The organism is Acinetobacter sp. NS-4 (assembly GCF_037402435.1).
In the GTDB taxonomy this organism is placed as follows: domain Bacteria; phylum Pseudomonadota; class Gammaproteobacteria; order Pseudomonadales; family Moraxellaceae; genus Acinetobacter.
Genome location: NZ_JBBEUE010000021.1, coordinates 1 through 57016, shown reverse-complemented (window position 1 = coordinate 57016; position 57016 = coordinate 1). Strand labels below are relative to the sequence as shown.

Genomic DNA, 57016 nt, shown 5'->3' with positions numbered 1-57016 from the left:
ATTGTTGGATCACCTTTTAACGTTGATAAACCACCACCACCCACAATTCTACCTTGTTGATTTTCTATTACCCAATACTTTGCATTCGGTTGATCATAAACTGTATATAAATGATCCAAAATTGGATCAGCCACAGCAAAACCTGATTCAGGAGCAAGTCCAAATTCTTTGGAAACTTCGCGGATGATCGCTGCAATTTCAGCATTGTCTTGAGCTTGAATAGGCCTAATTTGGTACATAAAGTTAAAATGAATTAATTAAAAAAGAGATCGATTCTTATAACAAAAAATCCATCTCTTGTAAGGTGTTTATGTATTAAAAATGCTTAAAACCTATTTTAATTCACTTGAATTCTTACCTAATTCACGTCGTGCGATAATCAGTTGTTGAATTTGTTGAGTCCCTTCAAAAATATCAAGAATTTTTGAGTCGCGTGCCCATTTTTCCAACAATTCATCTTCGTTATAACCTACGCTGGCTGCAAGCTCTACGCATTTCAAAGTAATTTCATTACAGATGCGACCGGCTTTGGCTTTAGAAATAGAAGCTTCACGTGAGTTCGGCTTTTTATTATCTGCCATCCAGGCAGCTTTCATGGTAAGTAAACGTGCCGCTTCCCATTCTGCCTCCATACGGTAAATCTGCGCTGCAATATGCGAGGTCTGCAAATAGGGTGTCTGGTAATTTTCATCTAACTGATCTTTGAAAATTTCCTTAATTCTTTCCAATGATGCTTTAGCACATCCTACTGCCATGGCTGCCACCAAAGGACGGGTATTGTCAAAAGTTTCCATGACTCCAGCAAAACCTTTGGCCACATCAATTTCAGCATGTCCCAACAGATTTTCGGCAGGAACACGGCAGTCGATAAAGCTAATGACAGCAGTATCGGATGCTTTGATCCCCAGTTTGTGTTCCAGACGCTCCACTTTCATTCCTGGTGTTCCTTTAGGAACAACAAACGACTTTATCGCTGCACGGCCGAGTTTTTTATCTAATGTTGCCCAGACCACTACAGCATCGGCACGCTCACCCGAGGTTACGAAAATTTTTTCACCATTTAAGATGTAATGGTCACCGTCTTTTGTCGCTGTAGTTCGAATAGCGGCAGAGTCTGAACCACAGCCGGGTTCCGTAATGGCCATGGCCGCCCATGTGTCTTTAAAGCACTCCAGCTGTTCATCATTGGCGACAGCAGCAATGGCAGAATTCCCCAAGCCTTGGCGCGGCATACTGAGCAATAAGCCGGTATCTCCATAGCACATCTCGATCACGCCGAGTACGGTGGACATGTTGACGCCATTTTTATTGCCTGTCTCTGTGTTGCCACGTTTGCCAACCGCAGCACCTGCATTAATCCCTTCACCGCCATCATTCATCCCATCAATGAGTGAAGCGAACATGTCGAGTTCCTTAGGATAGCTGTGTTCAGCTTTGTCATACTTACGTGAAATCGGGCGAAGTACATTTAAAGCTGATTCATTAGCCTGATCTATCAACATCTTAAATTTTTTAGGATTTTGTAAATTCATTTTTTATAATTCCTGATTTGACAGATTAAGCATGTAAGCCTGAATGTAAAATTGCTGTGGCACGTAAATCGCGATACCAGAGCTCAACAGGATGTTCCTTGGTAAATCCATGACCACCTAGAATCTGTACGCCATCGGTACCAATTTTCATGGATTTTTCTGCACAGAGCAGACGTGCTAAATAGGCCTCACGATGAAAGGGTTTTCCTGCTTCTGCCAGACTGGCAGCATTTAAAACCAGCATGCGCATGGCATCAATCTCAATCGCCATATCTGCAATCATGAAGGCAATACTTTGACGATGGGAAATAGGTTCACCAAATGCAGTACGTTCATTGGCATATTGAATGCAGTAAGCTTTGACTGCCTCACAAGTGCCGACCGCCATAGCACACCACATCAAGTTACCTAAGTCTAAAAATGCCAGATAATCAAAGTCATCATCGCCCAACAGTTCAGCAGGGGTATTGTTGAATTTTAAAGTAACCGTTTCGGTTGCTTTTAAACCCATGGCCGTACTTTTTTGAGCAGTAATACTGCTATCACGTTTAACAATAAACACTTCTGCTGAGCCATTGAGTTCAGCATTAACCAGAAATAAATCGGCAGTTTCACCCAAAATCACCAGAGTTTTTTCGCCATTAATACAGTATTTTCCATTGACTGAACTGGCTTTGGTTTTTAATTGCAGGGGATTAAAGGCGGGCGTGGCTTCTTGGATGGCAAAGGTAGCTTGTATCTCTGAATCATCTGCGAAGCTTGGCAAATAGGTAGACTGAACTTGTTCAGAACCCCATTGGGTAATGGCATTAATGACACTAAAGGTTGAAAGAAGTCCTGCTGTTAAACTGAAATCACCTTTGGCCAAATGTTCAGCGATCAAAATATTGCTTAAGATATTCTTTTCAGCGGCTACACCACCGAATGCTTCAGGAAGTGCGTAATAGTTAAGACCTAAGTCAGCAGAATGTTGCCAAAGCGTTGCAGGAAATTGTTCGTTATTGTCTGCTTCAGCTGCAAGTGGATAAAGCACTTCTGATGCAAATTGATCCATGGCATCACAGCTCATTTGCTGTTCTTCGGTCAGGCTCAAATTAAATAGCGATTTCTGCTGATTAGGTAAACGTTGCTTACTGACACCGGAATTGGCTTTAAAGACTTTTTGGGTTTTGCTTAATGTTTTAAAACCCATTTTTGAACTTTGATAGAGAGATTTTTCCAGAAATTTACGCAGTTTGAATTGGTCAAGTACATTGCTACCCGCAATTCTAGTAATGAGTGATAGCCCAAGTCCTTGAGCCTTGTTTACCATATTGGTCATTTTTTTCGTCCATCGATTTTCGATTCTTTATATTTTTATGCTGACATGCGAATATGAAAATGACTATGTCATCGCTGACAATTAAAATTGACTTGGATAAATGGTAGAAATTAATTTTAAATTTAATTAAATATTTGAATATTATTTATTTTTTAAAATTGAAAGCACAGATTAAAAAGTGAGAATTGACTAGAATGACATAAACGCATTCTAGTCAGAATATATTATAAAAACTTTGCCACCATTTTTCGCACATTGGTTTTTGCATCAATCACGGTCATGAAAGTATAAGCACCAATGAATTTACGACTAATAAACATAAATTCTTTCGGTGGAACACTGAAATAACGTGATGCCATCGATTTGGAAGCACGTTGCATAACCCGGCTATGTAACTGGCTTTTTTTCCAGTCATAGCGCTGATTGTCATCCATCACGCCTTCAGGCAAGTCTGGATTATTGATAAGAGTACTAAAGGCTTCGGTTGCCAATAAAAACACTTTTGCCATATCTGGCTTGATGCTTTGCGGGATGGAATCAAAAAATTCATAGCCGGTCATGGCATGAACCATTTCATCGATATTGTGATCATAACCGGCTTTAATCAGGTTACGGGCGACTTTCAGCAAATGTTCATCGAATTGACGAATCGCGCCAAAATCGAGTAACACAATCTTGTCTTGAGCTTCTGCGCCATCTCCCAAGCGGACCAGATAATTGCCAAAATTTGGATCGGTTTGCATTTCGCCCCATTCAAAGATCTCACGAACGGCAATCTCAAGCGAGGCTTCACCTAACTGATTGCGGCGTTCTTGAGGAAGAGACAGCATCACCGGACTATTGATCGGTACTCCACGCTCAAAAGTCATGCACAGTACTTGATCGGTACAATATTCATCCACAATTTGTGGGACGATATAACGAGAATCATCTTTTAAACGTTCGGCAAAACGGCGAGTGGTCGCGGCTTCAATCTTATAATTGACTTCACGATGCATCATTTCACGAACTTCATCAAACCACTGATCAAATTCACGGGTTTGCGGCACCATACGGGTCAGTTTGAGCATGTTTCTAAACAGGCTCATATCTGAATCAATCGCATCAGCGACGCCGGGATACTGGATTTTTAATACAATTTCCAAACCATCTGAGTTGCGTGTGGCACGGTGTACCTGGGCTAAAGAGGCTGTGCCCAAAGGTTCACGATCTATGGTCAAATCATGCAGCTTAGAGCCGAGTTGCTGTTCCAGTTGTTTTTTGATGGCCGGCCATGCAAGTGCAACAGTCTGATTGTTTAAAGTATTTAAAGCTTGGGTAATTTCTTCAGGTAAAAAATGTTCGCCATAGAGTGCCATCATTTGCCCAATTTTCACAATCGAGCCTTTCAATTTACCAATTTCAGAAACTAGATAGTCAGCTTGTTCCTTCATGGCTTTTTTACGTTTTTTTTCTTTTTCTGCTTCGCTTGAAAATATGGTGGTTGCACTTGATGCAGCCCAACGCGTTCCTGCGAGTAATGATGCTTTAGCGATAGATAAGCGTCGATCCATAGATGAGGTTTTGAGTTGTTTAAGCTTATCGTTCTGATTTGACATTAAACAAAATCCTTTAATCAGCAAGTCGCGGAATAATTAATTGTAGCGGATATTACCGTGTATTCGCGTATTAAAAAAGTTCAACGTGCTGAATGGAGAGTAAATATGTTTAATATTTAAGTTATTGCTCTGAAAAAGTGCCATTGTGCGCGACAAAATTAGCTATTCAGATGAATTTGGGATCACTCTTGGAGATAAGAGGATATTCACGCTGAATAGATGTTTATCTGGCAGGTATATACTGCTGCCAGGTTGGCAGTACTTACATGCGAAATTGAATTTTAATATCGCCTTTTTGCTTTAACAGATTTTTATGGTTTTGAATATGTTTAAAAATCATGGCTTGAACAGCATCATGCTGAAAACCAAGTGCATAACCTTTAACAATAATGATGCTTGGTAAACTAAAAAACAGATATTTGGCATCATCTTCTGATGGGCTGCTATGAATTGCCTGTTCAAGTAGCGTTTGTTGAAAGAATTTTTTTTCCTTCTGTACCTGTGCAGAATTGGTATCATTCCAGTAGCTTTCACGCATCGCCATTAAATTATTGTGTTTATAGCTCATAACAATAAAAATATTTTGTAGAAAAAGAATTGAAAATATATGGGGATATTTTAGCCAGATTCAATATGCAATATGAATGATTTTTTTGAGTGGGGGAATAAATGATCGGGTTATAGGAATTTGCACATGATTGATGTAGTATCACGGCATAAACACAATAATAGTATTTGATATTAAGTCTTTTATAGGGCAGGGGAATATTATGCGATTGGCAATATCAGTGATGCTGAGTCTGGCTGCTTTCTGGTCAAATTCAGTTTTAGCTCAAGGCTATTCTGACGAATATAATAAATGTCTCAACACTTCTTATGGTGAAATTGGAACAGTCAAAAAGTGTGTCGACAAAGAACTGAAAAATCAGGAAAAACTTTTAAATAAAGCTTATAAGGGCTATATAAATAAGAATGGGGTTAATCAAAGTAGTATTGAGCAACAGCATAAACTTTGGCTTAACCGTGTAGATCAAAAATGCTATTTAAAAGTAACTTCTGCCTATATGGCCGTTAAACAATCCAAGTGTGTACTCGAAATGACAATGGAGCGTACTTACTTTTACCAGACCAAATAAATTCGCCATAGATATTTGTTTTTAATCTGGTCGAAACATTATAAAACCCCGCAAAACAAGGTATCATAAGGCGTTTTAAAAATTGACCTTGGAGATGCCTTAAGTGGATCAACTGACTATTAGCCCTGAACATTTACAGGAAGCCGCTGAAAACCTAAGCACAATTCGCGATTTTATCCGTTTTGGTGTTTCAGCTCTACGTCAATACGATGCACACTTAGGTCAAGGTACAGAAGATTTTTTTGCTGAAAGCTCGGCCTTAGTTCTGCAAACACTGGCATTGGACTGGAATGCCAACCCTGAAATTTTAGATGCGAAATTACTGCCAAGCGAAAAAGCAGAATTTATCAGCTTGCTGGAACGTCGTATCAATGAAAAAGTGCCAACCTCTTATTTATTAAATCTGGCGTATTTCTGTGGTAAACCGTTTTATGTTGATGAACGTGTACTGATTCCACGTTCACCAATTGCAGAATTGATCAATCAACGCTTTGCACCTTACTGCCTAGATGAACATGGCCAGATGCGTGAAGCTTTAAACAATTTGCCTGAAAATGATCAGCCACAAACTCCGCGTCGTATTTTAGATATGTGTACCGGTTCAGGCTGTATCGCAATTGCTTTGGCTTATGCATTCCCTGAATCTGAAGTGGATGCCACAGATATTTCTAAAGAAGCTTTAGAAGTGGCCTCTATTAATGCTGAACATCACAATATGCAATATCAGGTTGCGTTGATGGAATCAGATTTATTCGCAAAAATTCCTGCTGAAAATCAATATGATTTAATCGTGTCCAATCCTCCTTATGTCGATGCGGAAGATATGGCGGATTTACCTGCGGAATTCTTGCATGAACCTGAGCTTGCACTTGCTGCCGGCCAAGATGGTTTGGATCTGGTGCGTAAAATGTTGGCGCAAGCTGCGGATTACTTGACTGAAGATGGTTTGATTGTGATTGAAGTGGGTAATTCTGAATGGGCGATGAAACAGAACTTTAATACTGTGGATTTCCATTGGTTAAGCTTCCAGAACGGTGGTTCAGGCATTTTTGCTTTGACAGCAGAGCAGTGCCGTAAATACCGTGATTTATTTGAAAAATCTGTTCAAGCATAAGGAGTTGTCAACATGGCAGGTAATAGTATTGGACAACTGTTCCGTGTAACGACTTGCGGTGAATCTCATGGCGTTGGCCTGATGGCAATTGTCGATGGGGTACCGCCAGGGATCGAATTGACTGAAGCAGATTTACAAAAAGATTTAGACCGCCGCAAACCGGGCACTTCTAAATTCGCGACCCAGCGTAAAGAACCGGATGAAGTCGAAATTATTTCCGGTGTATTTGAAGGTAAAACCACCGGTACATCGATTGGTTTACTGATTCGCAATACCGACCAGAAATCAAAAGACTATGGCAATATTGCACAAACTTTCCGTCCGGGGCATGCGGATTATACCTATACCCAAAAGTATGGTTTCCGTGACTATCGTGGCGGTGGCCGCTCAAGTGCACGTGAAACGGCAATGCGTGTAGCTGCGGGTGCAATTGCCAAGAAATATCTGGCTGAAAAGTTTGGCATCGTGATTCGCGGTCATGTGACGCAAATTGGTACGGAAAAAGCAGAAAAGTTGGACTGGAATGAAGTTCCAAACAACCCATTTTTCTGTGGTGATATCGATGCCGTGCCACGTTTTGAAGCTTTAGTAACTTCACTTCGTGAACAAGGTACAAGCTGTGGTGCGAAGCTGGAAATTCTTGCCGAGAACGTGCCTGTGGGTTGGGGCGAGCCGGTATTTGACCGCCTGGATGCTGATATTGCACATGCCATGATGTCTATTAATGCGGTGAAAGGCGTTGAAATTGGTGATGGTTTTGCGGTTGCTGAACAGTTTGGTCATGAATCACGTGATGAATTGACTACAGATGGATTCCTGGCCAATCATGCCGGTGGTATCTTGGGCGGAATCTCAAGTGGTCAAACCATTCGTGTTGCGATTGCACTGAAACCAACTGCAAGTATTACCACGCCAGGTAAAACCATTAATATCGACCGTGAAGATACCGATGTATTGACCAAAGGTCGCCATGACCCTTGCGTGGGCGTACGTGCAACCCCGATTGCTGAAGCGATGTTTGCCATTGTACTCATGGATCACTTCATGCGTCATCGTGCACAAAATGCCGATGTTGTTGCGCCGTTTACTCCGATTGAGCCTAAGTGAAGAGCAAAGCACTGCTTTGCTCGAACGCAGTGGGTGAATAGCGTCAGCTATGAACCATAAATAGAAACAAAGCACTGCTTTGCCCAAATGCAGTAAATGATGAGCTTTTGTGATTCACTAAAAAAACCAGACACCAAGTCTGGTTTTTTTATTGCCTGATTTTTTATCTATTATCTATTATTTGTGGTAATTTCTCTGAAACAGAAATTTTTAGAAAAAATGAAAGCATTAAAATATAGACTGGCAAATGCCAATGATGTTGAAACTCTTGTTCCATTGATCAATCAGGCCTATCGTACAGATAGCGGTAATAGCTGGACGAGTGAACAGAATATTGTTGCTGGAGATCGGATTAATGCCCAGCAACTGCAGAAAACCTTAGCACAAGAGAATTTTTATCTATTTATAGCAGAAGCTACTGAAGATTTTCAAACACATTTGGTGGCATGTATAGGCTTAACATTCCAAGCAGATCACGTAGAAATTGGAACGTTTTGTGTAGATTCACATTGGCAGAATAAGGGCATAGGAAAACAGGTTTTAAATTATGCCGAGAAAATGGCAGTAGAACGCTGTCCTACATTAAGTCATTATGAAATGTGGGTGCTGGATAGCAGAACAGAGCTGATTCAATATTATGCACGGTGTGGCTATGCTAAAACGCAGCATACCGACCCTTATCCCCTTCATGCCAATGTAGGACAACTATTGATTGATTTGCAATTACAACAGATGTCAAAGCCGGTGCTGAGTGGTATAAGTTAAGCACTCAAAACAGTACATAACCTTAAAATAATAGCCTAAGCTATACCATTGAATTAAACTGGTTATAATTTTAAGTAATTAAAAAAAATATTTATTTATATTGCTATAACTGTGCTTAACAAATAAATGAATTTAGTGCTCGCGCATGGTATAAAAATTGCTCATATTAATATAAGAAAATTATTGCAGGAGAGATGTTCTTCTGTGAACACGCCGAAGGAGCAACGACCCCGGAAACTCTCAGGCAAAAGGACTGTAATAATTTCAAAAATCTGGAGAGAAGCATATTCAGCCAATATGCTCACCGAAGGGGATGGTCAGCGTTAAAATTTTAGCGTCATGATCGAAGCTCTCAGGTAACCATGACAGATGGGGCGCATAGAAATGTAGATCTACATTTCCAAGGAGTGTGCTATGTGTCATATTGTTGTGATTGGATCAGGCATTACTGGTGTTACTACTGCCTACGAACTTGCCAATTTAGGCTATAAAGTCACGGTTTTGGATAAGCATTTGTATCCTGCCATGGAAACTTCATTTGCCAATGGCGGACAACTTTCCGCCTGTAACGCAGAGGTTTGGAATCAAAAAGCCACCGTACTGAAAGGTATCAAGTGGATGTCCAATAAAAATGCACCATTATTACTCAACCCATCTTTTGATCTGCATAAATATGGCTGGTTAATGGAGTTTCTGGGCAATATTAAACATTATGAAACCAATACTCGTGATACCGTTAAAATGGCACTTTTAGCGCGTGAGCGCTTATTTGCAGTTGCTGAAAAAGAAAATATTCAGTTCAATCTGGAAAAACGCGGCATTTTGCATTTTTACCACACCAAATTAGATTATGAGATCGCCACCAAAGTGAATGACCTGCTGACTAAGGGTGGACTGGAAAGAATGGCGGTTACTCCTGCAGAAATCAAAAACATAGAGCCAAGTTTGAAAGGTGAATATTATGGCGGGTTTTATTGCCCTGGAGACGCGACTGGCGATATCCATAAATTCACCAAAGGTTTGGCTGAAGCCTCTGAAAAGTATGGAGTAAAATACCTGTTTGGTATGGAAGTCACGGATGTAAAACACCATAAAAAAGGTGTCACTGTGCTTTACCATGCCAGCAATGAAAATATGCACCTAGATGCAGCTGTGGTGGAGTCGCTGGAAGCTGATGCCGTGGTAGTTTGTGGTGGCGTGGGAAGTTATCACTTGGCAAATTTACTGGGTGATCGGGTCAATGTTTATCCAGTGAAAGGCTATTCTATTACCCTGAATCTAAATGATGAAGATAGTGTCAAAAATGCGCCTTGGGTCAGCTTGCTGGATGAGAGTGCTAAAATCGTTTCCTCACGTTTAGGTGCGGATCGTTTGCGTGTTGCCGGAACGGCCGAATTTAATGGTTATAATCGTGATATTCGTGCTGACCGTATTCAGCCATTGACTGACTGGGTGAACAAGAACTTTGATATTACCACTGAAGATGTGGTTCCTTGGGCAGGTTTACGTCCGATGATGCCCAACATGATGCCGATGGTCAGTCGGGGTCGCCGTGAACGGGTTTTTTATAATACCGGTCATGGTCATTTAGGCTGGACTTTATCTGCCGCAACTGCGGTGATGATTAGTCAGCAAATCGCTTCGCAGCATCCTGTTTGAGTTATTAAAAAAGCATGAAGTTCATACTTCATGCTTTTTATGATTCTATCTATTTTGGTTAATTAAATTCTGTGAGATCTAAAAATGATAATTATAAGAACCTTTAAGCCAAATATTATTAAAATTTTCCCAGTTAAGTTTACCGTTTGGCGTATAGCCATCTAAAGAACCAATTTTGATTTTATCAAATAGGAGATCATAGTGAAGCTCTGTTAATTTATCGTATTCATGTTTTTGTTTATCGGATGAAACTGGATATTTACCATTCCAAATAATGGATTCAGTAAAAAATTTTAAAAATTTAGATTCTTCATCAGTAATATCTATTTGTGCATCTTTTGCAAGAATGATTAAGTTGTGAGTGGATTTAAATTTTATATCTTTTCTCACACAGATAGCTTTGTAAAGAACCTCTAATGAAAGTCCACATAACATGGGAAAAACAGGATAACAAGCGATCCCCATAGAAAAGCCACTGCCTAATTTTAAATGTTCAGCAATATTATTATCTGAATCCCTCATGGCAAACCATAGCGCGCCAGCAGAGGCTCTTAAATCATTTGATTTGTTATATCAATATTGATGAGTCTTTTTTCTAAATTCAAAAGAACCGATATCTTCAATCATAAAGCCGGTATATACCTGCAAACCGTTCACAGCCTTTTTGTTTGGTTGTAACCGATAAAATTGCCTTATTAAAATCGAAATGGTATTTGCAATCGTGTTCGTTATCCACAATCTCGCTTTTTTGATCAGCTGTGGTATAGGCTAAAAAAGGAATCGTTTGCGTTTCTAATTTATTGTTCGGGTTACGGTAGGCCACGCCCTCAATTTTAATTTTATCTTTGGTCAGTTGATGTACCTGTAAATGTACCGGTTGATGAGCAAATTGACCATTTTCAAATTTTAAATAGTGATTGGTCAAAGTCTGGTTCAATGAAGTATAAAAATTCAGATCTTCAATGCGTATTTCAAATTGCTGCTTATAACAGTCCAGGCTTTTACATTGCTGTAAGCGCTTAAACCATAAATGGTGTGTATCTTCGAGTAAATGTACCGGCGCATCGCTGACCAAAAAAGCCGTGATATAGTGATTAGAGAGTTTTTCTCGCGATTTTGCAAAATTGTCAGCGCAAATATTTTTCATTGAGACTGTATCGGGCTGTGTACAGTCAATGTCTTGAGCATATACCATGGTTGAGCACAAACAGCCAATACTGAATAATGTGCCTAATGTTTTAATGAGATTAATATCGGTATTCACCAGCATGATCGCTTATAATTTCACTATGTTGCGCTGCTGTAACTATAGCGAAATAGAAAGCGTGAATACAACATCTCAATCATTTATTTCTTAAGGATGCTTAACGTGGTCGCACAAATTCGAATTGGTCAGGGAATGGATGTACACGCCTTTGAAGAAGGTGATTTTGTTACTTTGGCGGGTGTTAAGATTCCTCATACGCATGGCTTAAAAGCACATTCGGATGGTGATGTGGTGTTGCATGCACTATGTGATGCATTATTGGGGGCTTTGGCTCTGGGCGATATCGGACAGCATTTTCCCGATACCGATGCAAAATTTAAAGGTGCAGACAGCCGGGTATTGCTGAAACATGTTTACCAGCTGATTTTAGACCGGGGTTATGTGTTAAATAATGCCGATATTACAGTCGCCTGTGAACGCCCAAAATTGGCGAAACATAATTTAGAAATGCGTCAAAGTATTGCAGATGTTCTGGATGTACATGTCACACAAATTAGCGTTAAAGCCACAACTACAGAAAAATTAGGCTTTACCGGACGTCAGGAAGGAATTCTATCGATGGCAACGGTGCTGATTTCACATCAGGCAAAATGATCGGGATGGATCAACGACTGTTGTAATTCTTTGGTAGCTTTACGGCCTTGAAGTTGTAGGGCTACTGCATGAATGAGACCTGTCCATGTTTCATTTGGTTCCCAAATACTGTGCATCAGCTCTTGCGCAGTGGGCATGTCCATATCCATATAATATTGACGATATAAATACATCAAACTGCTGACATGGTAATTGGTGGCGCAGTGCACCCACACCATCTGTTCCTGTACCAAATGATCTAGCATATCTAATGCCAGTAAGCATTGATCATCTGAAGGGGTTTCTGGAGAAAGGGGCAGCTGAATATAATTTAAGCCCAAATCCAGACAAATTTTATCTTCATGATCTAAATGCTGCGCTGCATCGGATAATCCCAGATTCACAATGCTAGTCACGCCGTATTCTTTAATCAGCTTTAACTGTTCCGCTGTAGGCTGAGCAGAAGTGAATAGGTGTTCGTGAATAAACTGGAAATTTTCGATATGACTGAGTGCATTTTCAATTTCATTCATAAGATAAAATTTTTCCTAAGGTTAAAGTAGAAACGCCATCTGTTTAGATGGCGTTTTAGCTCTTAGCGATTCGGCAAAATGTCTTTCAATGCTTCGTGCATGTCGAGTAGGGCTTTTTCTGTAGTTTCCCAATCGATACAGCCATCAGTCACTGATTTGCCGTATTCAAGATCATCCAGATTTTCAGGAATGTCTTGGCGACCACCTTTAAGATGACTTTCTACCATAATACCGACAATAGACTTATTGCCATCCTGAATCTGTTCAGTGATATTTTTCAAGACCAGCGGTTGCAAGTACGGGTCTTTGTTGGAATTGGCATGGCTGGCATCAATCATGATTTTGTTGCTGACTTTGGCTTTGGCTAAAGCATTTTCAGCTTCTGCAACAGAACCTGCATCGTAGTTCGGTTTGCCGTTACCGCCACGAAGCACTACGTGTGCGTATGGGTTACCACTGGTACGAATCACAGAAACCTGACCCTGGTCATTCAGACCAAGGAAGCTGTGACCATGTTTAACCGATTGCATGGCATTGGTTGCAACGGTTAGGCCGCCATCAGTACCATTTTTGAAACCTACAGGTGAAGATAAACCTGAAGACATTTCACGATGCGTCTGGCTTTCGGTGGTACGTGCGCCAATTGCTGACCATGAAATCAGATCTTGATAATATTGTGGCGAGTTTGGATCGAGCGCTTCAGTGGCACATGGCAATCCTTTTTCATTCAATTCAACCAAAAGCTGACGGCCAATACGAAGACCTTTTTCAATGTTGAAAGAGTCATTCATGTCTGGGTCATTGATTAAACCTTTCCAGCCTACAGTGGTACGCGGTTTTTCAAAATAAACACGCATCACGATATATAGGCTATCTTTAACTTTTTCGCTTAAAACTTTGAGACGATCAGCATACTCATGAGCAGCCACAGTGTCATGAATTGAACAAGGACCAATCACTACAAATAGACGGTTATCTTTACCATCCAGAATATTGCGAATCGTTTCACGACCTTTCAGGACGGTTTGATAAGCCTGTTCAGTCAAAGGCAACTCTTTTTTTAATTCAGCTGGAGTTACAAGAGGCTGAATGCTTTGTACATTCACGTCATCGATGTCAGATTGTGTAATAGGTTTTGACTGTAGTGTATTCATTGCCGTCACTGGTTTGATCATACAAGAGTATTTTTAGTAGCCTGAATATAACACGATTTCAGCAGTGAGTTGCTATACAAAACACCAATAAATCCGTGAAAAAAACCGATTAATCGCATAGATAGTTTAACCATTGGTTGATTTTTCAGCAGTTAAAATCATAGTAGTTGCAGGTTTTTCAACAGGTTTTGCTTTTACCGGATGAAGCATGAAATTCATGCCTAATGCGAATAGGGTAATACCGAGAATCTTACGGATAATTTTTTCTGGCAAGCGAGAACTGATTAAAGTTCCAACTACAATGGCAGGAATTGAACCGACCAGTAACCAACCGAGTAAATGTAAATCTACATTACCGGAACTCATGTGTCCAAGACCTGCGACTAAAGTCAAAAGTACCGCATGGACCACATCTGAACCAATAATTCGGATCATGGGTAAATTAGGAAACATTAAAACCAATGCCATGATTCCAAATGCACCAGCACCCACTGAAGATAAGGTTACGAATACACCCAATATAATGCCCATAATCACAATATAAGCACGTTTGTTTTTCGCTTGAAAATTAACCTTTTCTAAATCCTGGGTCATATCCAGAGCTTCATCTTTACGGAACTTGGTAAAGAAGCGTTCAATGTGCCCGCGGAACATGATGGAAACACCGGTCAGGGTCAGCATAAAACCGAGCACCATGGTCAAAACAGATTTATAGCTGCTAGATTGACTGAGGTAATTTTCTAAAACCCAGTGCGTGGCAAATGAAGCCGGAATACTGCCTACAGCAAGCCAGATCACAATCGGCCAGACAATATTCATTTTTTTGGCGTGAACCATAGAACCGCAAAATTTTGAAATGGCGGCATAAAGCAAGTCTGTTCCAATTGCGATGTGCGGTTCGATCTTAAAGAGACTGATCAGGATCGGGGTCATTAATGAACCGCCGCCAACACCTGTGATCCCGACGCAGAAACCAACCAGAACACCCGCTAAAATATATTCAATTGAACCAAACATGGTTATATATGCCAAATATCAAAAAACCTGCATATGTTATGACTTTTCAATATAAGACGTTGTCTTGATTATTGATTTGCTTATTCTAAAAAAAGATAAAGATGAAAAGTGTTTTATAAGTTTTGTGGTTTTAGCCTGAAATTTTGGAGGAATAAGAGGGTTAAACCTAAAAAATTGCATAAAATAAAGAATCTAAGTAAATAAATGGGCAAAGATATTACGCTTTGCCATTGCTACAAATACTGCTGCCATGGGTTAGATAATTGCATCGTATTGGAAGTTTTAGCATCCAGAATGATAAGGGTTTGCACAAAAACCTGTTTTTTACTCTAGCCATAATTCCATGTTGAACGGGTGAAGAGTTGAAGATTGGCGTGCACCACATTGAATTGTGTTTTATTAGGATTTTGCTGGCAAATAGTCTGAAGTGCTACGTGCATAAATGCACAATTGGCAAGCCATATTTTCTGTTGTTGTTTGAAAATAATCTGTGATAATCGCCCGTGCTGTACATAAGCAGTGGGATGATTCAGATGAACCATTTTGAGATGGACCGTTTTGGGAGGAGAAGAAAGCCACACGCTTGGAAAGACAATAAATAATACAATATGGATGAGTATGGATATAATAATTGCCCAGGCAGAATGGTTACGCCACTATTGCCAAGTAGCTTGTAGTGGCTGAATGACTTCTGTGTGAAGTTATTGCTGAATTAAACCCAACATAGATATTTTATAAAACAACGCTTGTTTTGAATTATTTTAAAAGCTTAGTGGCTGATCAATTAAATTGAAAGGCCTATGTTAAAATAGACCCAACTGCAAAATATACGGCATAAAGAGGATAAAAGTCTTGCAAAATCGGAAGCTTAAAATCGGTATCGTTGTCGGGGAAGTGTCTGGAGATACACTGGGCGCTAAACTCATCCGCCGTTTTCGAGAGCAAGGCATTGATGCTGAATTTGAAGGCATCGGTGGTCCGCAGATGATTGCTGAAGGTTTCAAAAGCTATTATCCGATGGATATTTTATCGGTCATGGGCATTGTGGAAGTGCTTAAAGATCTTAAAAAACTCTTTGCCGTGCGTGATGGACTGCTTGAAACCTGGAGCAAAGATCCAGTCGACGTCTTTGTCGGTATAGATGCACCAGACTTTAATTTACGTTTATCTAAAAGTTTAAAGCAGAAAAATCTGCCGATTAAAACCGTGCAATATGTCAGTCCTTCGGTGTGGGCTTGGCGTCAGGGACGGGTGCATGGCATTAAAGCCAGTATCGATCTAGTGTTGTGTTTATTTCCGTTTGAAAAAACCTTTTATAAAAAGTTTGATGTGCCCGCAGCTTTTGTCGGGCATCCATTGGCCAGTCAATTGCCTTTGCAAAATCCATTGATTGAAGCCAAGCAAGAGCTGGGCTTAAATGTAGAACAAAAACATATTGCACTGTTACCGGGAAGCCGCCGTGGTGAAGTTGAACGTCTCGGCCCTTTGGTGCTGGATGCAGCGCAAATCATCAGTCAAAAGCATCCTGAATATGTGTTTTTAATTCCTGCGATTAATGATGCACGCAAGCAGCAGATTGAGACATTGCTGCAACAATATCCGGCAGATTTTGTGGCTAAAGTGTGTTTGCTGGAAAATACCGATACGGAATCCAAAATTGGCCGTCAAGTGATGAATGCTTCCAATATTGTGGCATTGGCTTCAGGAACTGCCACACTGGAAGCGATGCTGTTACATCGTCCTATGGTTACTTTCTATAAATTGAACTGGCTGACTTATCATCTGGTTAAATTGCTGATCAAGATTCCGTATTATTCCTTGCCGAATATTATTGCTGGAAAAAAAGTCATTCGGGAACTGATTCAGCATGATGCTACCCCAGAAAATCTGGCGGCTGAAATTGAAAAACTGATGAACAGGGAGACTGCACAGATTCAGGCCATGCAGCACATCACCATGCACAAGCAGCTGCTGGCAGGCAATAGTGAAGATCCGGTTCAGGCGATTCTGAATACCTTGAATGCAGTCGCTGATCAGGCATAATTTACTGGAATTGCTGCCGATATTGGCTCGGAGTTAGATTAAACAGTCGTTTAAAGGTTTGACTAAAGGCTGTTTCGGAAGAATATCCGACACGATGGGCAATTTGCTGGATAGATAGTTGCCCTTCACGCAAATGCTGCGATGCCAAACGGAAGCGGTATTGCTGTAAATAAGCCAGCGGTGTTTCACCAACAATCGTGCTAAATAAAGTTGCAAATTTGGAGCGCGACATACAGCATTGTTCGGCCAGACTTTCAACGGTCCAGGGCTGTTCAGGTTTGCCATGAATGGCTGCCAGCGCATTGGCCAGTTCGGTATGGGAAAGTGCTCGCAGCCAGTTATTTGAGTCCTGTAACCGGGCAATATAATCGCGTACACATTCAATAAAAAGAATACTCACCAGATGGTCGAGAATTTTGTCACGACCCGGACGCAGCTGATAGGCTTCCACGGCCAAAAAATGTAGGCCTATTTGCAGCCATTCAGGCGCGGTACTGCCGGTAATATGCTGAATATGGATATAGTCGGGCAGGGCATTCAGTAAAGGCCGGGCCATAATAGTATCGATATGACAACGGATGGCCAAAATCAGCGCAGGTTCACCACTACTCTCACTGCCAAATTCAATGGTTTCTTGCCTTTTTTCATCAAAAAGCCCTGTAATATTAATTACTTCAATTAAATTTTTTTTATCATTACTGTGGCAGCTATGGGTTTGTCCCGAAGGGATCAAGATCAAATCTCCCGCTTCCAGTTGCAGCATTTTTTGCGATTCAAATTGTATGTTGAGCGTGCCCACCAGAACCACATAGCCAATCATGGCATCCTGTTCCTGATAAACATAGGCCCAGTGACCTTGCGGTTTTAAATAAATATATTCAGATTTATTTAGATGAATATCATCAAAAATTTTACTTAAGGCATCCATGTCTTATGTTTCTGTCTTCATCTTGATTAAAAATTATAAAAAGCCTGAATTTATTGCAGCATGTGTTTATAGGACAAATTTGGGCTATTTACGCCAAGAACGTTTGCATAGGTTTTTTGGACGTTTACAACTGTTCTTGATGCTGCATTTCTAGAAATATAAAGGGAGAACAGAAAATAAGGAAGATCGCGAGCATGAATGCACCAGTACAAATTGATCAAAAAACAACTTTAACCATGCAAACTGCTTCAGGTCTGGCACTCGATAAAAAACGTTATTGGTGGCTGCTGAGCCCGGGTTTACCAGTGATTGGCATGGGAATTTTGGCTGGTTACCAGTTTGGCCCTAAAGCTACGAAAAAAATATTTGCCTTGGGTGGCCCTTTATTGCTGCACGTGATTATTCCCAGTATTGATGCGTTGGTGGGCAATGACAATAATAATCCCAATGATGACGAAATTAAATCGCTGGTGGCAGATCCTTATTATGACCGCATTGTAAAATTATTCATTCCTTTACAAATGGCTGCCAATCTTTTTGCCGGTTATGTAGTGAGCAGTAAAGAAACTTCTTTTGTCGATCAGATCCTGTTGGGAATTTCCATGGGGGCGATTAATGGTGTGGGCGTGAATACAGCACATGAGCTGTCACATAGACCGCATAAGAAAGATCATTATCTTGCTCATGCTACATTAATGCCGCTGTTTTATAATCATTTTCGTGTTGAACATCCTTATGGACACCATAAGCGTGCGGCAACCCCTGAAGATCCGGCATCTTCAAAAATGGGGGAAAGTTTCTATGAATTCTGGCCAAGAACGGTGTTTGGCGGCATCAAGTCGGCCATTGAAATTGAAAAAAACCGTTTAAAACGCAAAGGATTATCTTTCTTTAGTGCGGAAAATGAGCTGTTTCAAGGTTGGGCAATGAGTGCTGGTTTTCATGCCATCATGCTGAAGTTATTTGGTAAAGAGGTACTGCCTTATTTAGCCACGCAGGCTTTTTATGGGGTGAGCTTATTTGAAATTATTAACTACATTGAACATTACGGTTTAATGCGCGATAAAAAACCAGATGGGACTTATGTGCGTACCATGCCGGAGCATAGCTGGAACAATAACAATATTACCACCAACTTGTTTTTATACCAGTTGCAGCGTCATTCCGACCATCATGCCTATCCGACACGACCATTTCAGGCCTTACGCCATTTTGATGAAGCGCCTGAATTGCCTAGTGGTTACGCGACCATGCTCTTGCCAGCAATGATTCCATCGCTCTGGTTCAAAATGATGGATAAACGCGTATTTGATCATTATAAAGGCGATTTAAGCAAAGCTAATATTCATCCAAAACGCCGTGCGAGCATATTCAAGAAGTTTGGTTTGTCTCTACAAAGTTAAGATGGATTGAAAGAATAGGTGTGAAATACGAAACATTATTTAAAAAAGCCTGGCTGTTCAAGCAGGGCTTTTGGTGATTTCAATTTATTGATTCTAATAAATTTGTATAGTTAATTTGGTATCGGCTGTATTAGGTTGATTTTAAATCAAACCAATATTATTTTGATTTACACTTGTTTAAAAATCTTTTTCTTAACCACAGCGAAACGCTCACTAAAGCAATTAAAACAGGTACTTCAACCAATGGACCAATAACTGTCGTAAAAGCAACAGGTGAGGCCAATCCGAAGGTTGCAATTACCACGGCTAAAGCTAATTCAAAATTATTGCCTGCTGCCGTAAAAGAAATTGCAGCAGTTTTTGGATAATCATTCCCCATCCACTTACTCATAAAGAAACTAATAAAGAACATCACTAAAAAATAAATAGTTAAAGGCATTGCGATTCTAAGCATGTCTAGTGGCAAACTGACTATAGCACCTCCCTTAAAGCTAAACATGGCGACCATTGTAAGTAACAAGGCAAAAAGGCTAAGCGGACTAATCTTGGCAATAAAGCGCGTTTGATACCAAACTAATCCCTTTGTTTTGACCAAGATCAATCGAGTTAAAAAGCCAAGTAAAAATGGGATACCTAAATAAACAGGATCCAGGTTAAATAAAAATAATTCTTACACCAGAAATGTGAGGTACGACAGGAGTCATACTTAGCTGACAAGTATGAAAAAACCCGGCAGGACGCCGGTTTTTTTATTTTATACGAATTTTGTTAGACAACATTGAATATATTTTGTAGATTTTCTGTTTAATTTATAAGAAGCTCAAAATCTCAATAAGCGATAAAAATAATTTAATATATATTGCTAAAACAAGCCGTTTCGAATAGTATCTGATGCTTAAAAATAATTTCAATTACAACAATAAATTAGAGGTTTTTAACCATGTCAACTAAATACAGCAAATTTTTTTCTGCAGCATCTGAGTTTAACCTGGATAATTTTCCATACTACTGGATTACTCAAGTACATTCTCAATATGTGCAGAATGTGGATCATGCGTTAAAAAAATATGGTCTAGATAATTCTCGTCGTCGTATTTTACTGGCTTTAAAATCCAAACCCAACGCGAGTGTGTCCGATTTATCCGATATGTTGATTTTCAAGATGTCGACCACTACGAAAATTATTTACCGTCTGAAAGATGAAGGCTTAGTGCGTACTTATTGTTGTGAAGATGACGCACGAATTACCCGGGTCATTTTAACTCATTTGGGTGAGCAAATGGTGCAAAAAATTAATGATCTTAGTCACATTGTTCTAGATCAATCTTTTGAAGGTTTAACGCCATTACAAATTGAAAAAATGCTAGATAGTTTGAAACTCATTTTCAGAAACTTGGCACATTAATCTCAATTTAATTAAAAAAGCGTGGATGCAATGTCCACGCTTTTTACCATCAGTCATTTACTTTTAAACTCCAACATCATACTTACAAGCGGTCTGATTTAAACCTAAGTAGTGAGCTATAGAACCTTGCTTGGATAAAACCAGTTTTTTAAGTAAAAGCATCCTGATTAAAGATAGATCGATTAAAGGAAGAAAGAGACCAACTATCACCATCAAGACTCTTAAAGAAATGCTGAGTGTGGTCGACAGTAGAATAGGGAGTGCACTTAATACTTGTTTAGGCATAGGTTTTAGCCACATCTATAATTTGGTTTTAAAATATAAGTCTTAAAACGATTTTCAGTGTTTTTATAGATTGATTAGAGATAAATATGAATCTAAAAATAGCCTAAGCATGCTAAACATTAATTTCTAAAAGGCATATAATTTACTTATCTCGTTCTTAATATCATCGAAAAATGACACCTGCTTGCAAAGTTTTAAAATCAAATAAAATTGAATTTTCTATCCATGAATATGAACACGATGCCAATGCTAAAAGTTTCGGTTTGGAAGCAGCCGAAAAACTGAGTCTAAGTGTTGAAGAAGTATTTAAAACGCTGTTGGTGACTGATGATAAGAACTATTTTGTAGCTGTGTTACCGGTAAATCACCAATTGAATTTAAAAAAAGTGGCAGCGGCAGTGGGCTGTAAAAAGTTGCAGATGGCCGATCCTAAAAATGCCGAACGCTTGACAGGCTATTTGGTCGGGGGAATTAGCCCGGTTGGACAGAAAAAGCGTTTAAAAACGGTCATCGATACTTCAGCACAGCAGTTGCAAAAAATATATGTCAGTGGCGGCAAAAGAGGCCTGGATATAGGAGTAAAACCACAAGATTTAGCACAGGTCTTGGGCGCAGAATTTGCAGATGTGCTAGATGTATAAAAATCAACTTTAATGCTTCTAATCAGCCCTAAAGAAATTTAGGGCTTTTTTATAGACGTTTAATTAGCTTCTCAATGCTAAATGAGAAAATTATCATTTAATTGATCATCAATAGCAGTTTAGAAGTTTTTTGAAAGGTTCTTATTTAACCGATTGTAGAGCCTAGTGTACTACGTGAGATATTAGCGGTATTTTTGGTGAATGGTAAATAAAATCAAAGGTATGTAAGTTATAAAATCATGCCAGACGGGACGTTGGGTTGAACACTGGCTAATACTCGTAATCAATAAAAAATACTCAGGGTGGATTGGCAAGAACTGGGTGAAATTTGTGTCGTGCCATTAAAGGGACCAGATCTAGCAGCCGGACAATTTAATAATATGATCTTGCGCGTATAAGCTTTGGCGATTGGCGGTACTGACAAAGCCCGGCAAGATACGATTAAATATAGCTCGGCTGCAAACTGAAACAATGGGCTTGCCACAATGGATGTGATTGCCAATACCAAAATGGGCTTCGGGAACCTGCGATTGAGTATTCCAGCATCTGAAATACTCAATATAAATCTTTTTATAATCAATTTATTGCATTGGTATTAGCTGTCCAAGGCCGAACTTATGGCCTGAGCTATAGCGTGAAGTCTTAAATTTCGTTCTGAAAAAGCATGAAAGGGCTAGTGTGCGTTGCCTCTGGTTCTTATAAATACAAACCGCGAATGGGAATTAAAAATAAAGCATGGATAAAAATAACAAAATCTTCATTGCAGCAAGTCTGGCCAATGGGGCGAGTTTTTCGATGATTTTACCTTTGCTGGCACCTCTGGTTCGCCAGTTAAAGCTGTCGGAACTGCAAGGCGGTGCCATGGTCTCGGGTGGGGCATTACTGATGGCGATAGCAGCCATTTATATTTCTAAAAATCAAAATAAATTTTCGATATACCAGTTGCTCAGCCTTGGTTTTATTGGCATGACCATTACCTAGGGTATTTTCACTGCCGTATTGCTCTATGGCCTATCGGTTCAGGTGTCGTTAATCAGCCTGTTTGGCATGCTCATGGCGGCGTGTGTAGGAACGGGGGTGTATTTATGGCCATGCTGAAAATTGCGCTACAAACCTATGTGATGCCCGTTATGTCGAGGAACAAGAACGCAGCCAGACCATGTCAAAATTTGGCGCGTTAAATAGTGTAGGAGTGATTGTTGGCCCATTTTTAACGACTTTATTGTTAGCGTGGGGCATCCAGGCTCCATTATGGGCTGCGATGATCATTTTGAGTTTGATTAGTCTGGTGATTGTGTTTGGATTTGAGCGTAGCAGAACGGTTCAGTCTGCTCAACAGAAGCATATTCTAAATGCAGTCAATACAGACTCAGATTTTTCCATTTATCAATGTTCTGCCTGGTTGCTGCTTGGCTTTAGTTTATATCTGGCAATTGTGACTGTGAATTTGACTGCCGGTTTTTATATCCAGGATCATTTTCACATGAGTATTGCGCAAGGCGCTGTATATTTTTCCCAGTGTTCTTTAATTGTGGGTATTGCACTGGTGGTCATGCAAAGCCTGATTTCCAGATATCTGCAATGGTCAGTCTATCGTTTGTTGTGGGTAGGTATTTTGTCCCTGACCACAGCACTACTCATTTCTGTACTGACCGAACATATCCGTATTTTCCAGTTGGTTTATATTCTTTATGGGATTACTGTCGCGTGTTTAATTCCTGCATTTACCACGGGGGCGGCAAAAGATGCACCGAAGTCTATGCAAGCTAAAGTCGCCAGTTGGTGTACCGCAACCCAGGCCCTCAGTTTTGTTTTAGGCCCCATCTTGAGTACCGGCTTGTATCAGTGGCATAAGAGTTATCCCTATTATTTTTTGCTGTTATTAATGCTAGGTTTGATGATTTATTTTTCTATGATAGTTATTGCGCAGGACAAAAAGAAAATATCGTTAAATCAGAATGATATGGCAGATAGTTAAAGGCTCATCAGTATGAACTGTATACAGTAATTCTCATGGCGCTGGATCTATAAAAAAGTCATTTGCATAAGGCTTTGCATGACGAGCTGAATAAATTTCAGCATAAGCTGAATATTGTTAAACCAAAGCTTTGATTCATTTGGCAAAATTCATGGTTAAATAAGCCGATTGAATTTAATGTGAATTTTACGTGTTTCTGAAACCCTCTATGCCAGTTGTACCCACGCTTGCACAGGATTATCCTGAGTGGCATAAGGGGCGCATGGATTATTCACTCTGGTATCTGGAAATACAGCAGCCTGAATTACTGCATTATTTACATCATCTGCGTCAGCACTTTTCCGACCTACTGTATACGCCCAATACGCGCCAGTTTCATATTACCTTGTTTATTTGCGGATTTTTGACTGCCCACAAGCCTGCTTGGGATGACGATTTTAGCCAGCAGCAATTACAACAACAGATTGAAACTTTAAACTCAGCACAAAAATCTTTATTTAAATTAAAGACGGGTCACTTAAATAGTTTTGAAAGTGCGCTTTTTATTGAAATTGAAGATACTGATGGAGGTTTGGCCGAGATACGCCAACAGTTCTATACCTGTTCAGACGAAATTGCCCCCCTCCAGTATTGTCCTCATATTACTTTGGGTTTATATAAAGAGAATTTGAATAGTGATGCTGTTTTTGAGCGTATTGAAAAAATTTCACAGCAGCAATTTGAATTTCAAACCCGGCAATTAACTTTTGGGACTTATCATGCCCAGGTTTTGCAGGGACCATTAACACCGTACCATCAATTTTTATTGGGTGATGCATGATCCAACTTATTTTAGGCGGTGCCCGTTCCGGAAAAAGTCGTCTGGCTGAACAAATCGCGAAAGATTCTGGTCTGGCTGTGAGCTATGTTGCAACAGCTCAAGCCTTAGATGCGGAAATGCAGCAGCGAATTGCCCATCATCAAACCCAGCGTCCTGAACACTGGCAGCTGATTGAAGAACCTTACTCACTGGCTGAACGATTGCAGCAAATCGATGCGCCGAATCAGCTGATCTTGGTCGATTGCCTGACGCTATGGATGAGCAATCTGTTGATGCATGAAGATGCAAATCTGCAAGTTATGGAATGTCAAAAATTACTTGATGTGCTGCCTAAGTTACAATCGCAGATCATTTTAGTGAGCAATGAAACCGGATTGGGCGTTGTTCCCATAGGCGAGATCAGCCGTAAATTTGTGGATGAATCTGGCCGTTTACATCAACAGCTTGGACAGATTGCCGATAAGGTGGCTTTTTGTGTAGCAGGTTTCCCGATGATTTTAAAAGGAGAGAAATAATGAACTGGTGGTTAGATGCGTGTAAAACGCCAAGTGCAGAAGCCAGACTACAGGCTGCAGAGCGTCAATTACAGTTAACCAAACCGACCGGTTCACTTTCCGAACTGGAAAATGTTGCGATTCAACTGGCCAGTTTGCAAAATAATCCTCGTCCCAATATCGACCATCCCTGGATCAGCATTTTTGCCGGTGACCATGGAGTGATGGAAGAAAATATCTCGGCTTATCCGCAAGCGGTAACACGGCAAATGCTGCAAAACTTTACTGGTGGCGGTGCCTGTATCAGCGTGATTGCCAAAGAATACAATGCCAAACTGCAAGTCATTGACTGTGGCTCTGTCGGTGATGCTTATGAATATGCAGGTGTAGAACGACATTGCATTATTCCAGGCACGGCCAACTTCGCCAAACAACCGGCCATGACCGAAGCGCAATGTGCCGAAGCCATGATGCTGGGTGCAAAAAGTGTGGAACAGGCTGTAGCTCATGGGGCATCTATTTATGTAGCAGGGGAAATGGGCATTGGCAATACCTGTTCCGCTTCTGCGATCGCCTGTTTTTTACTGAATGAACCTGCCGAGCAATTGACCGGTGTGGGTACAGGCATTCGTGCAGAACAGCTCAATCATAAAAAAAATGTGATTAATCAGGCTTTGGCTTTGCATCAGCAATATGTCGGTCAGGATGCTTTCAAGGCACTATGCGCCGTTGGTGGTCTGGAAGTTGCAGCTATGGTGGGTGCCTATATTCGTTGTGCGCAACTGGGTCTGGCCATGGTGGTGGACGGGTTCATTAGTACGGCATCGGCTTTGGTAGCGGTACGTTTAAATCCGGCAGTACGTGAATGGATGCTGTTTGGTCATCAATCGGCTGAATACGGGCATCAGCGTTTATTGCAGGAACTGAATGCCAGTCCCTTACTCAAGCTAAATTTACGTTTGGGAGAAGGCAGTGGTGCCGGTGCGGCTTTAGGAATCATCAAATTAGCCTGCAGCCTGCATAACAATATGGCCACTTTTGCTGAAGCGGCGGTGATCGGCGACAAGGTTTAATGGATTTGCATTGAGGATATGAACATGTATCGCATTGATCTGCTTCGTCATGGTGAAACCAGTTTAAGTCATACTTTGCGGGGTTCCACAGATGATGCATTGACCGAATCCGGCTGGCAACAAATGCATCAGACAGTAGAGCAAGCGTTACAGCAAGATCCTAAGGCCTTGGTTTGGGATGCTATAATCAGTTCACCTTTGCAACGCTGTCGTGTATTTGCAGATGAATTGGCACTCAAACTGAAACTTGAAGTGGTCCTGGATACCAATTTGCAGGAAATGCATTTTGGTGACTGGGAAGCACTTACCACCCAAAGCATTTATGAAAGCCAGCCGGAATTACTGGCGCAATTCTGGGAAACCCCCTCCCAGTTTAGCCCGCCAAATGCTGAAACCCTGCAACAGTTTCATGCACGAATCAATCAGGCTATACAGCAGATTCAGAGTTATATGCAGCATAAGCAATTTGAACATGTACTGGTGGTCACCCATGGCGGTGTGATTAAACTGTTAAAATGTCTGGCAATGAATCAGCCGCTGGATAATATTCTAAAAATGTCGGCAGAGCTTGGGCAACTGAACCGCTTTGTTTTACACGACAATTTAACGCTTCAATATCTGGAGCAATAACATGACTCCATTTTTGATCGCACTACAGTTTTTAACGACTTTCCCCATACAACTCAAAGCAATGCCTACGAAACAGCAAAATGGGCAATCCTTGCTGTTTTATCCAGTTGTGGGTTTGATGATCGGATTGATCCTGTTTGGACTCGCACTGAGCTTGCAGGCAATTCCAGTCATCTTATTAAGCAGTTTGCTGCTGGTGGTCTGGATTTGGCTGACAGGCGGTTTGCATCTGGATGGTCTGGCCGATACTGCCGATGCCTGGGTAGGTGGATTTGGTGATCCTGAACGTACCTTGGCCATCATGAAAGACCCGAGTTGTGGCCCGATTGGTGTACTGAGCCTATTCATTGTGTGCTTATTAAAATGGTCAGCAATTTATGTGCTGTTAGAACAGCAACTTTATTCAGCGCTGATTTTATTTCCGCTACTCGGGCGTTTGGTACCTCTGATGTTATTTTTAAGCACGCGCTATGTACGTGCCAAAGGTTTGGGATCTTCCATAGCAGAATTTATTCCAAAAACTGCTGCAATTTTTGTGATTAGCTTGTGTTTAGTGGCATCCGCATATTGGGGCTGGTCTGGTATTTTGAGCAGTATCTGTTTTATAACGACAGTGCTTTATTTAAGATCCAAATTTATGCAGCGCATTGGGGGCATTACTGGAGATACCGTAGGGGCAGGAATTGAAATTACAGAGGCGATCAGTCTTTTGAGTTTTGTTATAGCTAGCTTCTATCTACCTCTTATTCGGTTCTAAAGTAGGAAATGATCATGCTGATCACTTCCACATTATTTGTACTTTTTATTTATAAATAAGTGACAACAATTGAAATAATTGCAGGCCCAAACAACACCATAAATACCCCCGCAAGTACCATGCTTAAACAGGCAACCACGCCTTCTTCTTTATGGCGCATGAAGGCCTTATTGGTGCCAAAACCATGTGCCGAATTACCCAGAGCAGCACCTTGGGCAAAACGTGAATTGAGCTTTAAACTTAAGAGTACGAAATCTGCAAGTACGCCGCCAGCAATGCCTGTAATCATGGTAAATAAAATGACCAGTTCAACCGAACCACCTATATGTGAAGTTAATTCCATTGCGAAGGGGGTCGAAATAGACCGTGCCATGAGACTATAAGATGTTTCCTGATCAAACTGAAACAGTTTAGCCAAGTAAAAAGCACTCATCACACCTGCCAGCATGCCAATCACAATACCTAAACCAATTGAAATGGCATGCTCTTTAATAACCTGACGATACTCAAAAATTGGAATGGCAAAGGCAACGGTTGCCGGACCCAGCATCCACACAATCCAATGACTTTCTTGCATATAAGTGTCATAGGAAATATGAAATACGACCATGAAAATGATCAACAAAAAAGGCACAAAAAGTGCCGGGGAAAGCAGCATATAAGGAAACTTGCGATAAAGCTTTTTCGTCAAGATGTATCCCACAATCGTAAGAACAAAACAAAGCACTGCAATCATGTTCATATTATTCCCCGTGTTTAAGCAGGGTTGCTTCTTGGCTGTGCTGACGCTGCTTTAAACGTGATTCAATTTTAAAGCCAAGGTGTACGCTATATGCGGTAATTACCATCACGCACAGGGTTCCCAAGACGACAGCCAAAACCAGTTGCCAGCCTTGAGCGAGAAATAGGTTTTTATATTTGACCAGGCCGACTACGCAGGGAATAAATAATAAAACCAGTTCTGCCAGAATAAAGTCAGTACCGGTTTTGACCCATTGCACTTTAAAGAACCCTGTCAGCAATGCAGCCAGTAACAGCAATAGTCCGATCACACCCGCGGAAATTGGCAAATTGAAGGCATGCTGAATGACTGAGCCTAAAAACCAGATTGTGATTAAAATGCAGAGTTGCAGCACAATCAGCAAAAAGTGCGAATATCGTTGTGACATAGCCATCGTCTTAATAGGAGAATTTTCATATATTTTAAATTTGACTGACTTGGTCAATTATGAATAATAAGAAAAAGATTATGCTTATTTGGAATATTTGTGGATATTAAGAGCCTGAATATTTTTGTCAAACTTGTGCAATTGCAAAGCTTTACCCGTACAGCTGAACATCTGTGCGTGACCCAGCCCACCATCAGTAAAGCAATTCGCCAACTGGAAGAAGAAACCGGGGTAGCCTTATTTCACAAGGGACAAGCTGGACGTAAACGTGAAGTTTTACTTACTTATATGGGCGAACAGATTTATCAACATGCTTTGGTGATTATAGAAGAACAGCAGCGTATTTTTGACTCCATTGAGCAAGTTCGGCATTTACGGAAGGGCAAGCTCATACTGGGCTTGCCGCCACTGGGTTCGGTACTTTTAAGTAGCCTGATTGCCAAATTTCACAAACAATATCCGCATATAGAATTAAGGTTTCTGGAAGTTGGGGCATCTGGCATTGAAGAGGCGATTTTGGCCAAAAAAGTTGATGTCGGGATTTTACTGGGGCATTTAAAACCGCAATTCAGTGGAATTCCAATAATGGATTCACCATTATGTCTGCTTTCACGTAAAGCAAGCTATTGGAAAGACCGGAAAAAAGTTCAGCTTATTGAATTAAAAGAAGAGTCGTTTTTGCTCTATGACGACACCTTCAGTTTAAACAATATGATTATTCAGGCCGCAAATTATGTCGGTTTTGAACCGCATGTGGTGTGTAAAAGCAGTCAATGGGACTTTATTGCCAAAATGGTCGAATCTGATGTCGGCATTGCCTTATTACCCAAAATTTATTGTGAACAGCTCGATCAGGAAAAATATAACATCAGCCTACTGGAAAGTCCCAACCTGAACTGGACTTTAAGCATGGCCTGGAATACCACGGTTGCCATGAATCCTGCCACGCGGGCATGGTTAAAAATTATTGAAGAAAATCAGGATAAAATTCATTTTTAAGGTATGTTTGCTACCTTCATTCCAGTATTGTTTTTTTGATTTTTATGGATACATTCTTATTATTTTAGGAGGAATCATTGTCCTGATTTAGGCTCATGTATTTCCGAATAGCCAAAGTTGAACAGCGGTATTGAGCCATGAGGATGGATTACGATTCAGACATGCGAGCAGCTACAAATTCCTTGCAAAAATTCGTAAACCGATTCATTTTAGTATCAATTTAAGCGCGGTGACTCAACACAATGAAATGGGACGAAATTGGCGAACAACCCTGTTCAATTGCCCGAACCTTATCGGTGATTGGCGACCGCTGGACTGTGCTGATTTTGCGAAATGCTTTTTTAGGCATGCGCCGTTTTGAATCCTTTCAGCAAAATCTGGGTATTACCCGCCATGTGCTGTCTGACCGTTTAAAGCATTTGGTCGAGCATGGTATTTTAGTCAAAAAGCCCTATGTACAGCGGCAAGAGCGATATGAATATTGCCTGACGGAAAAAGGGCTGGCACTTTATCCCATTTTAATGTCTATGGCACATTGGGCAGACCAATGGATGAATAAAGATCTGGGACAGCCCATGCAATACATTCATCAAAGCTGCGGGCATAGCATGACGCCACGTCTGGTCTGTTCAGAATGTAATGAAACCATTCACGCCAAGCACATTAAAGCTGAACTGACTCCGGATTATTTCAATTATCTGCAACAACGCAAGCCCCAGCCCTAATCCAACTGCTGGGCATTATAGACAATTGGGCGGTTTGGGAATCCCTGCCAGACGGCTTAAATGACGTGCCACTAAACCGGTCTGAAACCTATCTTGTAATACCGCATTATTGATGTCGGCACTGACTGTTTTCATTAGAAATTTAATCAGCGGACGGGTGGCCGGTGAATGTCCAAACTGCTGATAGAACTGGCGCACGGCATGCAAGACTTCAAAATGCCATGTTGTAAGTTCTAAACTTAAAGTGTTTGCTAATTCTTGCGCAACCTGTTCATTCCAAATGGTGTAATCGACTAAGTGACCATCTTGGTCAAGTTCTAAATTCATCATTAATCTCAAATTAGTTCAAACGGATACAACGGCTATAATTCAGGCAAAGATCTGCAAATTCGGCATAAGAAATAATCTGCAGATGTTGTGATGATTGTCCTGCCAAAATTTCTGCATCTGTATCCAGCACATAGATATGATCCAGCTGTTGCAAAAATGGCTGTTGAAACTGTAAGACCGATTCGCCCATCAGTACAACACTATCTTCAGGGCCGTAGAGTTGTGCTAATTTTTTCAGAGCAGCGGGTGTCGCTGAAAAACTGCTTTGTAGCAAATATAAACTTTTATGCGTCATTATTGTTTCACTCGTCATCTTTACCAGTACAGCACAAAATCGAAACTTTGAATCAGCCCAGGATTGAATTCAACAAATTCAATATCTTGTTGAGCCTGAGCAACGAAGATGGCGTTACGGTTTTTATTTTCCACCAGCACCGGACTTAAATCGTAAAATTCAAAGCTATCGACCATGTTCGAAGCGACTTTAAAGGCATGTTTAAGCTGATCAAATTGTATTTCTGAATGCAGTAAACTTAGGGCGGCATCTTGCAACAAAACTTTGACTTCACAGCCAAACGTTGCCAGTACCATAGTGGCAGACAAGCTTTCATGCACTTGTAAATTGGCAAGATTTGCTTGAGTTAGAATAACGAGTACAGATTTCACACAATTTACCTTTTAAAAGCAACAAATTCCCAAAAATAACATCTTAGAATTGAATCAGACGTTGTGTTGATTGTACTGCATCGGCAAGTTCACCCAGTCCAACCAGTTCAAAGCCTTGAGCAAGATTATGTTGGCTAATCTGATGTCGTTTAGCATTTTCCTGATCCGAAATACCCCGCGCCAAAGCAGCACTGACACATACCGGTAAGCGAATGGCCAGCTTCTGCCATTCTTTAGTCAAATTACGCTGGTCATCTGGAACCCATTGTAAGTCATTCGCAACAGCGACTCCGTCCTGATAGAAAAACACGCGAAATGGCTGCTTTTTAGCCTGTAAGGCCTGTGCCAGACCTAGCGCGTGCCATGCATAGATCGAGGTTGGAGCGGAGGTAATTAGTAATAAGGTGCTCATCGAAATTCACTTGAGGAATGCCCAATCCAATATTGATGCATCCAAACTTCATAAGAAAAGGGTAGTATACAATGATTTTAGTGACTGGTGGTTTAGGCTTTATAGGCTCACATATTGCGTTAAGCCTGATGGCTCATGGACAAGAAGTCATCATTGTCGACAATTTATCCAATGCAAATTTACAAACCTTAGAACGACTTGAATATATTTCGGGCAGCTATGTGCCCTTTGTCAAAATTGATATTCGCAACACCCCCGCTTTAAACAAAGTTTTTGAACAATATTCTGTAGAAGCGGTCATTCATACTGCCGGTTTTAAATCGATAGAAGAATCGGCACTGAAACCGCTGGAATATTATAACGATAATGTCAGTTGTATCATGAGTCTGTTGCGCGCCATGCAGCGCACAGGAATCCGAACGTTGATTCATTTATCCAGTTTGGCAGTATATGGGCAGTCGAGTCTGATCCTGACCGAGGATGTGCCTTTTAACTATTCTTATCCGAACCCCTATGTAAAATCACAACAAATGGTGGAAGAAATCATCCGTGATACTGCTTTGACCGACAGTGAATGGAAAATTGCCATTTTAAGATTGTGCAATATTGCCGGTGCTTTTGAACACGCCGTGCTTGGAGAATTTGTTGCTCCTTTACCGAAAAATATTATTCCATTGGCCTTACAGGCAGCAGCCAGACAGCGTGAATATATTGAGCTGCGTCAGCAAGCGCAGACCTTGGACCGCACTGTAGAACGTAGCTTCTTACACGTGCTGGACTGCTGCGATGCCATTATGGCAACTTTAAAGTGGCTCAGGACTCAGCCCTATACCTGTGATGCGTTTAATATAGCCGGGCAGAATATATCCATTCGCGCTTTGCTGAGTGAAGTGGCTAAAGTTACCCAGACTGAAATTAAAACCATTGATGCCCCATTTTATAGTTATGCGGAAATGGATCAGGTCGGTGCAACTGCGGAAAAAGCCCATGAAATTTTACAATGGCAACCGAAACGCAGTATTACCCAGATTGTTGAAGATGGCTGGCGTTTTTATCAGCAAACATTAAAAGGACATTAATAAATAAAATGTAAATAATAATCATTTAAGTTAATAAAATATTTGATTAAGATCATTGAATATGTCAAAACAGATGAATTGGCTAAAGCTATAAAATGGAAATGAGGTTGATGATGCAGACACGTATTGAACACGACACGATGGGCGATGTAGAAGTTCCCAGTGAAGCAATGTGGGGTGCGCAAACACAGCGTAGTTTGCAAAACTTTAAAATCGGACAGGAGCGTTTACCACGGCCAATGATTCGTGCCATGGGGCTGGTAAAAAAGGCAGCAGCCATTACCAATGCCGAGTTAGATCAAATTCCTCATGAATTGTCACATTATATTGTTGATGCTGCAGAAGAAGTCATTAGCGGGAAATGGGATAGCCAATTTCCGTTGGTGGTTTGGCAAACCGGTTCAGGCACGCAAAGCAATATGAACTGCAATGAAGTGATTGCTAATATTGCCAACCAGAAACTGGGCAATCCTTTAGGTGCACAAAAACCGGTGCATCCTAATGATCATGTCAATCGTGCGCAGTCAACCAATGACTCATTTCCAACCGCCATTCATGTGGCAGCAAGTTTACAGATCAATGAACTGCTGATTCCTGCGGTCGCACGTCTACGCGATACATTAGAAGCGAAATCAAAAGAATTTTCAGATATTGTTAAAATTGGCCGTACTCATTTACAGGATGCCACACCTTTAACACTGGGTCAGGAATTTAGTGGCTATGTGTCACAACTTGAGCATGCTTTAAAGCGTTTGCATTATGCCTTATTGGGTTTATATGAATTGCCTTTAGGTGGTACAGCGGTCGGAACGGGGTTAAATGCACATCCTGAATATGCGGTCAAAGCAGCAGCACAGTTGGCTACATTAACCGGTTTACCTTTTGTGACTGCACCGAATAAATTTGAAGCCTTAGCTGCGCGGGATGCCGCAGTATTTGCATCGGGTGCCTTAAAAACTTTAGCCAGCAGTTTAAATAAAATTGCCAATGACATTCGCTGGTTGGCCAGTGGTCCGCGTTGTGGCTTTGGCGAAATTCGCATTCCTGAAAATGAACCAGGTTCAAGCATTATGCCGGGCAAGGTCAATCCAACCCAAAGTGAAGCCATGACCATGGTGGTAGCGCAAGTGCTGGGAAATGACACGACCATTAACGTGGCAGGGGCTTCGGGTAATTTTGAGCTGAATGTGTTCATGCCGGTGATAGCATTTAACTTATTGCAATCGATTCAGTTATTGGGTGATGCATGTAATAGTTTTAATGATCACTGCGCGATTGGTATTGAACCGAACCGTGAAAAAATTGATCATTTTTTGCATAACTCACTGATGTTAGTGACCGCCTTAAACCCGGTAATTGGTTATGAAAATGCAGCGAAGGTGGCAAAAACGGCTTATAAGCAAGGTAAAACCTTAAAACAGGTCGCGGTCGAATTGAATCTGGTGACTGCGGAACAGTTTGATGCCGTGGTGATTCCTGAAAATATGGTTTCACCTAATGTGAAATAAGCATCTAAGGACGGGAACAGCTATCAATTGATCATCAGTGGTTTTTTATGTGGGGCATATATGCGTACAAGATATGGAGAAATTAACTGCCGATGATTGATTATGCTTGATGTTTTAATTTAAAAGCTCGTCAAATGGTGGGCTTTTTTGATCTTTATGGTAAATTAATTGCACAATTAAAAGCCCATGGGGATTGTCTGTGAAAGAAGCACTAAAAGAATATCGCATTGAAAGAACCAAGCTTGAAGATGAAATACAAGAATTTCTTACCCAAAAATTCGCAGAATTTAAAGAAAAGACTGGGGCTGAAGTTATTCATTTAGACGTAAACATTGAAGTACTGGATGATCATGAAGCAGATGCTTTTATTGAAAGTGTGTTTGTTAGTACAGATTTATAGTGAATAGTCAGAAAGTAGAAGCTCATCAAAAGGTGAGCTTTATTTAATACACATAAATTTACCTACTATACAAAAAGCTATCGAACTGGGCTTGGAGTGCAATCGGTATAAGTGATAGTTATATATGCTTGAATTTCTGATTGGTTGAGGTGAAATATGAAATTATTAACTTTAATTGGTGCAGGTGTGGCAGCAGGATATTGTTATAAGAAAGTTAAAAATAGGAAGAAAAATACAAAATCCAATGACTTTCGAGAAATAGAGGAACAAACCAAGGCACAGAATATCACTGTTTAATTTATGAAAAGGTCTCACAACTTTGTGAGACCTTTGTTAATTTTCCAAAGCCATAATTTTGATTACACAGCTAAATTTTTTGATTCGTCATACAACTTAAATCGATGACAAGAATGATAAATTTTTTGTTTATTTAATAATCTATAGATCGAATAAAGCGTGTAGGTGATTTAAACGACCTATAAAATAGAGTTTTTATTTCATATAGGAAATGCATATGGTTTGGCTTATTGCTAAATATGCTATAACTGCTGGGATGGTCATACTAATTTCAGAAGTGGCCAAACGTAGTGACCGTGTGGGGGATTGATTGCAGCCTTACCTATGGTAACGGTACTGGTGCTGATATGGATGAAAATTGAAAATCAAGATCCCCAGAAAATTTCCAATCATGCTTGGTATACTTTTTGGTATGTAGTCCCGACCTTACCTATGTTTTTAGCATTTCCAATACTTTATCAGCATTGTGGATTCTGGCTGTCTCTAGCCATGTGTTGCGTAATGACTATCCTTATTTTTCTTGCCTGGGCTGTCATTTTGCGCCATTTCGGTATTGATGTAATGTTAAAGCATTAAAACGATTACTCACCTTGAATCAGAAGGAAGACTTGCTAGACAAATGCTAATTTCCTGTTGGAAAACCATGAAACATCCATTGGATTCCATACAAAATAACGAGGATTAAAATTACTGAAAAGATGATTTCTAATTTCTTCATTTTTAAGTATTTCTAAAATTAACTTAATATACCCTATACGAAATGAAAAATTATTTGGATATAAATCATTTTCTTAACCTTTATGTTAACTTCAATTACCTCTGATTGGATTTTTTATTTAAGAAAAGTATCTGTGGTTTTGGAGTGATAAGTTAAATGTCGGTGTCCTAAGTAACCAGTAAACCAAATGCCAGGAATTAGAAGTAGACCCAAGCCAATCCATAAGGAAAGAGTAACTGGTCAAATAATTGATGAAGAGTTAGTACTGTTAGGTTTGGTAAATCATTTAGATGTTCACGAAAGTGATCAGGATTTACATCCTTTAAAGCCCTATAGAAAAACGGAAGAGTAAATAACCAGACCATACTGGTAGTCACAATTTTAATTATGATTACATATTTCATTATTGGACAGTTCTTAGCATTCCTGCCCGGCAATCAGATAAAATGTGAATTAACGAACTTCTTAAGAGCAGGAATGATAAAAAATACAGCTTTTATTATTAAAAATAAATATTTATTGAATAATTTTAGCTAAACAATTTAGAATAAAAACTACACAGCTCTAGGTGTCATTCAGTCCGTGAACTTACCAGATACCCAGTATTTTTTGTTAGTTTACCCGATTTGCTTAATGCTCATTGGTGCCGTCTTTGTTGTTGCACATTTATGCTTTAAAGCTCCCCAATATTTATTGTGGATGGGTCTGAGTTGTATTTTGCCATCAGTAGCATTAGGTGCACAAACTCTGATGACCAATGTACAACTGAAACTGACTGCACCCTGGTTTGCACTTTTCTATTTAGGCGGGGCGTGGGCAGTCGCACATGGAATGCTGTTAAAAGCCAATTCCAGGTTAAATATATTTGTAGCTTCGCTTTTTGTGATAGCGGCTATGGCTTCACTTTTATATTTCAAGTATATCGATGAGCAGTTATGGCCACGCATAGTCATAATTAATATTGTGATTTTATGTTTAGAGGCCTTAGCACTTCCGAAAGTGTATGCTTTATTGAAAAGAACAGAGGTCTTGGAAAAGCTTTTATGCTTTAGTTACTTTCTCTTAGTTGCTTATGCGGTTATCAGAACTTTAATAGTCATTGTATACCTTCAAAATGTGCAAATGGTCACCTTAGCCACAACAAAGTGGTGGATGATGATGATTGCAGTAAATATACTCCTCAGTCTGTGGTTTGCAATTGTCGTTTCAGCTGTAGCTGTAAAAGAAAGGTTTAGTATCATTAATGAAGAAAGGTTGAAAGATCCTTTAACGCAGCTGTATAACCGTAATGGTTTTCTAGAAAAAACAGAAGATTTGTTTAAAAAAATGCAGCATGGTGAAGTTTATCTTGTGATGTGTGATGTTGATCATTTCAAGATTATAAATGATACATGGGGACATACCGTAGGGGATAAAATCTTGTGCACAATTGCGGACATATGCAGATCCAACATTAGGGAAGGTGATGTTATCGGCAGATATGGCGGAGAAGAATTTATTATATTGCTGCAAAGTTCAGATGAAAAATCTTCATTAGCTTTAGTTGAGCGCTTACGCAAAAAAATTGAAGATCAACTTTTTATTAATAATATTAAAGCTACTGTAAGTTTTGGTGCAGCTCGAATAGATACAGAATCTCAGTTCATTAGTGCTTTAGAAATTGCAGATAAACGTTTATACAAAGCTAAAAACGCTGGCCGAAATAGGGTTTGCTTTAATTGAGCTTTTTAATTGTATGCCCAATATAGAAATAGAACCAAGTTTTGATTGTTTTGTCTTAAGCTTTTTTATTTATATGTCGAAATAAGAGCATATGTCCCCAATTAGTGAGATTTATAAAGCTTAATTTAGCGTTGAATAAATTGGCATAATTGCTAAAATGCATTTCATTTTTTATTACTGCTTTGCACTTATTTTGCATTAGTTTTGCAAGGTAAAAATAAATGCTTGTAAAACAGTAATCTATCTAGGAAAATTTTCAATGTTCGATATTTATTTAACAGATGTTCAGAAAAAGGTGCAATTCAAGGATTATCCGGGTGAGCATCCTGTTAAATTTATTTTGAATTTTAAGAAGATTTTCCCAAGTGTGATGGAGCTGCTACTTCCGGTACTTCCTAATGATGAAAATCTGGATGAAATGACCTGGGAATCAACCACTGAAGATTTTGAATTGTTCAAATTATTGGTGGGTGGCTGGGGGATTATTGAATTACGTTTAAATGCAATTTCCCAATTTAAAAATAAAAATTATGCAGATCAATTGGTTAAAACTGCACAACAAAAGCGTAAAGCCTTTGCCAAAAGCCAGCCAAAATTGAAAACAGTTGAACTTGATTATCTATTTATGCATGAAGTTCATGCATTGATTGATGCCGAGTTGGTCGAAATTGGTGAAAAATTCTATTTGCCAACTTTACGAGATCTCTGGAAGAATAAAGTGGCACAAAATGTGTTGAATGCTAAATTCTAAACTTTGCTGAAATATAGTAAAAATCCTCCAAATATTGGAGGATTTTTTTATTAAGATAGAATATCTTAAAACTGCTTTGAGTGAATTAAACCTTTGCATATAAAAAATTAAAGATTTAATTATCAATAAAATATACTAGAAATTGTAATAGTTATTGCATATGGTAGGCTCACTGCAAGTATTTGTCTGCATTGTTGTAAAAGTTGATATTTCACATTTGCTTAACAGTGTGGGCAGCTTGTCTAAAATCTTCCCGAAGAAATATCAAAGGATTTCATCAAATGTCGAATCAGTTTTTAGATTTAATTAATAAACGCCGTACCATTTATGCCATAGGTAAAAATGTAGAGCAAAGTCCTGAATATTTAACTGATTTGATCAAGCATGCCATTAAGCAAAGTCCATCATCGTTTAACTCGCAATCTTCACGTGCAGTGATTTTGTTTAATGAGCAGCATGAGAAATTTTGGGGCTTTGTAAAAGAACAACTTAAGGCCTATGCAAAAGACGAAGAAAGCGCAGCAAAAACCAGTGCCAAAATGGACAGCTTTGCTGCGGGCGTGGGTACGGTTTTATTCTTTGAAGATATGGATGTGATTCAAGGCTTGCAAGAGCAGTTCCCGTCATATGCCGACAACTTCCCGGTTTGGGCGGAACATTCAACTGCGATTGCCCAGTTTGCCACTTGGACGGCCTTACATACAGATGGCTTGGGTGCTTCGCTTCAGCATTACAACCCGATTGTCGATGAACAGGTTCATGCAGAATGGGGTATTCCTGCCAGCTGGAAACTTCGTGCCCAGCTCGTGTTTGGTTCGGTAGAAGGTGAAGCCAAAGACAAAGGCTATATGGATGATGCAGTTCGTTTTAAAGTGTTTAAATAATTTTTAGATCAGCATCCTTTCTTGCGCCAAGTCATCAAACTGTATTTTATGATTGGCTCAAGGAGGGTGTGGTTTATTTTTTATAGCAGATAATTTTTTAGAAGATAATCTTCGAATATTGCTTTTTTTTCTTTCAGCTATTTATAAAAAACGGGGCTCACTCTTTGGAGTATCACCGTCGTTTGAATTACAGATTTAAATTGAATGTGTGATACTTAAGCTTTAAGCAGAAGCCTGTTGATGTTTGCTTGCAGTACGTCCATGCAAAAGAAAATAGATGACGATACAAGCCAATACAGCCATAGCACTATAAAAATACAACTGTGCATAGGAAATATAGTCGAGTGCCTGACCAATGAAATAAGGACCAAAACCCAGGCCTGCATCGAGGAAAATGAAAAAGGTTGAGGTGGCAAAGCCCATCCGTTCAATGTTGGCACTTTTCACGGCCACAGTTTGGCAAACCGACTGAATGTTGCCATAGCCAAAACCGAGTAAGCCTGCACACAGTAACAGCATAAATGAACTGTGTGCCTGACTTAATAAAACCAGGGCAATGGCCATGATGATAAAGGCCGGATACATAATGATGTTTTCACCTTTACGATCCATCAGTGGGCCAGTAAATGGTCGTGATATCAAGATGGCAATGGCATACATCAAAAAGAAGAAAGAAGCGGTTTCAACCAGATCGATTTCTTTGGCATAGAAATTGATAAAGGACAGCACACCCGAATAGCAAATCGATGCCAATAGCATAATGATTGAAATAGGCAGGGCCTTCATTTCAATGAACTGGGAAATAAAACTTGGTTTTTTTACACTGACTTGAGTTTCAACTGTTTTGGGATGTTGTGGTAAGTTGGGAACTTGAATCATCAACGCCACAATTAAACAGCACACAGCAATGAGGGTAGATAAGGCAAAAATCGCGTTATAACCGACATGCAGCATCATCCATATGGCCAGGAACGGACCAATCGCGGTACCCAAGGTACTGCTCATGCTGTAGTAGCCAATACCTTCACCACGACGGGTTGGCGGTAAAATCTGGGCAATGATGGTTCCCAATACAGTTGATGCCATGCCCATCATAAAACCATGCATGAAACGTACACCCAGCAAGGTAGCAACATTCAGGGGAATGAAATAGAATCCGGAAAAAATCAGAAATCCGATTAAACCCACAATTATGGTGGTCTTTTGGCCAAAACGTTGCAGAAACTGACCGACAAGCAAACGGCCAATCAGGGTGCCGACAATAAATAATCCGGAAACCAGACCTGCCTGAGCAGTTGTCGCACCCAGTTCAGCAACGGCATAACCGACAATGACCACCACAAGAAGATAAAAGGTCAGTACCAGCTGAAAGTTAATGGAACTGACAAGAATAAAATTTCTTGTCCATAAGGGGGCATTATCACTCATGCTGTTCACCTGTTTTGTTGATTTCAAGATCATTTATGATGGCATGCAGAATCTTGATGGAGCGTTGAATATCTTGCTGATCCAGATTTTGAATCAGCTGTCTTTCAAAGTTGTCTATTTCGGCAGCACACTGTTGAAAAAGTGCTATGCCTTGATCACTCAGCATCAGTTTTTTTTGACGTTTGTCTTCAGTTTCGATTTGGCTCAAAACACCCATTTGCATCAGCACATGTATACGCTTGGCAATCGATGGCTTGGACACATTTAAATAGTCTGCCATTTCTATAGAGGTACAACCATGCTTTTCCTGAATTACAAAGAGGATTTGCCATAAGGAATAATTAAGCTGATAGGGAAGTAAAATTGTATTGATTTCATCACTCATCATTCGTGCGCAGCGCAGCAGTGAAGGACGAAACCCGAGTAAGGAATTCATAATAGTTAACCAGGGTAACTAACTATCTGCAATTTTATGCTTCTTTATATGATTGTTCAAGTTCAAATCAGGCCGGGATCAAGATTCCTGGTCAAAATACAAGTCAATGGAAGCTAGCATGTTAGGCTTTATTTCGGGTTAGTTAATTGGGCTGGAAATATTAAAGCAACATACTTTGCTTAAAATTTAGGCGTATTCTAAAAACTGTTCAAAACAACAAAATGACATCCCTAAAAATCTGCATGATCAATCAGCAGATGAATAAATTAAAAAAGGTGAGGTTATGAATTTAGGATTAACAGCACTTGAGCTTGCACGTATTCAGTTTGCTTTTACTGTCTCTTTTCATATTATTTTCCCGGCTATTTCCATTGGCCTGGCAAGCTTTCTGGCGGTTCTAGAATGGCGCTGGCTAAGAACCCAAGATCCAGTCTATCAGGACCTGTTCAAGTTTTGGGTCAAAATATTTGCTATTGCCTTTGGTATGGGCGTGGTTTCCGGTGTGGTCATGAGCTACCAGTTCGGAACCAACTGGAGTGAATTTTCACGCATCTCCGGTAGTGTAACCGGGCCACTTCTAGCCTATGAGGTGCTCAGTGCATTCTTCCTGGAAGCCGGATTCCTGGGCATTATGCTGTTTGGCTGGGGGCGTGTTGGTCCTCGAGCACATTTCTTTGCCACGGTCATGGTGGCTCTCGGAACCTGTATTTCCATGTTCTGGATTCTCTCATCCAACAGCTGGATGCAGACACCGCAAGGCTTTAGTATTGAAAATGGCATTATCGTTCCGCAGGATTGGCTAGCCATTGTTTTCAATCCTTCTTTCCCGTATCGCTTGGCGCATATGGCAATGGCTGCATTTCTGGTGTCAGCCTTGCTGGTGGCAAGTACAGCAGCGTGGCACTTATTGAAAGGACGCCGTGATGCCATGGTTAAAACTTCTTTTTCCATGGCCTTATGGATGATATTGGTGCTTACCCCTTTGCAGGTTCTGATTGGCGATCTGCATGGTATTAATACCTTAAAGCATCAACCTGTAAAAATTGCAGCAATTGAAGGACATTGGGAAACCAACCATAACCAAGGCATGCCGCTGTATTTGTTTGGTATTCCGGATATGCAGGCAGAGCAGACCCGTTATGGATTGACCATTCCAAATGCCGGTAGTCTGATTCTGACTCATTCCATGAACGGTAAAGTGCCGGGCTTGAAAGAATTTGCACCTGAAGACCGTCCAAACTCAACCATTATTTTTTGGAGTTTCCGGGTCATGGTGGGCCTGGGCGTGTTGATGCTGTTATTGGCGCTAGTCGGTTTATGGCTCAGAAAAACTGGCCGTCTTTATGAAAGTTCGGGGTTTCACCGTTTTGCCCTGATTATGGGACCTTCGGGTTTTATCGCAATGTTGGCTGGCTGGTTTACTACAGAAGTTGGACGTCAACCTTGGGTCGTGTATGGGGTATTAAGGACTAAAGATGCACTGTCCCCGGTGTCGGCAGAACAGGTTGGATTAACCCTGATTATCTTTGTACTGGTGTATTGCGTAGTGTTCGGGGTTGGCATCTATTACATGCTCCGAATCATGCATAAAGGCCCGGAATTTGTTCATTACATGCCGCATAGTGAAGAGAAGGTCATACAAGCTTCACATCGTCCATTGGGCAGTACCGATGAAGAGCTGGATGGTCAGCCTTTAGACAACAATCAGGAGCATGACAAATGATTGATTTATCTTTTATCTGGATTGTAATTATTGCTGTCGGTGTGCTGATTTATGTGGTGCTGGATGGCTTTGACCTAGGTATCGGCATTTTGTTTCCTTTCTTTAAAGCGCAGCAAGAACGTGACGTGATGATGAATACCGTTGCCCCGGTGTGGGATGGCAATGAAACCTGGATGGTATTAGGCGGGGCAGGCCTGTTTGCAGCATTTCCCCTGGTGTATTCAACTGTACTTTCTGCACTATATCTGCCCATCATTCTGATGGTGGTTGCCCTGATTTTTCGCGGAGTGGCTTTTGAATTCCGTTTTAAATCCAGACGAAACCGGCATCTTTGGGATATGGCCTTTATTGGAGGCTCTATTCTGACTGGATTTTTCCAGGGCATCATTCTGGGAGCATATATTCAAGGCATTAAAACCACCAATGGGGTTTACACTGGAGGCGGCTTAGATTGGCTCACGCCATTTTCGGTTTTTACCGGGGTTGGCGTGGTGGTGCTGTATGCCACTTTGGGCTGTGGCTGGCTCATTTTTAAAACAGATGCAGACTTACAAAATCGAATGTTTCAGCTCATGCCAAAGCTGATTGTTGCTTTATTCATCATTTTTGGCGCTGTCAGTATTTATACGCCTTTGGCCCATCCTGCAATTGCTGAACGCTGGTTTAGTCAGCCTCAGCTCACCTATTTCAGTCCGGTGCCCATTTTGGTTTTAGTGTTTACCTATCTGGCTTTACGTGCCTGCAAGCAACGTAAGGAACTCAGTCCATTTGTTTATACTTTGGCCCTAGTTTTCTTAGCCTATACGGGATTCCTGATTAGTTTATGGCCTTATATCATTCCACGTTCAGTCACTATTTGGGAGGCAGCAGCACCTCAAAGTAGTCAGTTATTTACCCTAATTGGTGCATTGTTGTTGATTCCAATCATTATTATTTATACAGGGTTGTCTTACTGGGTCTTCCGCGACAAAGTACGTATTGGTGATAAAGGTTATCATTAGGGAGTAAATATGAAACTTTCACAGACGCAGTGGTTTATTGTGTTGTGGCTGGGTGGATTTTTTGCTTTGGCCCTCATTGCCGGGGCATTCCGGTTGCTGGTTCAATTGGCTTATTATCTTTAACTCTCTAGAAAAGCTATTAAAGTGGCCAGCTTAAAACAGGGCCACTTTATTTTATAGAGAAAATTTGATGTGACGATACCAATTCAAATCCATTTTTAACGTCGAATCTAACCTCGAGCGTTTTTCTATACTTGAATGCTATTTATTTTGCTTACGATAAACGCTGGGACGTACCGGATGTGAATTTTTCCATAAGCCTTTTTTCTGCTTTTTGGCCTGATTTTGTAGCGCCAGCCATTTTTGTTTTTGAGTCGGGTTTTTAATATATTCCTCGTATACCCAGGCCGCGCCGCGTTTGACCAGTTCCTGATTGATATTGCGTCTAAAACGATAAATCACCCCAACGCAGCGGCCATAGCGATCGACATCGGTAATCTCGACACGGACCAATTTGTAATAGACCATCTTTTTAACCAGACGCTGTGATTCCTTGCCATAAGTTTGTGTCGATTCAGGGGCATCGACATAGGCAAAGCGAAGTTTGGTTTCTGAACGTCGTAAGTTAAAACGAGTGCAGGTGAGGGTATCGCCATCACTGACGGCAATGACTTTACACCAGTATTTTTTCCCTTTTTTGAAAGGTTTAAATAGTTGTGTCAAATACAGGTTAATTTTCCGGAAAATAAAAAATAAAACCGCACACAGCAGCATGCCCAATAGAATGAGCCAGAAAGGGGAGAGATTTGCCAACATAGAAAGATTTTGGATAAATGAGCCGGAAATTTCAGCGCCCATTCATCTATAAAATGAGAAAAATAAGGAGGTCAAGTTTAAGTGAATTGGCATAAATTAAAGGCTGAATAAATAACCAAATAGCACTCAATCCCTTGCCAATTCAGCATTTCGTTTATTTATTCGGCAATAGCTTATATTTGAATCACAAATAACATAGATCAATTTTCCATGCCAAAGATAATATAAATAGCCTAAGTGGATTCTATGTTTTTTTCATGCGGAAGCTAAGCTATAACAAGACCCTTTTTTAGAAATGACATATATTGATTTCACGTTTAAATAGCCTAAGCAAATTAATGACCTTAACCATAAATAGCCTAAGTAAAAATTTTAGAAATTTCGCTTCGCAAAAAATGATGCCGTGAATTTTCTTTCAAATCTTTATGCCAATACATCCCCAAATAAATAAGCGGCATGTCTACAGGCACCGGAAAAATATTTAATGCTGGAGAAACTTGCAAATGGGTCAGCAAATTTTGAGGAATAGTTAAAACCGATTTTGGATTTTGCAGCAAAATCTGTAAAGCAGTTGAATAGTGCTGGCAGCGTAAAGAAATCTGTCGTGATAGTTGTTGACGGTTTAAATAAATATCTTCAACTAAAACACCAGTACGCCGTGATGAAACGCCAATATGCGACGAGGCGAGATAGATTTGTTCATTCATATTTTGCTGCTGTGTACACACCACAAAATGGTCTTGCACGAGTTTTTGGAATTGAATTTTTTCACCAAAATTTTGCTCCAGATCAATGACAAAATCTATTTGCTGGGTAGCGAGGTCAGTCACGATGCTTTTACGGTCGAGCTTGCTACTGAAAAATTGAATATCCAGATCCAGGCTTTGGAAGTGTTGTACCAGTTTGGGAAAAATCATCGGTTCAATTTCATCATGTACCGCAATTTTTAGGCTTTGCACCATGCTGGGATCAAAACTTTGTTTTTGTATGGATATATTTTGAATGGCAAATAGTGCATTTTTAATGACTGGATAAATTTGCTCGGCAAAAGGTGTAGGCAACATTTTACTGCCGGCACGAGCAAACAAGTCATCCTGCAAATGCTGTCTTAAACGCTGTAAGGCATGGCTGGCAGCAGATTGGCTAATACACAAAATCTGCGCAGCCTTAGAAATGCTTTTTTGTTCATAAACTGCAATAAATAAGGGATATAAGTTAATGTCTATGCGATGAAAAACAGCTATATCGATCACGGCTTTATTATGAATACTGTTCATGGTGTTCTATTGAATTAAATCATTTTATTCATAATAGTTTTCAGGTTATGTTGTTGTAAAGATTAGATCACATAATATTTTAAGGAAGTTGCCATGTTTGAGTTGTCAGCACGCGCACAGGGTTTTATCGAACGGACCAAAGCCTTTATAAAAAACGAAATAGAACCGGTGGAAACCGAGTTTTGGAATGATGTTCATGAGCTCAATCAAGGGGATGACTGGACAACATGGCAATGGCCAACTCAACTTGAAATATTAAAAAATAAGGCCAAGGCTACGGGTCTCTGGAATATGTTTTTGCCTGATCCTGTTTTGGGGCAAGGACTTTCAGTTCAGGAATATGCACACATTGCCGAGCTTTCCGGTCGTAGTTTAATTGCGCCAATCGTATTTAACTGTAATGCACCTGATAGCGGTAATATGGAAGTATTATGGCGTTATGGTTCTGAACAACAGAAGCAACAATGGTTAACGCCACTGCTTGAAGGAAAAATCCGTTCAGTCTTTTGCATGACTGAACCTGCTGTGGCATCCTCTGATGCCACCAATATGCAGGCGACGGCGATTGTCGAGGGAGACGAAATTGTTCTGAATGGCCGTAAATGGTGGTCGTCAGGTTTGGGCGATCCCAATGCGAAAATCATCATCTTTATGGCACATACGCCCGACGCAAGCAAAGACCGTCATCATCAACATTCTATGGTTCTGGTTCCTATTGATACGGCGGGGGTGAAAATTGAACGCATGCTACCGGTTTTTGGCGATTATGATGCTCCGCATGGTCACGGTGAAATCAGCTTTAACAATGTACGCGTACCGGTAGCCAATTTTATTGGCGGTGCAGGTCAGGGTTTTGAAATTGCGCAAGGCCGTTTAGGGCCGGGCCGTATTCACCATTGCATGCGCTGTATCGGCGCGGCGGAAAAATCACTTGAGCTGATGATTGACCGTGGTATGAGCCGCACTGCTTTTGGCAAGGAAATCTTAAAACTGGGTGGCAATCTGGAACGCGTTGCAGAAGCACGGGTCGCCATTGACCAGGCACGTTTACTTACACTTTATGCTGCTTATAAGATGGATACTTTGGGTAATATGGCAGCACTGACTGAAATTTCAGCAATTAAAGTGGTTGCGCCAAGCGTACTGGAAAAAGTGGTGGATATGGCCATGCAAATTCACGGCGGTGCCGGCGTTTCACGTGATACACCACTGACCGGTTTCTTTGCTCAGGCACGCAGTTTACGTTTGGCCGATGGTCCGGATGAAGTACATAAAGGCATGATTGCCAAACTTGAACTGGCAAAACGTGGTTATAGCTCACGTCATAAGAAAGAATCGTAAAAAGATTAAATAGAGCAATATGTGTTGAGACTTCTTACAACTTGCCTGAAAATTTTGCTGTTTATGAACAATGAATTAGCTATAAATAAGCAAGCGAAGAAGTCTTTTGAAATTGAAGATGTAGGGAAATAAGAATGTCAGTTATTGATGTGGGTGGAAATGTCCGTCAAGGTGAAGAGCTAGATGTAATTGCGGTTGAACATTGGCTCAAAGCACAAGGCATTGATTTACAAGGTCAGGTAGAAGTTACGCAATATTCAGGCGGGGCATCCAACTGGACTTATCATTTGAAATACGACAATGCTGACTTAATTTTACGTCGCCCACCTAAAGGGACCAAAGCCAAATCTGCCCATGACATGGCACGTGAATACAACGTGCAAAAAAATCTGGCACCGTTCTATCCGGTCTTGCCTGAAATGCTGGCGCTGTGTCAGGATGAATCCGTAATTGGCTGTGACTTCTATGTGATGCAACGTGTGGAAGGCATTATTCCACGTGCCAATTTACCTAAAGAGCTGAACTTTAATGAAGCCCAGATTCGAGAATTATGTATTAATGTCATCGACAAACTGATCGAGCTGCATCAAGTTCCTTATGTCGGTACAGAACTGGAAAAACTGGGTAAAGGTGAGGGCTATTGCCGCCGTCAAGTTGAAGGCTGGGATGAGCGCTATGAAAAAGCCAAAACCTTAAATGTGCCTTCATTCAAATATGTCCGTAACTGGCTGAAAGATAATATTCCTGCCGATTCAAAAACCTGCGTCATTCATAATGACTGGCGTTTTGATAATGTGATTTTAGATCCAAATCATCCAACCCAAGTAATTGGGGTACTGGACTGGGAAATGGCTACACTTGGCGATCCTTTAATGGACTTGGGTTCCGCACTGGCCTATTGGGTGGAAGAAAGCGACAACCACATTTTTAAAGCCACGCGTCGTCAGCCTACCAATTTAAAAGGCATGTTTACGCGTCAAGAAGTCGTGGATTATTATTTGGAAAAAACCGGCTTGCAACCTGAGAACTGGACCTTTTATGAAGTGTTCGGCATTTTCCGTTTAGCCGTGATTGCACAGCAAATCTATTACCGTTATTACCACAAACAAACCAGTAATCCAGCCTTTAAGGATTTCTGGGTAGTGATTCATGCCTTGCATATTCGTGCTTTAAAATTGATTGGTTTACAGAAACTTGAAGCCAATGAACTGGCGCAAAAATATATCGCGAAATTTAAGGAACTGATGCCAACATGACCACAATTTATCTGATTCGTCATGGTCAAGCCTCTTTCGGGGCCGAAAGTTATGACCAGCTTTCTCCCAACGGCGAATTACAGGCGAAATTATTAGGGCAATATTTCGACCAGATTCTAAAAGAAACGCCCTATGTGGTAGCTGGCTCGATGCAACGTCATCAGCAAACGGCGCAACTGGCTTTAGCCGAATGTTTTCCCGAAGCTGAAATTCAGACTGACAATGCCTGGAATGAATTTAATCATCAGCAAGTTTTTGCCAAGTACGAACCACGTTTTAATGAACCACACTTGTTAAAGCAGGATGTGGCCAAAGAAGAAAATCCGCGTGCTTACCTGGCTAAAATTTTTGAAGGGGCCATCGAGCGCTGGACCGGTGGTGACTATCATCATGAATATGATGAATCCTGGCCACATTTTAAAAACCGGGTGGAAACAGCATTGCAAAATTTATGTAATGAACTGGCCAAAACCAAACCCCGTTATGCCGTGGTATTTACCTCTGGTGGCGTGATTTCGGTGGCTGCCGGAAAACTGTTAGAGCTAAATGCAAACCGGACTTTTGCCCTGAACTGGGCCATTGCCAATACCAGCATGACTACTTTGCGTCTGGTGGGGAATGAACCACAATTACTGAGCTTGAATGAACACCATTTTATTAAGGCGGAAGATTCCAGGTTACTGACATGGATCTGATTTAAAAAAAATAGCAAAGGAAGAAAACATGGCAAAAACAATTTTAATTACCGGGGCAAGTTCAGGGATTGGTGCAGGTATGGCACGTGAATTTGCACAAAAAGGCTATAACCTTGCCATCTGCGCCCGTCGTTTGGAGCGTCTGGAAACTTTAAAACAAGAGCTGGAAAGCAAATACGGCGTAAAAGTCATAGCCAAAACCTTAGATGTGACCCATTACGATCAGGTCTTTGAAGTGTTCCGTGCATTTAAACAAGAGTTTGGCACGATTGACCGTATTATTGTGAATGCGGGTGTGGGTGAAGGTCGCCGGATTGGTAAAGGAAACTTTGAAATTAACAAGGCGACAGTAGAAACCAACTTTATTTCAGCTTTGGCACAATGCGAAGCTGCAGTGGAAATTTTCCGTGCGCAAAATGCAGGTCATCTGGTGATGATTTCTTCGATGAGTGCAATGCGTGGCATGCCTAAACATTTAACGGCGTATGGGGCAAGTAAGGCAGGGGTTGCACATTTGGCAGAAGGCATCCGTGCCGAACTGATTGATACCCCAATTAAAGTCACTACCATTTTCCCGGGATATATCCGTACTGAACTGAATGAAGGTGCCAAAAAACTGCCTTTTGAAGTGGATGAAAAAACCGGTTCGCATTTATTGGTCAAAGCCATTGAAAAAGCCCCAGTTAAAGCTTATGTGCCACAGTGGCCTTGGTTGCCGCTCGGTTTGGCCATGAAAATTTTGCCGCTGAAACTGGTCAATAAATTAGGCTGATTTTAGAATCTTAAAAAGCCCATTTAATGGGCTTTTTTATACGCGGGAAAAACATTGTAAAACTAAGCTCGATAAAAAATAACATCATCAGCAGATTCAGCAGATATCGACCACCCTCAGCCCTAGATAACTACTGACCTGATACAGCACATTTACTATTTAATTAGATGAAACTTATTGTAATTTAAGTCAATGCTTCTCACCCCATAAACTCCTATATTGATACAAATATCATTGTGAATTTTATTGTTTATGCTGTTAAAAATTTCAACCATCGCCCTGATTCCATCTTTAATTATTCAAGGTAATGCTGTTAAAAAAAATACTTTACGCTTACCCGAACCGGAAGGAAGCCGTCAGGGAATGGTTGGAAATGGGAAACCATTATCTATCCTGATTTTAGGTGATTCGGCAGCAGCAGGTGTAGGTGTTCAAATTCAGGACGATGCTTTACTAGGGGCAGTGCTGAACCAGTTACAAGATGGATATGAAATCAGTTATCAACTTGAAGCAACAACCGGTCATACCAGCGGACAAGTGATTAAAACGGTAAAGAATATGCCGGCTCAACACTTTGATGTGGTGATTACCTCTGTCGGGGTAAATGACATTACCAAACTGACCTCGCCTAAAGACTGGATCCAAAAGCAGCAACAACTTTATGCAGCGATTAACCAGAAATTTATGCCTGAATTGATTATTGCTGCTGGTGTGCCGCCAATGAACCTGTTTTCAGCTTTACCTAATCCACTGGCATGGTTATTTGGACAATATGCCAAAGGCATGAATAAAAATCTTGCAAAATTTGTACAGCAGCAAGCCAATATGCAATGGATTGAATACGATCTTGAGCGTTTTAAAACCTTAAACTTGGAAATGGCGGCGGATGGCTTTCATCCCAGCAAGGAAATTTATGCACTTTGGGCTGAACAGGTAGCAGATAAAGTCCGCCAAATGTTTTAAATTAGTACCAAGGTTTATGAATAGATTGCTATGTCAACTGAATACCAAATTGAAACCCATCCACTGAAACCATTTTTACCTAAAAATGCCAAATTACTGATGATGGGCAGTTTTCCTCCGCCTAAAACACGCTGGAAAATGGATTTTTATTATCCCAATTATCAAAATGACATGTGGAAAATTTTTGGCTTGGTTTTCTTCCAAGATAAAGAACACTTTTTAGAGGTAGCCAACAAAAAATTCAAGGAACAACTGATCCGTGACTTCTTGGCTGAAAAAGGCATTGCAATTTTTGATACGGCATATCAAATTATTCGCCTAAAAGGTAATGCTTCGGATAAATTTCTGCACATTGCTAAACCCACTGATTTGAACAAGCTGTTACAGCAGATTCCGCAGTGTCACAGCATCATGACCACAGGCGATAAAGCTACCGATACCCTGATGCTTTCCATGTCAGCAAATACTGAAAAACCGCAAATTGGACAGCCGTCAAAAGCATATTTTGCTGAACGCGACCTGACTTTATATCGTATGCCATCTTCATCACGTGCTTATCCACTTGCTGTGGAGAAAAAAGCCGAAGCCTATAGTCAGTTATTTAAAGAAATAGGCTTACTATAAGTAAGTTTTATTTACTAAAAGGCATCATTTTGGGGTATTTGACCCATCTAAAAGAATGCACAGTAAAATCGCGAACATGGGTAAAATCGGACCAGATGAGCTGGCTGCCTTTCGTCCATTTTAGGCTTTGAATGCGTCGTGAAATCTGGGTTAGTTCTTCGGCGTTGGCAAGACGAAGATCGCCAATTTCTACATACAGCCGCACGCCAGGATAATCACTAAACTCGCCTTTAAATAAGGCTTTTAACCAGAATAAGCGGCTACTGTTGACTGCCTGAATGCAGGCTTTGCTATTTTGCGGCAAATTCTGTTGCAACGATTCTGTATAGGTGTCAAACAAAAAACCGCCTGGATTTTCTCTAAGAAATAGAGTCCCAATAGGACTAACAGTAGACTGCAAGTTTGTATCTACCGTAGCAATAGAACAGTGCATTGCAGCTTTTTGAGCGTCATTTACCACCTTGCGAATGTGTTGCCATTCTTCTGTTTTCATTTTTGTTTTTCCATTTTATTATTTTTAATATTATTCAGCAGGATAGCAAAAAATTGAATACAGTTTTAGCAATCTGACTGGACATTCATACCAATATTCTGTTTTAAAAATTAAATGAGCAATGTTCAAAATAAAACAATGCCTAAGTGGATGGACATCGTTATGCTGAGTATGGTGATAAAAAAGTATCTGATGTTTTGGTGAATGTCATCAAGAACTATTTAAATAAAGATGTTTAATTCAGTCTGAATAGACTTAAGCTTTAGCCATCATATTCCACATAATCCCATAAATTTAAACGGGCTTTAATTTCTTTGCGGATATTGGGTAACATCGGTAGCAATGTGCCATCAATCCATAAACTTAAAGCCTGTGCAGAAATCACCTGTTCATTGGCATCAATAATTTTTGCCCCTTTGACCATGACCAGGGTTTCTTCACTTGCGGCTGTTTCAATGCCTTTAAACAGTACCTTAAGCTCGAAGCCGGTATCCTGAATTAGCCATTCCAGTTCAAGTTGGATATTTTGATTGGATTTTAATACCGCCTGACCTTCAACGATTTCAGAGTCTGACAGACAATCGTGCTCAACACGGACTTTAGACAAAAACCATTCTTGAGCGCCTAAATCTTCAAGGGTTTTATGCGGCGTTAAAATATCACTTAAATTAAATTGACGATTTAAATCAAAAAATTGCATTGCGGGAAAATCACGATAGGGAGAGAGATGAGTTAAAAACTCGAAAAATGGAATGTTAAAGCAAATCAGGAAATGAGTAAAATCATTGTGTTGATTGATCTAAAATATGTATAAATCGCCGTCAATCTCTTATAAGTCATAACAATAATATTGATCAAGGAAATGCCAATCATGATACCTGATAGGTTGGATTATATGGTTGGAGGTTTTATACAAACCGGCGCAAAGTAGCTGGTATGACTATCTGTGTGCTGAAAAAAAGATAGTTTTGTATTTCAATGTCATTAACTTGTCATTACATCATCCATTCAACTGGGAAGTAAGATACAACTTTCATGGCAAAACGCTCGAATCTGGTCGATTGGGGATCATGTGAATACTCTGTGCGAGTTCCATCTTTATGATGCTCTATCCAGATGACTTCACCTTGTGAATTCAATTTTAGTTGATAGGCAATTTGCGGTAAATATTTATCTAGTGAGTCCGAAATTTGTTTTTGTAAGGTATCGGATTCGACCACCAATCCCACTTCGCTGTTTAAGTTGGCGGAACGTGGGTCAAAATTAAAGGAACCAATAAACACCATGCCATCAATATCAAAGAATTTGGCATGTAGGCTGGATGCATTTTTACCTTTGGCCGGAATCACATTACCTGTGACCACTTCATACCATGTGCGTTTAGTACGCTCTATATAGGGCTTAAATTCATAGAGTTTTACCCCATTTTTCAGTAAATCATGCCGATATTGTCTATAAAAAGCATGCACCAAGGGAACGTCATTGGCTAAAAATGAATTGGTGAGTACCCGAACATTGGCGCCATTTTTGACTAAACCGGTTAAATAATCTGTGCCCTTGCGAGTCGGTACAAAATAGGCGAATACCAGTTCCATATGCTGTTTCGGTTCTCCCATAATCTGGAAGATCTGACGGTAAATCAGCTGATTTCTGGATGCCTGACCACGAATTTTATCGGGAGAGTCGGCAACAAAATGCGCTTTTGCCCAGTTAATCGGACGATCTTCTAAATGTTCATTGATCTGTTTTTCAGCCAGTTCAATCCGCCTTTTTAGCTGGTCTTTTTGTAAGGCAGTCAGCTCATAATATCGACGTAATTTGGCAAGCTGTTCAGGGCGACTTTTACCCAACAGCAGAGGTACAGGATAACTTAAATCATCACTCCAAAAGTCCTGAAATACTGTGTTGGCATGCTTCACGGCAGTGCCATAAAACAAAATGTCCATATCGGTAAACTGGAAAGAGTCACTGGCTTCAAAGTATTCACGGCTAATGTTGCGGCCACCGGTCACCGCTATGGCACCATCGGCAATAATCAGCTTGTTATGCATACGGCGATTGATTTGTTTGAAACGAAAAATATAATCAAAAACGCGCAGTTTTCTGGCCCTAAAGGTGTAGGGATTAAAGATTTTAATTTCAAAGTTTGGATGTTGTGCCAATTGTTTTAAGGTAGCATCGAGTTGGGAACCATTCTGGTCATCAATCAATAAACGGATTTTTACTCCACGATCAGCGGCTTTGAGCAATTCAGCCAGCATTAGGTGACCAATCGAGTCATCTTCCCAGATATAGTACTGCAAATCGATATTATATTGTGCTTTATTAATCAGATGCAGCCTTGAAGCAATACTGGTAAAAGCATCATCTAAAGCAAGATAGGCGGTAAGGCCCTGAATAATTTGTATATCTACATTGGAACCGTTTAACCAGTGCTCAGCATGCACCTGAATGGGAGACTGCTTTTTGGATTCATTCATCGGCAAACTGCACCCCATCATTGTAAAAATTGTAACAGCAAACATGACAGCATGCATGGATGGTCTAATCTGCATAATTGTTATGAACTCATAAAGTTATAAGTACATATTATCATCATGTTATAGGTTGAATCGGACAATAAAAAGAGGTTACTGTAGCTCATCTGTTAAAGAACCCAAAAAGGATAAATTATTCATGAAATCACGTGCTGCAGTCGCATTTGGTCCAGGTCAACCGCTCCAAATTGTTGAAATTGATGTTGCTCCGCCAAAAGCAGGTGAGGTTTTGGTGAAAATTAGCCATACCGGCGTATGTCATACCGATGCCTTTACGTTATCGGGTGATGATCCTGAGGGCGTGTTTCCTGCAGTATTGGGCCATGAAGGTGCTGGTGTTGTGGTCGAAGTTGGTGAAGGCGTAACCAGCGTAAAACCGGGCGATCACGTTATTCCACTGTATACTGCCGAATGTGGTGAATGTTTATTCTGTAAATCGGGTAAAACCAACCTGTGTGTCGCGGTTCGTGCAACACAAGGTAAGGGTTTGATGCCAGATGGAACAACGCGTTTTTCTTATAATGGTCAGCCGATTTACCACTATATGGGCTGCTCAACTTTCAGTGAATATACCGTAGTCGCGGAAGTATCCTTGGCGAAAATTAATCCTGAAGCGAATCATGAGCATGTGTGTCTGCTCGGTTGTGGCGTAACCACAGGTTTAGGTGCAGTGAAAAATACTGCTAAAGTTCAGGAAGGCGATACCGTAGCGGTATTTGGTCTGGGCGGTATTGGTCTGGCGGTGGTTCAAGGTGCCAAGAAAGCCAAAGCCAGCCGCATTATTGCCATTGATACCAATCCTGAAAAATACAAACTGGCTGAACAGTTTGGTGCGACAGATTTCTTGAATCCTAAAGATTATGACAAACCGATTCAGGAAGTGATTGTTGAAAAAACCGGCTGGGGCGTAGACCATTCTTTTGAATGTATTGGCAATACCAATGTGATGCGTTCAGCACTGGAATGTGCTCACCGTGGTTGGGGGCAATCGATTATTATTGGTGTAGCCGGTGCAGGTCAGGAAATTTCAACCCGTCCATTCCAGCTAGTCACAGGCCGTACCTGGAAAGGCACCGCTTTTGGTGGCGTTAAAGGCCGTTCACAATTGCCGGGAATGGTAGAAGAAGCCATGAGTGGTGATATCCAGCTTGAACCATTCGTAACCCATACCATGGGACTGGAAAAAATTAACGAAGCCTTTGACTTGATGCATGACGGTAAATCGATTCGTACCGTGATCCATTTCGAAGACTAAGCATTCATAAATAAAAAGCGAAATAAAAAACGGGCAGATTGCCCGTTTTTTATTAGCCAGATGAATAAGCATCAGCCTAATTTAAGCAGTTGCCTTGATTACTGCTGCAATGGATTCAGCCACATAATCGATATTATTCAAATTTAAACCCGCTGCACACATACGCCCACTACGCACCAGATAAATTCCATATTGATCTTTTAGAATATCAACTTGTTCAGCCGTTAAACCGGTATAGCTAAACATGCCTTGCTGTTTAACCAGATAGCTAAAGTCACGTTCTGGTAAGGCTTGGCTGAGTTTGTTTTTTAAAATTTGACGCATTTTAATAATGCGTTCGCGCATTTCTTGCAGTTCAGCTTTCCATGATGCCGTCAGCTGTTCATCTTGCAAGACATTATTCACTAACAATGCTCCTGTAGTCGCCGGACTTGAATAAATACGGCGTACAGTCGCTTTGAGCTGGCCCAATACTTTTTGTGCAGTGGCCGAATCATCACAAACAAAGGTTAGGCCGCCAACACGCTCACCATAGAGCGAGAAAATTTTGGAGAATGAATTGCTGACAATAAAATTCATTCCTGCCTGATCGAGTGCATGAATCGCATAAGCATCTTCCTCTATTCCTTGACCAAAGCCTTGATAGGCAATATCCAAGAACGGAATCAGATCTTGATTTTTCAGGACTGTAATTACCTGATCCCATTCTGCAGGTGTTAAATCGGCACCTGTCGGGTTGTGGCAACAAGGATGTAATAACACAATGCTTTTAGCTGGAAGCTGACTTAATTTTTCCAGCATTGCTGGCACATTAACGCCATTGGTCACTGCATCAAAATAAGGGTAGAAATGCGAGTGAATGCCGGCACCGTTAAAAATGGCAATATGATTTTCCCAAGTCGGCTGGCTGACCCAAACATCGGATTCAGGAAAATATTTTTTCAGAAAATCGGCACCCACTTTCAGTGCGCCAGAACCGCCTAAAGTTTGGATGGTGACCGCGCGACCATCACGGCGCGCTACACTATTTTCGCCCAAGACCAAGGCTTGAGTAGCTTGATTATAAGGTTTTAAACCATCCATCGGTAAATACAGCTTGACCTGATCATTGCTCGCTTCAATATTCTTATATGCTGCTTTGATGGCCTCAAGTTGAGGCACAATATTGTCCTCATTATAATAAAGCCCGATGCTTAAATTCACTTTTTGAGTCCGTTCATCTTTAGCAAATTCTTCCATCAAAGAAAGAATCGGATCACCTGCATACGCATCAACATGTTGGAACATGAATACATCCTTCGTTATAGGGGGGTAGAACAATCAAGCCTTCGGTATAACTGGCATTTTAGCGGTTTATTGCAATAGCTGGGCTTCTTTTTTCATACTTAGATTCTCAGATGAAGTGCAACAGAGATTAATTTAGCCAGGAAGCAAGATGAGATAGCATTTTGCTTCCAGACCGACCAAAGTCAAAGTTGCACAATGAACTATTCTCATCTCACTCAA

61 protein-coding genes, 1 pseudogene and 1 riboswitch (1 of these 63 cut by a window edge) are annotated in these 57016 nt (G+C 40.6%); of the genes and pseudogenes, 36 read left to right on the top strand and 26 right to left on the bottom strand.

What is annotated here, in order from left to right:
• The 5 genes from WAE57_RS14090 to WAE57_RS14070 all read right to left on the bottom strand — a co-directional run.
• A protein-coding gene (locus WAE57_RS14090) for a GNAT family N-acetyltransferase (protein ID WP_337711060.1) crosses the window boundary here: on the bottom strand, positions 1-239 show its 5' portion. The gene continues 247 nt to the left of window position 1, outside the view; 239 of the gene's 486 nt are visible here — the first part of the coding sequence; it begins with the start codon at positions 237-239; the stop codon falls past the left edge of the window.
• A 93-nt stretch (positions 240-332) separates the two neighbouring features.
• The gene (locus tag WAE57_RS14085) at positions 333-1532 is read right to left on the bottom strand and encodes an acyl-CoA dehydrogenase family protein (RefSeq protein ID WP_337711059.1); all 1200 of its coding nucleotides are present in this window, start codon (positions 1530-1532) and stop codon (positions 333-335) included.
• 25 nt (positions 1533-1557) lie between these two features.
• Complete coding sequence (locus WAE57_RS14080) at positions 1558-2844, bottom strand: acyl-CoA dehydrogenase family protein (RefSeq protein WP_337711065.1); 1287 nt, start codon at positions 2842-2844, stop codon at positions 1558-1560.
• 233 nt (positions 2845-3077) lie between these two features.
• Positions 3078-4451: an AarF/ABC1/UbiB kinase family protein gene (locus WAE57_RS14075; RefSeq protein WP_337711058.1), complete on the bottom strand. Its 1374-nt coding sequence runs from the start codon at positions 4449-4451 to the stop codon at positions 3078-3080.
• Positions 4452-4713: 262 nt separating this feature from the next.
• Complete coding sequence (locus tag WAE57_RS14070; RefSeq protein WP_237787299.1) at positions 4714-5019, bottom strand: hypothetical protein; 306 nt, start codon at positions 5017-5019, stop codon at positions 4714-4716.
• A gap of 202 nt (positions 5020-5221) precedes the next feature.
• Here WAE57_RS14070 and WAE57_RS14065 point away from each other — a divergent pair, with 202 nt between their 5' ends.
• The 5 genes from WAE57_RS14065 to WAE57_RS14045 all read left to right on the top strand — a co-directional run bounded on the left by WAE57_RS14065 (position 5222) and on the right by WAE57_RS14045 (position 10232).
• Positions 5222-5587, top strand: a complete 366-nt coding sequence (locus tag WAE57_RS14065) for a lysozyme inhibitor LprI family protein (protein WP_337711057.1) — start codon at positions 5222-5224, stop codon at positions 5585-5587.
• A gap of 103 nt (positions 5588-5690) precedes the next feature.
• Positions 5691-6701 carry a 50S ribosomal protein L3 N(5)-glutamine methyltransferase gene (prmB, locus tag WAE57_RS14060; RefSeq protein WP_337711056.1) on the top strand — a complete coding sequence of 337 codons (1011 nt, stop codon included), beginning with the start codon at positions 5691-5693 and terminating at the stop codon, positions 6699-6701.
• A 12-nt stretch (positions 6702-6713) separates the two neighbouring features.
• Positions 6714-7808: a chorismate synthase gene (gene aroC, locus WAE57_RS14055; RefSeq protein WP_337711055.1), complete on the top strand. Its 1095-nt coding sequence runs from the start codon at positions 6714-6716 to the stop codon at positions 7806-7808.
• 219 nt (positions 7809-8027) lie between these two features.
• On the top strand, positions 8028-8573 hold the full coding sequence (locus WAE57_RS14050; protein WP_337711054.1) for a GNAT family N-acetyltransferase: 546 nt from the start codon (positions 8028-8030) through the stop codon (positions 8571-8573).
• 176 nt (positions 8574-8749) lie between these two features.
• A riboswitch (glycine riboswitch) is annotated at positions 8750-8839 on the top strand.
• Between the two features lie 148 nt (positions 8840-8987).
• Entirely contained in the window at positions 8988-10232 is a 1245-nt protein-coding gene (locus WAE57_RS14045; protein ID WP_337711053.1) for a D-amino acid dehydrogenase, read from the top strand.
• Between the two features lie 78 nt (positions 10233-10310).
• Here the strand turns inward: WAE57_RS14045 and WAE57_RS14040 are convergent, their stop codons facing one another.
• Both WAE57_RS14040 and WAE57_RS14035 read right to left on the bottom strand, forming a co-directional pair.
• On the bottom strand, positions 10311-10754 hold the full coding sequence (locus WAE57_RS14040; RefSeq protein WP_337711052.1) for a hypothetical protein: 444 nt from the start codon (positions 10752-10754) through the stop codon (positions 10311-10313).
• Between the two features lie 97 nt (positions 10755-10851).
• Positions 10852-11502 (bottom strand): hypothetical protein, encoded by a 651-nt coding sequence (locus WAE57_RS14035; RefSeq protein WP_337711051.1) that lies wholly within the window; start codon positions 11500-11502, stop codon positions 10852-10854.
• A 99-nt stretch (positions 11503-11601) separates the two neighbouring features.
• On the opposite strand from WAE57_RS14035, the gene ispF reads away from it, so the two are divergent.
• Positions 11602-12093, top strand: a complete 492-nt coding sequence (gene ispF, locus WAE57_RS14030; RefSeq protein ID WP_337711050.1) for a 2-C-methyl-D-erythritol 2,4-cyclodiphosphate synthase — start codon at positions 11602-11604, stop codon at positions 12091-12093.
• Here ispF and WAE57_RS14025 read toward each other — a convergent pair.
• The 3 genes from WAE57_RS14025 to WAE57_RS14015 all read right to left on the bottom strand — a co-directional run bounded on the left by WAE57_RS14025 (position 12081) and on the right by WAE57_RS14015 (position 14776).
• Positions 12081-12605 (bottom strand): protein tyrosine phosphatase family protein, encoded by a 525-nt coding sequence (locus tag WAE57_RS14025; protein ID WP_237787307.1) that lies wholly within the window; start codon positions 12603-12605, stop codon positions 12081-12083. The two genes, ispF and WAE57_RS14025, sit on opposite strands and share 13 nt — an antisense overlap.
• 62 nt (positions 12606-12667) lie before the next feature.
• Positions 12668-13759: a 3-deoxy-7-phosphoheptulonate synthase gene (locus WAE57_RS14020; protein WP_237787308.1), complete on the bottom strand. Its 1092-nt coding sequence runs from the start codon at positions 13757-13759 to the stop codon at positions 12668-12670.
• A 126-nt stretch (positions 13760-13885) separates the two neighbouring features.
• On the bottom strand, positions 13886-14776 hold the full coding sequence (locus WAE57_RS14015) for a sulfite exporter TauE/SafE family protein (protein ID WP_337711064.1): 891 nt from the start codon (positions 14774-14776) through the stop codon (positions 13886-13888).
• An 852-nt stretch (positions 14777-15628) separates the two neighbouring features.
• On the opposite strand from WAE57_RS14015, the gene lpxB reads away from it, so the two are divergent.
• Complete coding sequence (gene lpxB, locus WAE57_RS14010) at positions 15629-16819, top strand: lipid-A-disaccharide synthase (RefSeq protein WP_237787310.1); 1191 nt, start codon at positions 15629-15631, stop codon at positions 16817-16819.
• A 1-nt stretch (position 16820) separates the two neighbouring features.
• Here lpxB and WAE57_RS14005 read toward each other — a convergent pair whose 3' ends face one another.
• On the bottom strand, positions 16821-17747 hold the full coding sequence (locus WAE57_RS14005) for an AraC family transcriptional regulator (protein ID WP_237787311.1): 927 nt from the start codon (positions 17745-17747) through the stop codon (positions 16821-16823).
• Positions 17748-17941: 194 nt separating this feature from the next.
• Between WAE57_RS14005 and WAE57_RS14000 the strand changes: the two genes are divergently transcribed.
• Complete coding sequence (locus WAE57_RS14000; protein ID WP_337711048.1) at positions 17942-19150, top strand: alkane 1-monooxygenase; 1209 nt, start codon at positions 17942-17944, stop codon at positions 19148-19150.
• Positions 19151-19307: 157 nt separating this feature from the next.
• On the opposite strand, the pseudogene WAE57_RS13995 reads toward WAE57_RS14000, so the two are convergent.
• Positions 19308-19793, bottom strand: a pseudogene (locus tag WAE57_RS13995) (arsenical-resistance protein); the annotation flags it as partial.
• A gap of 297 nt (positions 19794-20090) precedes the next feature.
• On the opposite strand from WAE57_RS13995, the gene WAE57_RS13990 reads away from it, so the two are divergent.
• The 9 genes from WAE57_RS13990 to WAE57_RS13950 all read left to right on the top strand — a co-directional run bounded on the left by WAE57_RS13990 (position 20091) and on the right by WAE57_RS13950 (position 27233).
• The gene (locus WAE57_RS13990) at positions 20091-20555 is read left to right on the top strand and encodes a MarR family transcriptional regulator (protein WP_337711047.1); all 465 of its coding nucleotides are present in this window, start codon (positions 20091-20093) and stop codon (positions 20553-20555) included.
• A 458-nt stretch (positions 20556-21013) separates the two neighbouring features.
• Positions 21014-21481 (top strand): Cys-tRNA(Pro) deacylase, encoded by a 468-nt coding sequence (ybaK, locus tag WAE57_RS13985; protein ID WP_337711046.1) that lies wholly within the window; start codon positions 21014-21016, stop codon positions 21479-21481.
• 735 nt (positions 21482-22216) lie between these two features.
• Positions 22217-22462 carry a hypothetical protein gene (locus WAE57_RS13980; protein WP_337711045.1) on the top strand — a complete coding sequence of 82 codons (246 nt, stop codon included), beginning with the start codon at positions 22217-22219 and terminating at the stop codon, positions 22460-22462.
• 178 nt (positions 22463-22640) lie between these two features.
• On the top strand, positions 22641-23459 hold the full coding sequence (locus WAE57_RS13975; RefSeq protein WP_337711044.1) for an MFS transporter: 819 nt from the start codon (positions 22641-22643) through the stop codon (positions 23457-23459).
• 208 nt (positions 23460-23667) lie between these two features.
• Positions 23668-24279, top strand: coding sequence for a 2'-5' RNA ligase family protein (locus WAE57_RS13970; RefSeq protein WP_337711043.1), 612 nt, complete (start codon positions 23668-23670; stop codon positions 24277-24279).
• On the top strand, positions 24276-24794 hold the full coding sequence (gene cobU, locus WAE57_RS13965) for a bifunctional adenosylcobinamide kinase/adenosylcobinamide-phosphate guanylyltransferase (RefSeq protein ID WP_337711042.1): 519 nt from the start codon (positions 24276-24278) through the stop codon (positions 24792-24794). Before WAE57_RS13970 ends, cobU begins: the two co-directional genes overlap by 4 nt.
• Positions 24794-25846 (top strand): nicotinate-nucleotide--dimethylbenzimidazole phosphoribosyltransferase, encoded by a 1053-nt coding sequence (cobT, locus tag WAE57_RS13960; RefSeq protein WP_337711041.1) that lies wholly within the window; start codon positions 24794-24796, stop codon positions 25844-25846. Before cobU ends, cobT begins: the two co-directional genes overlap by 1 nt.
• 18 nt (positions 25847-25864) lie before the next feature.
• On the top strand, positions 25865-26476 hold the full coding sequence (locus WAE57_RS13955; protein ID WP_337711040.1) for a histidine phosphatase family protein: 612 nt from the start codon (positions 25865-25867) through the stop codon (positions 26474-26476).
• Between the two features lies 1 nt (position 26477).
• The gene (locus WAE57_RS13950) at positions 26478-27233 is read left to right on the top strand and encodes an adenosylcobinamide-GDP ribazoletransferase (RefSeq protein WP_337711039.1); all 756 of its coding nucleotides are present in this window, start codon (positions 26478-26480) and stop codon (positions 27231-27233) included.
• A gap of 49 nt (positions 27234-27282) precedes the next feature.
• On the opposite strand, the gene WAE57_RS13945 is transcribed toward WAE57_RS13950, so the two are convergent.
• Both WAE57_RS13945 and WAE57_RS13940 read right to left on the bottom strand, forming a co-directional pair.
• On the bottom strand, positions 27283-27975 hold the full coding sequence (locus WAE57_RS13945; protein ID WP_337711038.1) for an LrgB family protein: 693 nt from the start codon (positions 27973-27975) through the stop codon (positions 27283-27285).
• A gap of 1 nt (position 27976) precedes the next feature.
• A complete protein-coding gene (locus tag WAE57_RS13940; protein WP_337711037.1) occupies positions 27977-28408 on the bottom strand; it encodes a CidA/LrgA family protein in 432 nt (143 codons plus the stop codon).
• Between the two features lie 93 nt (positions 28409-28501).
• Between WAE57_RS13940 and WAE57_RS13935 the strand changes: the two genes are divergently transcribed.
• Positions 28502-29401 carry a LysR family transcriptional regulator gene (locus tag WAE57_RS13935; RefSeq protein ID WP_337711036.1) on the top strand — a complete coding sequence of 300 codons (900 nt, stop codon included), beginning with the start codon at positions 28502-28504 and terminating at the stop codon, positions 29399-29401.
• 242 nt (positions 29402-29643) lie between these two features.
• Positions 29644-30126, top strand: coding sequence for a helix-turn-helix domain-containing protein (locus WAE57_RS13930; protein ID WP_337711035.1), 483 nt, complete (start codon positions 29644-29646; stop codon positions 30124-30126).
• A gap of 15 nt (positions 30127-30141) precedes the next feature.
• Here WAE57_RS13930 and WAE57_RS13925 read toward each other — a convergent pair whose 3' ends face one another.
• Genes WAE57_RS13925 through tusD form a run of 4 tightly spaced genes read right to left on the bottom strand, consistent with a single transcriptional unit; the run spans position 30142 to position 31534 of the window.
• Complete coding sequence (locus WAE57_RS13925) at positions 30142-30453, bottom strand: TusE/DsrC/DsvC family sulfur relay protein (RefSeq protein ID WP_337711034.1); 312 nt, start codon at positions 30451-30453, stop codon at positions 30142-30144.
• Positions 30454-30466: 13 nt separating this feature from the next.
• Complete coding sequence (locus tag WAE57_RS13920) at positions 30467-30751, bottom strand: DsrH/TusB family sulfur metabolism protein (protein WP_337711033.1); 285 nt, start codon at positions 30749-30751, stop codon at positions 30467-30469.
• 20 nt (positions 30752-30771) lie between these two features.
• Entirely contained in the window at positions 30772-31122 is a 351-nt protein-coding gene (locus WAE57_RS13915; RefSeq protein ID WP_337711032.1) for a hypothetical protein, read from the bottom strand.
• A 43-nt stretch (positions 31123-31165) separates the two neighbouring features.
• A complete protein-coding gene (gene tusD, locus WAE57_RS13910; protein WP_337711031.1) occupies positions 31166-31534 on the bottom strand; it encodes a sulfurtransferase complex subunit TusD in 369 nt (122 codons plus the stop codon).
• Between the two features lie 71 nt (positions 31535-31605).
• Between tusD and WAE57_RS13905 the strand changes: the two genes are divergently transcribed.
• The 7 genes from WAE57_RS13905 (at position 31606) to WAE57_RS13875 (ending at position 38893) form a co-directional block, all read left to right on the top strand.
• Complete coding sequence (locus WAE57_RS13905) at positions 31606-32613, top strand: SDR family NAD(P)-dependent oxidoreductase (RefSeq protein WP_337711030.1); 1008 nt, start codon at positions 31606-31608, stop codon at positions 32611-32613.
• 113 nt (positions 32614-32726) lie between these two features.
• Positions 32727-34121 (top strand): class II fumarate hydratase, encoded by a 1395-nt coding sequence (gene fumC / locus WAE57_RS13900; protein WP_337711063.1) that lies wholly within the window; start codon positions 32727-32729, stop codon positions 34119-34121.
• Positions 34122-34320: 199 nt separating this feature from the next.
• Entirely contained in the window at positions 34321-34521 is a 201-nt protein-coding gene (locus tag WAE57_RS13895; protein ID WP_086175719.1) for a hypothetical protein, read from the top strand.
• Between the two features lie 156 nt (positions 34522-34677).
• Positions 34678-34818, top strand: a complete 141-nt coding sequence (locus WAE57_RS13890; RefSeq protein ID WP_171264022.1) for a hypothetical protein — start codon at positions 34678-34680, stop codon at positions 34816-34818.
• A gap of 1300 nt (positions 34819-36118) precedes the next feature.
• Positions 36119-37258, top strand: a complete 1140-nt coding sequence (locus WAE57_RS13885) for a GGDEF domain-containing protein (protein WP_337711029.1) — start codon at positions 36119-36121, stop codon at positions 37256-37258.
• A 259-nt stretch (positions 37259-37517) separates the two neighbouring features.
• The gene (locus tag WAE57_RS13880; RefSeq protein ID WP_237787333.1) at positions 37518-38009 is read left to right on the top strand and encodes a hypothetical protein; all 492 of its coding nucleotides are present in this window, start codon (positions 37518-37520) and stop codon (positions 38007-38009) included.
• A 281-nt stretch (positions 38010-38290) separates the two neighbouring features.
• On the top strand, positions 38291-38893 hold the full coding sequence (locus WAE57_RS13875) for a nitroreductase family protein (RefSeq protein WP_337711028.1): 603 nt from the start codon (positions 38291-38293) through the stop codon (positions 38891-38893).
• Positions 38894-39115: 222 nt separating this feature from the next.
• On the opposite strand, the gene WAE57_RS13870 is transcribed toward WAE57_RS13875, so the two are convergent.
• Positions 39116-40321: an MFS transporter gene (locus WAE57_RS13870; RefSeq protein WP_337711027.1), complete on the bottom strand. Its 1206-nt coding sequence runs from the start codon at positions 40319-40321 to the stop codon at positions 39116-39118.
• Positions 40314-40757 (bottom strand): winged helix DNA-binding protein, encoded by a 444-nt coding sequence (locus tag WAE57_RS13865; protein ID WP_337711026.1) that lies wholly within the window; start codon positions 40755-40757, stop codon positions 40314-40316. The genes WAE57_RS13870 and WAE57_RS13865 overlap by 8 nt, the downstream gene beginning before the upstream one ends.
• A gap of 283 nt (positions 40758-41040) precedes the next feature.
• On the opposite strand from WAE57_RS13865, the gene WAE57_RS13860 reads away from it, so the two are divergent.
• From WAE57_RS13860 to WAE57_RS13850, 3 genes are read left to right on the top strand one after another with little or no spacing between them, the layout of a single operon-like run.
• A complete protein-coding gene (locus WAE57_RS13860; RefSeq protein ID WP_337711025.1) occupies positions 41041-42480 on the top strand; it encodes a cytochrome ubiquinol oxidase subunit I in 1440 nt (479 codons plus the stop codon).
• A complete protein-coding gene (gene cydB / locus WAE57_RS13855) occupies positions 42477-43481 on the top strand; it encodes a cytochrome d ubiquinol oxidase subunit II (protein ID WP_337711024.1) in 1005 nt (334 codons plus the stop codon). The genes WAE57_RS13860 and cydB overlap by 4 nt, the downstream gene beginning before the upstream one ends.
• Before the next feature lie 9 nt (positions 43482-43490).
• Positions 43491-43604, top strand: coding sequence for a DUF2474 domain-containing protein (locus tag WAE57_RS13850; protein ID WP_086198210.1), 114 nt, complete (start codon positions 43491-43493; stop codon positions 43602-43604).
• Between the two features lie 138 nt (positions 43605-43742).
• Here the strand turns inward: WAE57_RS13850 and WAE57_RS13845 are convergent, their stop codons facing one another.
• Entirely contained in the window at positions 43743-44297 is a 555-nt protein-coding gene (locus tag WAE57_RS13845) for a thermonuclease family protein (protein ID WP_337711023.1), read from the bottom strand.
• Between the two features lie 359 nt (positions 44298-44656).
• A complete protein-coding gene (locus WAE57_RS13840; protein ID WP_337711022.1) occupies positions 44657-45574 on the bottom strand; it encodes a LysR family transcriptional regulator in 918 nt (305 codons plus the stop codon).
• A 93-nt stretch (positions 45575-45667) separates the two neighbouring features.
• On the opposite strand from WAE57_RS13840, the gene WAE57_RS13835 reads away from it, so the two are divergent.
• The 6 genes from WAE57_RS13835 (at position 45668) to WAE57_RS13810 (ending at position 51225) form a co-directional block, all read left to right on the top strand.
• Positions 45668-46915: an acyl-CoA dehydrogenase family protein gene (locus WAE57_RS13835; RefSeq protein ID WP_337711021.1), complete on the top strand. Its 1248-nt coding sequence runs from the start codon at positions 45668-45670 to the stop codon at positions 46913-46915.
• 134 nt (positions 46916-47049) lie between these two features.
• Positions 47050-48171, top strand: a complete 1122-nt coding sequence (locus WAE57_RS13830) for a phosphotransferase family protein (protein WP_337711020.1) — start codon at positions 47050-47052, stop codon at positions 48169-48171.
• The gene (locus tag WAE57_RS13825; RefSeq protein WP_337711019.1) at positions 48168-48866 is read left to right on the top strand and encodes a histidine phosphatase family protein; all 699 of its coding nucleotides are present in this window, start codon (positions 48168-48170) and stop codon (positions 48864-48866) included. Before WAE57_RS13830 ends, WAE57_RS13825 begins: the two co-directional genes overlap by 4 nt.
• A gap of 28 nt (positions 48867-48894) precedes the next feature.
• Complete coding sequence (locus WAE57_RS13820; protein WP_337711018.1) at positions 48895-49638, top strand: SDR family oxidoreductase; 744 nt, start codon at positions 48895-48897, stop codon at positions 49636-49638.
• A 252-nt stretch (positions 49639-49890) separates the two neighbouring features.
• Positions 49891-50601, top strand: a complete 711-nt coding sequence (locus tag WAE57_RS13815; protein WP_337711017.1) for an SGNH/GDSL hydrolase family protein — start codon at positions 49891-49893, stop codon at positions 50599-50601.
• A 30-nt stretch (positions 50602-50631) separates the two neighbouring features.
• A complete protein-coding gene (locus WAE57_RS13810) occupies positions 50632-51225 on the top strand; it encodes a uracil-DNA glycosylase family protein (protein WP_337711016.1) in 594 nt (197 codons plus the stop codon).
• Positions 51226-51232: 7 nt separating this feature from the next.
• On the opposite strand, the gene WAE57_RS13805 is transcribed toward WAE57_RS13810, so the two are convergent.
• The 3 genes from WAE57_RS13805 to WAE57_RS13795 all read right to left on the bottom strand — a co-directional run bounded on the left by WAE57_RS13805 (position 51233) and on the right by WAE57_RS13795 (position 54273).
• Positions 51233-51718: a pyridoxamine 5'-phosphate oxidase family protein gene (locus WAE57_RS13805; RefSeq protein ID WP_337711015.1), complete on the bottom strand. Its 486-nt coding sequence runs from the start codon at positions 51716-51718 to the stop codon at positions 51233-51235.
• Between the two features lie 262 nt (positions 51719-51980).
• Complete coding sequence (locus WAE57_RS13800) at positions 51981-52418, bottom strand: hypothetical protein (RefSeq protein WP_337711014.1); 438 nt, start codon at positions 52416-52418, stop codon at positions 51981-51983.
• 295 nt (positions 52419-52713) lie between these two features.
• A complete protein-coding gene (locus WAE57_RS13795; RefSeq protein ID WP_337711013.1) occupies positions 52714-54273 on the bottom strand; it encodes a phospholipase D family protein in 1560 nt (519 codons plus the stop codon).
• A 121-nt stretch (positions 54274-54394) separates the two neighbouring features.
• On the opposite strand from WAE57_RS13795, the gene WAE57_RS13790 reads away from it, so the two are divergent.
• Positions 54395-55510, top strand: coding sequence for an S-(hydroxymethyl)glutathione dehydrogenase/class III alcohol dehydrogenase (locus WAE57_RS13790; RefSeq protein WP_337711012.1), 1116 nt, complete (start codon positions 54395-54397; stop codon positions 55508-55510).
• 81 nt (positions 55511-55591) lie between these two features.
• Here the strand turns inward: WAE57_RS13790 and WAE57_RS13785 are convergent, their stop codons facing one another.
• Positions 55592-56797, bottom strand: a complete 1206-nt coding sequence (locus WAE57_RS13785; RefSeq protein ID WP_337711011.1) for an amino acid aminotransferase — start codon at positions 56795-56797, stop codon at positions 55592-55594.
• Between the last annotated feature and the right edge of the window lie 219 nt (positions 56798-57016).

Bases quoted from the DNA above. Each gene is read 5' to 3' on its own strand.
- WAE57_RS14020 (WP_237787308.1), bottom strand. From the start codon at position 13,759: ATGAATACACTACAGTCAAAACCTATTACACAATCTGACATCGATGAC.
- WAE57_RS13870 (WP_337711027.1), bottom strand. From the start codon at position 40,321: ATGAGTGATAATGCCCCCTTATGGACAAGAAATTTTATTCTTGTCAGT.
- WAE57_RS14035 (WP_337711051.1), bottom strand. From the start codon at position 11,502: ATGCTGGTGAATACCGATATTAATCTCATTAAAACATTAGGCACATTA.
- WAE57_RS13815 (WP_337711017.1), top strand. From the start codon at position 49,891: ATGCTGTTAAAAATTTCAACCATCGCCCTGATTCCATCTTTAATTATT.
- WAE57_RS13785 (WP_337711011.1), bottom strand. From the start codon at position 56,797: ATGTTCCAACATGTTGATGCGTATGCAGGTGATCCGATTCTTTCTTTG.
- cobT (WP_337711041.1), top strand. From the start codon at position 24,794: ATGAACTGGTGGTTAGATGCGTGTAAAACGCCAAGTGCAGAAGCCAGA.
- WAE57_RS13945 (WP_337711038.1), bottom strand. From the start codon at position 27,975: ATGAACATGATTGCAGTGCTTTGTTTTGTTCTTACGATTGTGGGATAC.
- WAE57_RS13990 (WP_337711047.1), top strand. From the start codon at position 20,091: ATGTCAACTAAATACAGCAAATTTTTTTCTGCAGCATCTGAGTTTAAC.
- WAE57_RS13905 (WP_337711030.1), top strand. From the start codon at position 31,606: ATGATTTTAGTGACTGGTGGTTTAGGCTTTATAGGCTCACATATTGCG.
- WAE57_RS13825 (WP_337711019.1), top strand. From the start codon at position 48,168: ATGACCACAATTTATCTGATTCGTCATGGTCAAGCCTCTTTCGGGGCC.
- WAE57_RS13860 (WP_337711025.1), top strand. From the start codon at position 41,041: ATGAATTTAGGATTAACAGCACTTGAGCTTGCACGTATTCAGTTTGCT.
- WAE57_RS14005 (WP_237787311.1), bottom strand. From the start codon at position 17,747: ATGGATGCCTTAAGTAAAATTTTTGATGATATTCATCTAAATAAATCT.
- WAE57_RS14015 (WP_337711064.1), bottom strand. From the start codon at position 14,776: ATGTTTGGTTCAATTGAATATATTTTAGCGGGTGTTCTGGTTGGTTTC.
- WAE57_RS13980 (WP_337711045.1), top strand. From the start codon at position 22,217: ATGGATAAAAATAACAAAATCTTCATTGCAGCAAGTCTGGCCAATGGG.
- WAE57_RS13940 (WP_337711037.1), bottom strand. From the start codon at position 28,408: ATGGCTATGTCACAACGATATTCGCACTTTTTGCTGATTGTGCTGCAA.
- WAE57_RS13920 (WP_337711033.1), bottom strand. From the start codon at position 30,751: ATGACGCATAAAAGTTTATATTTGCTACAAAGCAGTTTTTCAGCGACA.
- WAE57_RS13850 (WP_086198210.1), top strand. From the start codon at position 43,491: ATGAAACTTTCACAGACGCAGTGGTTTATTGTGTTGTGGCTGGGTGGA.
- WAE57_RS13830 (WP_337711020.1), top strand. From the start codon at position 47,050: ATGTCAGTTATTGATGTGGGTGGAAATGTCCGTCAAGGTGAAGAGCTA.
- WAE57_RS13930 (WP_337711035.1), top strand. From the start codon at position 29,644: ATGAAATGGGACGAAATTGGCGAACAACCCTGTTCAATTGCCCGAACC.
- WAE57_RS14070 (WP_237787299.1), bottom strand. From the start codon at position 5,019: ATGAGCTATAAACACAATAATTTAATGGCGATGCGTGAAAGCTACTGG.
- WAE57_RS13925 (WP_337711034.1), bottom strand. From the start codon at position 30,453: ATGAATTTAGAACTTGACCAAGATGGTCACTTAGTCGATTACACCATT.
- WAE57_RS13835 (WP_337711021.1), top strand. From the start codon at position 45,668: ATGTTTGAGTTGTCAGCACGCGCACAGGGTTTTATCGAACGGACCAAA.
- WAE57_RS13800 (WP_337711014.1), bottom strand. From the start codon at position 52,418: ATGCAATTTTTTGATTTAAATCGTCAATTTAATTTAAGTGATATTTTA.
- WAE57_RS14025 (WP_237787307.1), bottom strand. From the start codon at position 12,605: ATGAATGAAATTGAAAATGCACTCAGTCATATCGAAAATTTCCAGTTT.
- WAE57_RS13795 (WP_337711013.1), bottom strand. From the start codon at position 54,273: ATGCAGATTAGACCATCCATGCATGCTGTCATGTTTGCTGTTACAATT.
- WAE57_RS13890 (WP_171264022.1), top strand. From the start codon at position 34,678: ATGAAATTATTAACTTTAATTGGTGCAGGTGTGGCAGCAGGATATTGT.
- WAE57_RS13845 (WP_337711023.1), bottom strand. From the start codon at position 44,297: ATGTTGGCAAATCTCTCCCCTTTCTGGCTCATTCTATTGGGCATGCTG.
- WAE57_RS13880 (WP_237787333.1), top strand. From the start codon at position 37,518: ATGTTCGATATTTATTTAACAGATGTTCAGAAAAAGGTGCAATTCAAG.
- WAE57_RS14050 (WP_337711054.1), top strand. From the start codon at position 8,028: ATGAAAGCATTAAAATATAGACTGGCAAATGCCAATGATGTTGAAACT.
- WAE57_RS13975 (WP_337711044.1), top strand. From the start codon at position 22,641: ATGTCAAAATTTGGCGCGTTAAATAGTGTAGGAGTGATTGTTGGCCCA.
- WAE57_RS13950 (WP_337711039.1), top strand. From the start codon at position 26,478: ATGACTCCATTTTTGATCGCACTACAGTTTTTAACGACTTTCCCCATA.
- WAE57_RS14040 (WP_337711052.1), bottom strand. From the start codon at position 10,754: ATGAGGGATTCAGATAATAATATTGCTGAACATTTAAAATTAGGCAGT.
- WAE57_RS14000 (WP_337711048.1), top strand. From the start codon at position 17,942: ATGAATGCACCAGTACAAATTGATCAAAAAACAACTTTAACCATGCAA.
- WAE57_RS14085 (WP_337711059.1), bottom strand. From the start codon at position 1,532: ATGAATTTACAAAATCCTAAAAAATTTAAGATGTTGATAGATCAGGCT.
- WAE57_RS13790 (WP_337711012.1), top strand. From the start codon at position 54,395: ATGAAATCACGTGCTGCAGTCGCATTTGGTCCAGGTCAACCGCTCCAA.
- cydB (WP_337711024.1), top strand. From the start codon at position 42,477: ATGATTGATTTATCTTTTATCTGGATTGTAATTATTGCTGTCGGTGTG.
- WAE57_RS13970 (WP_337711043.1), top strand. From the start codon at position 23,668: ATGCCAGTTGTACCCACGCTTGCACAGGATTATCCTGAGTGGCATAAG.
- WAE57_RS13820 (WP_337711018.1), top strand. From the start codon at position 48,895: ATGGCAAAAACAATTTTAATTACCGGGGCAAGTTCAGGGATTGGTGCA.
- WAE57_RS14045 (WP_337711053.1), top strand. From the start codon at position 8,988: ATGTGTCATATTGTTGTGATTGGATCAGGCATTACTGGTGTTACTACT.
- WAE57_RS13875 (WP_337711028.1), top strand. From the start codon at position 38,291: ATGTCGAATCAGTTTTTAGATTTAATTAATAAACGCCGTACCATTTAT.
- WAE57_RS13955 (WP_337711040.1), top strand. From the start codon at position 25,865: ATGAACATGTATCGCATTGATCTGCTTCGTCATGGTGAAACCAGTTTA.
- cobU (WP_337711042.1), top strand. From the start codon at position 24,276: ATGATCCAACTTATTTTAGGCGGTGCCCGTTCCGGAAAAAGTCGTCTG.
- WAE57_RS14065 (WP_337711057.1), top strand. From the start codon at position 5,222: ATGCGATTGGCAATATCAGTGATGCTGAGTCTGGCTGCTTTCTGGTCA.
- ybaK (WP_337711046.1), top strand. From the start codon at position 21,014: ATGACACCTGCTTGCAAAGTTTTAAAATCAAATAAAATTGAATTTTCT.
- fumC (WP_337711063.1), top strand. From the start codon at position 32,727: ATGCAGACACGTATTGAACACGACACGATGGGCGATGTAGAAGTTCCC.
- WAE57_RS13865 (WP_337711026.1), bottom strand. From the start codon at position 40,757: ATGAATTCCTTACTCGGGTTTCGTCCTTCACTGCTGCGCTGCGCACGA.
- WAE57_RS13810 (WP_337711016.1), top strand. From the start codon at position 50,632: ATGTCAACTGAATACCAAATTGAAACCCATCCACTGAAACCATTTTTA.
- WAE57_RS14075 (WP_337711058.1), bottom strand. From the start codon at position 4,451: ATGTCAAATCAGAACGATAAGCTTAAACAACTCAAAACCTCATCTATG.
- aroC (WP_337711055.1), top strand. From the start codon at position 6,714: ATGGCAGGTAATAGTATTGGACAACTGTTCCGTGTAACGACTTGCGGT.
- WAE57_RS14080 (WP_337711065.1), bottom strand. From the start codon at position 2,844: ATGGTAAACAAGGCTCAAGGACTTGGGCTATCACTCATTACTAGAATT.
- tusD (WP_337711031.1), bottom strand. From the start codon at position 31,534: ATGAGCACCTTATTACTAATTACCTCCGCTCCAACCTCGATCTATGCA.
- WAE57_RS13840 (WP_337711022.1), bottom strand. From the start codon at position 45,574: ATGAACAGTATTCATAATAAAGCCGTGATCGATATAGCTGTTTTTCAT.
- WAE57_RS13805 (WP_337711015.1), bottom strand. From the start codon at position 51,718: ATGAAAACAGAAGAATGGCAACACATTCGCAAGGTGGTAAATGACGCT.